Annotated in this window: 52 protein-coding genes (2 of these 52 cut by a window edge); 36 read left to right on the top strand and 16 right to left on the bottom strand. The window is 49.2% G+C overall.

Annotation, left to right across the window (positions count from 1 at the left end; translation table 11 throughout):
* Positions 1-1,268 carry the 5' portion of an ABC transporter substrate-binding protein gene (locus M0220_RS00565; protein ID WP_264018375.1) on the bottom strand. The gene continues 304 nt to the left of window position 1, outside the view, so only the first 1,268 of its 1,572 coding nucleotides appear in the window; it begins with the start codon at positions 1,266-1,268; its stop codon lies beyond the left edge, outside the window.
* A 317-nt stretch (positions 1,269-1,585) separates the two neighbouring features.
* Positions 1,586-1,972 carry a glutaredoxin family protein gene (locus M0220_RS00560; RefSeq protein WP_030069214.1) on the bottom strand — a complete coding sequence of 129 codons (387 nt, stop codon included), beginning with the start codon at positions 1,970-1,972 and terminating at the stop codon, positions 1,586-1,588.
* A 240-nt stretch (positions 1,973-2,212) separates the two neighbouring features.
* Between M0220_RS00560 and mpl the strand changes: the two genes are divergently transcribed.
* From mpl to M0220_RS00545, 3 genes are read left to right on the top strand one after another with little or no spacing between them, the layout of a single operon-like run.
* Entirely contained in the window at positions 2,213-3,598 is a 1,386-nt protein-coding gene (gene mpl, locus M0220_RS00555) for a UDP-N-acetylmuramate:L-alanyl-gamma-D-glutamyl-meso-diaminopimelate ligase (protein ID WP_264018374.1), read from the top strand.
* Positions 3,595-4,260, top strand: coding sequence for a flavin prenyltransferase UbiX (locus tag M0220_RS00550; protein ID WP_030069219.1), 666 nt, complete (start codon positions 3,595-3,597; stop codon positions 4,258-4,260). The genes mpl and M0220_RS00550 overlap by 4 nt, the downstream gene beginning before the upstream one ends.
* Before the next feature lie 2 nt (positions 4,261-4,262).
* Complete coding sequence (locus M0220_RS00545; RefSeq protein WP_030069222.1) at positions 4,263-4,886, top strand: LysE family translocator; 624 nt, start codon at positions 4,263-4,265, stop codon at positions 4,884-4,886.
* Positions 4,887-4,912: 26 nt separating this feature from the next.
* On the opposite strand, the gene M0220_RS00540 is transcribed toward M0220_RS00545, so the two are convergent.
* Genes M0220_RS00540 through M0220_RS00530 form a run of 3 tightly spaced genes read right to left on the bottom strand, consistent with a single transcriptional unit; the run spans position 4,913 to position 8,117 of the window.
* Positions 4,913-6,304: a bifunctional DedA family/phosphatase PAP2 family protein gene (locus M0220_RS00540; RefSeq protein ID WP_264018372.1), complete on the bottom strand. Its 1,392-nt coding sequence runs from the start codon at positions 6,302-6,304 to the stop codon at positions 4,913-4,915.
* Between the two features lie 27 nt (positions 6,305-6,331).
* The gene (locus M0220_RS00535; protein WP_264018371.1) at positions 6,332-7,267 is read right to left on the bottom strand and encodes a GGDEF domain-containing protein; all 936 of its coding nucleotides are present in this window, start codon (positions 7,265-7,267) and stop codon (positions 6,332-6,334) included.
* The gene (locus M0220_RS00530; RefSeq protein ID WP_030069229.1) at positions 7,260-8,117 is read right to left on the bottom strand and encodes a hypothetical protein; all 858 of its coding nucleotides are present in this window, start codon (positions 8,115-8,117) and stop codon (positions 7,260-7,262) included. The genes M0220_RS00535 and M0220_RS00530 overlap by 8 nt, the downstream gene beginning before the upstream one ends.
* Before the next feature lie 190 nt (positions 8,118-8,307).
* Here M0220_RS00530 and M0220_RS00525 point away from each other — a divergent pair, with 190 nt between their 5' ends.
* The 11 genes from M0220_RS00525 (at position 8,308) to lipB (ending at position 18,729) form a co-directional block, all read left to right on the top strand.
* On the top strand, positions 8,308-9,612 hold the full coding sequence (locus M0220_RS00525) for a glutamate-5-semialdehyde dehydrogenase (protein ID WP_030069232.1): 1,305 nt from the start codon (positions 8,308-8,310) through the stop codon (positions 9,610-9,612).
* Complete coding sequence (gene nadD / locus M0220_RS00520) at positions 9,609-10,268, top strand: nicotinate-nucleotide adenylyltransferase (protein ID WP_030069234.1); 660 nt, start codon at positions 9,609-9,611, stop codon at positions 10,266-10,268. Before M0220_RS00525 ends, nadD begins: the two co-directional genes overlap by 4 nt.
* A 105-nt stretch (positions 10,269-10,373) precedes the next feature.
* Positions 10,374-10,760, top strand: coding sequence for a ribosome silencing factor (gene rsfS / locus M0220_RS00515; RefSeq protein WP_030069236.1), 387 nt, complete (start codon positions 10,374-10,376; stop codon positions 10,758-10,760).
* The gene (rlmH, locus tag M0220_RS00510; RefSeq protein WP_030069238.1) at positions 10,757-11,224 is read left to right on the top strand and encodes a 23S rRNA (pseudouridine(1915)-N(3))-methyltransferase RlmH; all 468 of its coding nucleotides are present in this window, start codon (positions 10,757-10,759) and stop codon (positions 11,222-11,224) included. The genes rsfS and rlmH overlap by 4 nt, the downstream gene beginning before the upstream one ends.
* A 35-nt stretch (positions 11,225-11,259) precedes the next feature.
* Complete coding sequence (gene mrdA, locus M0220_RS00505) at positions 11,260-13,167, top strand: penicillin-binding protein 2 (protein ID WP_030069240.1); 1,908 nt, start codon at positions 11,260-11,262, stop codon at positions 13,165-13,167.
* A complete protein-coding gene (rodA, locus tag M0220_RS00500; protein ID WP_264018370.1) occupies positions 13,167-14,330 on the top strand; it encodes a rod shape-determining protein RodA in 1,164 nt (387 codons plus the stop codon). Before mrdA ends, rodA begins: the two co-directional genes overlap by 1 nt.
* Before the next feature lie 47 nt (positions 14,331-14,377).
* A complete protein-coding gene (mltB, locus tag M0220_RS00495) occupies positions 14,378-15,391 on the top strand; it encodes a lytic murein transglycosylase B (protein WP_030069246.1) in 1,014 nt (337 codons plus the stop codon).
* Positions 15,392-15,393: 2 nt separating this feature from the next.
* Positions 15,394-16,380 carry a septal ring lytic transglycosylase RlpA family protein gene (locus M0220_RS00490; RefSeq protein ID WP_030069248.1) on the top strand — a complete coding sequence of 329 codons (987 nt, stop codon included), beginning with the start codon at positions 15,394-15,396 and terminating at the stop codon, positions 16,378-16,380.
* A gap of 70 nt (positions 16,381-16,450) precedes the next feature.
* A complete protein-coding gene (locus M0220_RS00485; protein WP_030069250.1) occupies positions 16,451-17,650 on the top strand; it encodes a D-alanyl-D-alanine carboxypeptidase family protein in 1,200 nt (399 codons plus the stop codon).
* A gap of 117 nt (positions 17,651-17,767) precedes the next feature.
* Positions 17,768-18,079 carry an HP0495 family protein gene (locus M0220_RS00480; RefSeq protein WP_030069251.1) on the top strand — a complete coding sequence of 104 codons (312 nt, stop codon included), beginning with the start codon at positions 17,768-17,770 and terminating at the stop codon, positions 18,077-18,079.
* A 2-nt stretch (positions 18,080-18,081) separates the two neighbouring features.
* Entirely contained in the window at positions 18,082-18,729 is a 648-nt protein-coding gene (gene lipB / locus M0220_RS00475; RefSeq protein ID WP_030069252.1) for a lipoyl(octanoyl) transferase LipB, read from the top strand.
* 86 nt (positions 18,730-18,815) lie between these two features.
* Here lipB and lipA read toward each other — a convergent pair whose 3' ends face one another.
* Together lipA and M0220_RS00465 are read right to left on the bottom strand one after the other, a co-directional pair.
* On the bottom strand, positions 18,816-19,871 hold the full coding sequence (gene lipA, locus M0220_RS00470; RefSeq protein ID WP_030069254.1) for a lipoyl synthase: 1,056 nt from the start codon (positions 19,869-19,871) through the stop codon (positions 18,816-18,818).
* Between the two features lie 253 nt (positions 19,872-20,124).
* Positions 20,125-21,111: a LysR family transcriptional regulator gene (locus tag M0220_RS00465; protein WP_030069257.1), complete on the bottom strand. Its 987-nt coding sequence runs from the start codon at positions 21,109-21,111 to the stop codon at positions 20,125-20,127.
* Positions 21,112-21,338: 227 nt separating this feature from the next.
* Between M0220_RS00465 and M0220_RS00460 the strand changes: the two genes are divergently transcribed.
* From M0220_RS00460 to M0220_RS00435, 6 genes are all read left to right on the top strand, one after another.
* Entirely contained in the window at positions 21,339-23,927 is a 2,589-nt protein-coding gene (locus M0220_RS00460; RefSeq protein WP_264018368.1) for a DUF3141 domain-containing protein, read from the top strand.
* 305 nt (positions 23,928-24,232) lie between these two features.
* Complete coding sequence (gene topA, locus M0220_RS00455; protein WP_264018367.1) at positions 24,233-26,860, top strand: type I DNA topoisomerase; 2,628 nt, start codon at positions 24,233-24,235, stop codon at positions 26,858-26,860.
* Complete coding sequence (locus M0220_RS00450; RefSeq protein ID WP_030069265.1) at positions 26,857-27,318, top strand: DUF6586 family protein; 462 nt, start codon at positions 26,857-26,859, stop codon at positions 27,316-27,318. The genes topA and M0220_RS00450 overlap by 4 nt, the downstream gene beginning before the upstream one ends.
* Before the next feature lie 53 nt (positions 27,319-27,371).
* On the top strand, positions 27,372-27,836 hold the full coding sequence (locus M0220_RS00445; protein ID WP_030069267.1) for a hypothetical protein: 465 nt from the start codon (positions 27,372-27,374) through the stop codon (positions 27,834-27,836).
* Between the two features lie 210 nt (positions 27,837-28,046).
* The gene (locus tag M0220_RS00440) at positions 28,047-28,679 is read left to right on the top strand and encodes a L,D-transpeptidase family protein (protein WP_030069269.1); all 633 of its coding nucleotides are present in this window, start codon (positions 28,047-28,049) and stop codon (positions 28,677-28,679) included.
* 224 nt (positions 28,680-28,903) lie between these two features.
* A complete protein-coding gene (locus M0220_RS00435; RefSeq protein ID WP_030069272.1) occupies positions 28,904-29,167 on the top strand; it encodes an Lpp/OprI family alanine-zipper lipoprotein in 264 nt (87 codons plus the stop codon).
* A gap of 95 nt (positions 29,168-29,262) precedes the next feature.
* On the opposite strand, the gene M0220_RS00430 is transcribed toward M0220_RS00435, so the two are convergent.
* Both M0220_RS00430 and mfd read right to left on the bottom strand, forming a co-directional pair.
* The gene (locus M0220_RS00430) at positions 29,263-30,387 is read right to left on the bottom strand and encodes a L,D-transpeptidase family protein (RefSeq protein WP_264018366.1); all 1,125 of its coding nucleotides are present in this window, start codon (positions 30,385-30,387) and stop codon (positions 29,263-29,265) included.
* A gap of 119 nt (positions 30,388-30,506) precedes the next feature.
* Entirely contained in the window at positions 30,507-33,956 is a 3,450-nt protein-coding gene (gene mfd, locus M0220_RS00425) for a transcription-repair coupling factor (RefSeq protein ID WP_030069276.1), read from the bottom strand.
* Between the two features lie 320 nt (positions 33,957-34,276).
* On the opposite strand from mfd, the gene M0220_RS00420 reads away from it, so the two are divergent.
* From M0220_RS00420 to sthA, 9 genes are all read left to right on the top strand, one after another.
* Positions 34,277-35,740: a glyceraldehyde-3-phosphate dehydrogenase gene (locus tag M0220_RS00420; protein WP_035536117.1), complete on the top strand. Its 1,464-nt coding sequence runs from the start codon at positions 34,277-34,279 to the stop codon at positions 35,738-35,740.
* Between the two features lie 310 nt (positions 35,741-36,050).
* Positions 36,051-37,400, top strand: coding sequence for a Na(+)-translocating NADH-quinone reductase subunit A (locus M0220_RS00415; RefSeq protein WP_030069280.1), 1,350 nt, complete (start codon positions 36,051-36,053; stop codon positions 37,398-37,400).
* Positions 37,400-38,626, top strand: a complete 1,227-nt coding sequence (locus tag M0220_RS00410) for an NADH:ubiquinone reductase (Na(+)-transporting) subunit B (protein ID WP_030069284.1) — start codon at positions 37,400-37,402, stop codon at positions 38,624-38,626. Before M0220_RS00415 ends, M0220_RS00410 begins: the two co-directional genes overlap by 1 nt.
* Positions 38,626-39,447, top strand: a complete 822-nt coding sequence (locus M0220_RS00405) for a Na(+)-translocating NADH-quinone reductase subunit C (RefSeq protein ID WP_030069286.1) — start codon at positions 38,626-38,628, stop codon at positions 39,445-39,447. Before M0220_RS00410 ends, M0220_RS00405 begins: the two co-directional genes overlap by 1 nt.
* 2 nt (positions 39,448-39,449) lie before the next feature.
* Entirely contained in the window at positions 39,450-40,118 is a 669-nt protein-coding gene (locus tag M0220_RS00400; protein ID WP_030069287.1) for an NADH:ubiquinone reductase (Na(+)-transporting) subunit D, read from the top strand.
* A gap of 1 nt (position 40,119) precedes the next feature.
* On the top strand, positions 40,120-40,737 hold the full coding sequence (gene nqrE / locus M0220_RS00395) for an NADH:ubiquinone reductase (Na(+)-transporting) subunit E (RefSeq protein ID WP_030069289.1): 618 nt from the start codon (positions 40,120-40,122) through the stop codon (positions 40,735-40,737).
* A gap of 68 nt (positions 40,738-40,805) precedes the next feature.
* Positions 40,806-42,038, top strand: coding sequence for an NADH:ubiquinone reductase (Na(+)-transporting) subunit F (nqrF, locus tag M0220_RS00390; RefSeq protein ID WP_030069291.1), 1,233 nt, complete (start codon positions 40,806-40,808; stop codon positions 42,036-42,038).
* A 201-nt stretch (positions 42,039-42,239) separates the two neighbouring features.
* On the top strand, positions 42,240-42,494 hold the full coding sequence (nqrM, locus tag M0220_RS00385; RefSeq protein ID WP_009723507.1) for a (Na+)-NQR maturation NqrM: 255 nt from the start codon (positions 42,240-42,242) through the stop codon (positions 42,492-42,494).
* Positions 42,495-42,591: 97 nt separating this feature from the next.
* Positions 42,592-43,983, top strand: coding sequence for a Si-specific NAD(P)(+) transhydrogenase (gene sthA, locus M0220_RS00380; protein ID WP_030069294.1), 1,392 nt, complete (start codon positions 42,592-42,594; stop codon positions 43,981-43,983).
* A gap of 44 nt (positions 43,984-44,027) precedes the next feature.
* Here the strand turns inward: sthA and M0220_RS00375 are convergent, their stop codons facing one another.
* The 5 genes from M0220_RS00375 to leuS form a co-directional block, all read right to left on the bottom strand.
* Positions 44,028-44,969, bottom strand: a complete 942-nt coding sequence (locus tag M0220_RS00375) for a PA2778 family cysteine peptidase (protein ID WP_264018365.1) — start codon at positions 44,967-44,969, stop codon at positions 44,028-44,030.
* Positions 44,970-44,979: 10 nt separating this feature from the next.
* Complete coding sequence (locus M0220_RS00370; protein ID WP_264018364.1) at positions 44,980-45,408, bottom strand: PA2779 family protein; 429 nt, start codon at positions 45,406-45,408, stop codon at positions 44,980-44,982.
* A gap of 100 nt (positions 45,409-45,508) precedes the next feature.
* Positions 45,509-46,576: a DNA polymerase III subunit delta gene (holA, locus tag M0220_RS00365; RefSeq protein WP_264018363.1), complete on the bottom strand. Its 1,068-nt coding sequence runs from the start codon at positions 46,574-46,576 to the stop codon at positions 45,509-45,511.
* Positions 46,573-47,085 (bottom strand): LPS-assembly lipoprotein LptE, encoded by a 513-nt coding sequence (locus tag M0220_RS00360; RefSeq protein ID WP_264018362.1) that lies wholly within the window; start codon positions 47,083-47,085, stop codon positions 46,573-46,575. The genes holA and M0220_RS00360 overlap by 4 nt, the downstream gene beginning before the upstream one ends.
* On the bottom strand, positions 47,082-49,667 hold the full coding sequence (gene leuS / locus M0220_RS00355; protein WP_264018361.1) for a leucine--tRNA ligase: 2,586 nt from the start codon (positions 49,665-49,667) through the stop codon (positions 47,082-47,084). Before leuS ends, M0220_RS00360 begins: the two co-directional genes overlap by 4 nt.
* Positions 49,668-49,831: 164 nt before the next feature.
* On the opposite strand from leuS, the gene M0220_RS00350 reads away from it, so the two are divergent.
* A complete protein-coding gene (locus tag M0220_RS00350) occupies positions 49,832-50,350 on the top strand; it encodes a zinc ribbon-containing protein (protein ID WP_030069306.1) in 519 nt (172 codons plus the stop codon).
* Between the two features lie 20 nt (positions 50,351-50,370).
* Here the strand turns inward: M0220_RS00350 and M0220_RS00345 are convergent, their stop codons facing one another.
* Both M0220_RS00345 and M0220_RS00340 read right to left on the bottom strand, forming a co-directional pair.
* Positions 50,371-51,684 carry a hypothetical protein gene (locus M0220_RS00345; protein WP_264018360.1) on the bottom strand — a complete coding sequence of 438 codons (1,314 nt, stop codon included), beginning with the start codon at positions 51,682-51,684 and terminating at the stop codon, positions 50,371-50,373.
* A gap of 924 nt (positions 51,685-52,608) precedes the next feature.
* The gene (locus M0220_RS00340) at positions 52,609-53,262 is read right to left on the bottom strand and encodes a hypothetical protein (protein ID WP_264018359.1); all 654 of its coding nucleotides are present in this window, start codon (positions 53,260-53,262) and stop codon (positions 52,609-52,611) included.
* 780 nt (positions 53,263-54,042) lie between these two features.
* Here M0220_RS00340 and M0220_RS00335 point away from each other — a divergent pair.
* The 6 genes from M0220_RS00335 to M0220_RS00310 all read left to right on the top strand — a co-directional run.
* Positions 54,043-54,750 carry an SMI1/KNR4 family protein gene (locus M0220_RS00335; protein WP_264018358.1) on the top strand — a complete coding sequence of 236 codons (708 nt, stop codon included), beginning with the start codon at positions 54,043-54,045 and terminating at the stop codon, positions 54,748-54,750.
* Complete coding sequence (locus tag M0220_RS00330) at positions 54,713-55,054, top strand: hypothetical protein (protein WP_264019246.1); 342 nt, start codon at positions 54,713-54,715, stop codon at positions 55,052-55,054. Before M0220_RS00335 ends, M0220_RS00330 begins: the two co-directional genes overlap by 38 nt.
* Positions 55,039-55,989, top strand: a complete 951-nt coding sequence (locus tag M0220_RS00325) for a hypothetical protein (RefSeq protein ID WP_264018357.1) — start codon at positions 55,039-55,041, stop codon at positions 55,987-55,989. Before M0220_RS00330 ends, M0220_RS00325 begins: the two co-directional genes overlap by 16 nt.
* Before the next feature lie 375 nt (positions 55,990-56,364).
* A complete protein-coding gene (locus M0220_RS00320) occupies positions 56,365-56,787 on the top strand; it encodes a hypothetical protein (RefSeq protein WP_264018356.1) in 423 nt (140 codons plus the stop codon).
* Between the two features lie 87 nt (positions 56,788-56,874).
* Complete coding sequence (locus tag M0220_RS00315) at positions 56,875-57,261, top strand: hypothetical protein (RefSeq protein WP_264018355.1); 387 nt, start codon at positions 56,875-56,877, stop codon at positions 57,259-57,261.
* Between the two features lie 375 nt (positions 57,262-57,636).
* Positions 57,637-57,671 carry the start of a hypothetical protein gene (locus M0220_RS00310; protein WP_264018354.1) on the top strand. 346 nt of this gene lie beyond the right edge of the window, so 35 of the gene's 381 nt are visible here — the first part of the coding sequence; its start codon is at positions 57,637-57,639; the stop codon falls past the right edge of the window.

The raw sequence follows: 57,671 nt of genomic DNA, 5'->3' as shown, positions 1-57,671 counted from the left end.
GTATCTTCGGTATCAGCGTGCCAGCCAATCATTGCTATGTCAGATTCGCGGGTATCGTATTCGGGCCAGTACTGAGCCAGCGGCATGGTGCGCAGATTAACGTTAATGTTGATCTGAGCCAGCATATTAGCCACTGCTTGAGCGATCTGGGCATCGTTTACATAGCGGTTATTCGGCGCGATCATGTCAACGCTGAATCCCTCTTCATAGCCCGCTTCTGCCATTAGCTCTTTAGCGCGTTCAACGTCGTAACGCGGTACTAAATCAGGATTGTGACCAGAGTAGCCCTCCGGAGAAAACTGTCCTGCTGGTGTGGAAAATCCACGCATTAGGCGGTCAGCAATGGCTTCTTGGTTAATTGCCAGGTCAACGGCTTGGCGAACACGCGCATCCTGGAAGGCTTCAACGCGTTCTTCGTTGAGCTGGAAACCAATAATGCGTGTACCGGCGATTTCAACTAAATGAGCATCGTTAGCCTCACGTACACGATCTAGGTCGTTAGGCGGTACGGCATCGATGAAGTCAACGCCGCCTGACAGTAGTGCTGCCACGCGTGAAGCGTTTTCAGCAATAGGCGTCAGAATAATTTTAGAGACATTACCTTCGCTATCGGTATCCCAGTAATCTTCAAAGCGTTCAAAATCAACTCGAACACCTTGGCGGCGTTCAGTGATAATAAAAGGACCTGTGCCAGAAACGTTACGCGATGCAAATGAGTTGCCCGCTTTTACGATTTCTGCTTTTTCATTGCCGTCATCAGTTTCACCAGTGTAGAACTCACTATCCATGGGGAAAATATAAGTGGCAAGGTTGAGCAGTAGTGGGTAGGGCTCCGTGGTTGTAATTTCGACAGTGTAATCATCAACTGCTTCAGCGCTGGCAACGGGCTCAAAAATGGCGCGATAATCGGGGCTTTCTTTCAGACGTTCGATGGTCCACACCACATCTTTGGCGGTGAATTCGTTACCCGAGTGGAAGGTGACGCCTTCTCGCAGCGTCATGCGTGTAGTGGTTTCGTCTACTTGTTCCCACTCAGTCGCTAAGCGCGGCTCGAATTGAAAATCTTTTGTCCAACGTACCAGCGGATCAAATGCTAAGTGGGAAAGGCGCAGCATGCCGCCAGATAACTGCTCATGAATATCAAGTGTTTCAGGATCGGCTGAGTAACCAATGCGCAGGGTTTCTGCACTAGCGGTCATTGGCAACATTGCCGTACCCGCAACCACAGCACCAATGACAGAAGCCAATAGTGTTTTTTTAAACGTCATAATGTTTCCCTTTGTATTGTTTATTGTTCACCTTGCCGGTTAAACCTAGCGCGTATACACGCCAAATGTTTTTAAAAACCAGCAAAACAGACACGGTCAGCTTATAAGCTGTCTAACAACCTAATGCTCTTAAAACCTAGACTAAACATAGAGAGTTGGGGTTGCGTCATACAATCGAAATAATGAGAGGTATCATTCGTCTGCTGAATGACAGGGCTGGGTAGGGTCTTGGCTAGAGGGAGGATTAGACGAAGGTGGGGTAAGATGAAAGCCGCTACTCGGCACTTTAGGCCAAGAGCGGCAAGCAAAAAAGGGGCTTAAGCGAAGTGTTGGTGTAACCAGTGGTTAATAGCATCTGACTCGTAGAGCCACTCTTCCTGCCCGTTTTCATGATTAATTTTAAGGCAAGGAACTTTAACCTTGCCCCCGCCTTCTTGCAGGGCTTTTTTATGGGCGGGATCTAACTGAGCATCACGCAATTCGATATTTAGGCCCAGTCGTGCGATCTCTTTACGTACTTTGATACAGAAAGGGCAGGTACGGAATTGATAGAGCGCCAAGCGTTGACAGGCGGCATCGACTTTTGCCTGCTCTTCCTCACTACGCTCGACGGATTTTGGCGTTGATAGTTTCTCCGATATCAACATAACGGGGGCTAAAATCAGGCGAACACCTTTAAAGAAATAGCGAATTAAAACACGCATTGTAAGCTCCTCGGCAACACTAAGATGGGTCAGCAGTAGGATGTGTATGCATGATCGTATTTAAAAGATCATGAGCAAAAAGGTAGCCGCATCCTGCATCAAGCTGGACGTTTTGTCACTTCTGAACGAGCTTTTGCCTAGTTTTAAAGCCAACATCTGCCTTGAACTAGATGAGCAAGTTAACGTTGCATGCTAGTCTCACCAGCCTAGTTAACTAGTTAAGTAAGGAGCGCTTCACCTATGCGTCTGCATATTATCGGCATCTGCGGCACTTTTATGGGGAGCCTGGCTTTACTAGCGCGGGAGCTAGGGCATCAGGTAAGCGGCTCAGATACGAATGTGTATCCTCCTATGAGCACCCAATTGGAAGAGGCGGGGATAACCTTGATAGAAGGATATCACGCCGAAAATCTTGCTAATCAACCTGCACTTGTCATTGTAGGCAACGCGCTATCTCGGGGTAATCCAGAAGTTGAGGCGCTGCTTAACAGTGGTTTGCCGTATACCTCAGGGGCTCAGTGGCTGGCTGAGCATGTACTGACTGGCAGGCAAGTTATTGCCGTTGCAGGTACTCACGGCAAGACCACCACTGCTAGCCTTCTAGCATGGCTATTGGAAAGCGCTGGCTTAACGCCTGGATTCTTAATTGGCGGCGTGCCACGTAACTTTGGCGTGTCGGCGCGTTTAGGCAAGCCCGACAGTCCCTTTATTGTCGAGGCTGATGAGTACGATACGGCGTTTTTTGACAAGCGCTCTAAGTTTGTTCATTACCGCCCCCAAATGGTGGTGATGAACAATTTAGAGTTTGACCATGCCGACATATTTCCTGACCTTGCTGCGATTGAGCGCCAATTCCACCACTTGGTACGAACCGTGCCAAGCAAAGGTTGCTTGCTAGTCGCCGATCAACAGCCTGCGTTAGAGCGTGTCCTTGAAATGGGAGCGTGGTCACCTATCGAGCGTTTCGGCACGTTAGAGAGCAGTGAGTGGCAACTACGTTTAGAGCGCGCTGATGGCAGCCGCTTTCAGGTGCTTCACCTTGATGAAAACAGTGAAGAAGACGGTGTTGTCGAGTGGACATTAACCGGAGAGCACAACGCACGCAATGCGCTTGCAGCACTTGCCGCTGCGAGCCGTTGTGAGGTGAATCTTGCCCGCGCTTGCGCCGCACTTGCTCGTTTTCAAACGCCTCGTCGCCGTCAGGAGGTCATTGGGGAGGTGGGGGGGGTGCAAGTCATTGATGACTTCGCTCACCACCCAACAGCGATCGCGGCCACGTTAAAAGGGTTGCGGGCAGCCACTACCAAAGGGCGACTGCTCGCGGTGATTGAACCACGCTCTAACACTATGCGTTTAGGCGCACTTCGTGCCCAGCTAAAAGAGAGCGTTGCCGATGCAGATGCTGTCTTCTGGTTTCAACCGGCAGGACTCGATTGGTCAATGGAGGCGTTAGTGGCTGAGCAAGGCGAGCGCGCTGAGCTATATAGCGATATCGATGCACTTGTTCATGCGGTTGTTACTCAAGCGTCACTACTCGACCGTATTGTTGTGATGTCCAATGGCGGTTTCGAGGGGGTTCACCAGCGTCTATTGAGTGCGCTATCTGCCAAGGAGCAAACTGAGTGACAGACTTTAAACCTCCGGTGACGGTGGCGCTGACAGGTGCTTCGGGTGCGCAGTATGGTCTGCGCCTGATTGACGTATTAGTAGCATCAGGGCATGAAGTGTGGGTAATGATTTCCAAAGCAGCGCATATGGTCATCGCTACGGAAACCGATGTGTCGTTACCAGCTCAGCCGAAACGCTTAGTAGAAGCACTTTCCAAGCAGAGTGGTGCTCAGCCTGGCCAAATTCGCTGCTTTGGTCGTGAAGACTGGATGGCGCCTGTCGCATCGGGGTCTGGTGCCCCCTCTGCGATGGTGATTTGCCCCTGCTCTACAGGCACGCTGTCAGCAGTTGCGACGGGTGCGAGCAATAACTTAATTGAGCGTGCCGCTGATGTTGCTATAAAAGAGCGACGGACCTTAGTTATGGTGCCACGTGAAAGCCCGTTTTCCCCCATTCACCTAGAGCACATGCTGGCGCTAAGCCGTTTGGGTGTAGTGATTTTGCCTGCGGCTCCTGGCTTTTATCACCGCCCAGAACGGATAGAAGATTTGATCGACTTTGTAGTCGCCCGGATACTCAATCAACTGGGCATCACTCATCGCCTGATACCGCGTTGGGGAGAGGGGTATGAAACCGCACCTAGCGATGCAGATAATGATGTAAACAACACGGAAGAGTAATGATGATGTCATGGGCGACGCTGTCGGTGTTTGTACCCACGTTTTTATTCGTTTCCCTAACGCCGGGGATGTGTATGACCTTGGCGATGGTGCTGGGTATGACCCAGGGGGTGAAGCGAACGCTGTGGATGATGATAGGCGAGTTAATTGGCGTAGGCATCGTAGCCGCCGCCGCTGGGGCTGGCGTGGCAGCATTAATGCTACGTCATCCTGAGCTTTTTATTGCGTTTAAGTGGGTGGGCGGCGCTTATTTGGCTTATTTAGGCATCATGATGTGGCGTTCTAGAGGGCGTATGGCTATCCCTGCAGAGCTGAATGCCGGACCTGCTGCTGGAAGGCTACAGTTGGCTATTCAGGGGTTAGTGACGGCGGTGGCCAACCCAAAAGGATGGGCTTTTTTTATGGTGCTGCTACCACCGTTTTTAGATAGCGGTCGGCCACTAGCACCTCAACTAACCCTTTTGATTGCAGTGATTTTAATCATTGAATTTGCCAGCATGCTGGTCTATGCCACTGGTGGGAAAACGCTACGTAATGCGTTGGGTAAAAGTGGCAATGTACGCTTACTCAACCGCATTGCAGGAACATTAATGATAGGCGTTGGGGGTTGGCTGGCGTTGGGATAGACGACTGGATTAGTGGCGTTGAACTGCTAAACAGGGGGCAGCAGAATAAGCCGTAGAGCTATTAGTGCACTGGTGGCAGCTAATAGTCTGACCCAGGGGCAGGGTGGTAGCGGCGCTCTAGTGCGGCGCTGCCAATTCAGCCGAACGATAGCGCATACCAGCAAGCCGAGGAGAGCACCGCCAATGAGGTCGCTCAACCAATGTACGCCTAATACTAAGCGCGACAATGCCATGGGTGTTACCAGGGCTATTGCCAGCCAATAAATCCAGACGCGTTGTTTGCGGTGCAATTCTGCTGCAATGAATGCAGCGGCTAACCCAATAACGACAACGGTCGTTGAGGTATGTGCACTGGGGTAGGAAGATGAGCCAATCAGATAGTCTGGTGTTTCTGGCCGGGCACGCCCGAAAACCATTTTTCCCGCTGTGTTGAGCAGCGCAATGCCACCAATGGCAAAGGTCCAATGACAGAGTGCATCGATACGTTTGTGGTGTATCAGCCAAACAGCCAAAGGCAGAATCAGCGCGGCAATTCCTAGTGAGTCTCCTAGTTTAGCGAAGCCTAAGCTAATGAAATGAAGTGGCTCATTGGTTAACCAGTTAAACAGGCGCTGAGCTTGTAAATCTATCGCCAGCGGACCTTGATGATTCATTACTAGCAGAGTCCAGGCTGAGACACTTGCCAATGTGATGACAAACAGCAGTAGCGAGGCTAACGGTACTTCATCATTTAAGCTCATTGAGAGCCATGAGCGACGCATAAAGGGGATGCGACGAATAAGGCGTGCTGTTGCAAGGTAGAAAAAGCCATGGCGACCCACCTGGGCTCTTCCCCAGGAGAAAATCACCGCAAGCACGACGAGACTGGCGCCTAATGTAATGAGCACCGTTTCTATATTTTGGGGTAGATTGAGATGCTGTTGCCAGGTTCTACCCAATAAGTAGCCAGGCAATACGTAAGCCGGTGCCCATAGGGCAGCTGAGGCGATATTGGCCCACAAAAATGTGCGCTGAGGCATTCGCATCATACCCGCAATAAGCGGAATAATGGGGCGCACTGGGCCGACGAACCGGCCAATAAACACAGAGTGGACACCGTAACGTTCAAAAAAACGTACGCCGCGCGCCAGCCATTCTGGATGAACGGATAAAGGCCAACGATTGGTAACTTGTTTACGGTAGTGATAGCCAAGCTGGTAGCTAATGCCATCCCCTAAGACCGCACCCAGCAAAGCGGCACTAATAAGCCATGGTAGAGCAATAGCTTCATGCCCCGCTATAGAGGAGGCCGCAGTGATAAGCACAACGCCTGGAACCAACAAGCCCACTAGCGCAAGCGATTCAAGTAGCGATATCAGCGCAACCGCCAGCATTAATATCGCTGGTGAAAGCGACAGATCAAAAAGCGTATCAACCATGATAAGTCCCGCTCCATTTGATGATTATCAGGCAGTCGATAACGCCTTAGCACGTGCTTCCAGGCGGTTTATGTAGCGTTCAAAGCGCTCATTGCGGCACGGTAGGCAAACCGCTATGCAGGTTTCTAATTGTCCTGTTTCAACTAAAACGCACTGTGATAATGCGCGCTGTAGACGCTCCCTTACCAACATGGCACCACTTTCGCTTGTATCTGGCAATACGAGCCAGAACGTAGAATTGTTTGCCCGACCTAGAATGTCATAGTCGCGGCAGCGGCTGTTCACTTCATTGCATAGGGCACCCAGCAGCGCTGTTTTTGCACGTGAGCCAAACTGCTCTTCTGCCATATCAAGCTGAGGTAAATGCATAACAAGAACTGCCAAACGCTTGTTGAGCATTGCTGCACGTTGAAACTCATTATGCAGACGCTCTTTTAATGTATCGATATGATAGGCATCGCAATCGTTATCATTTGGGTCTGTTGCCCTTAACAAAGCGCGTTGTCGTGCATGCTCCCAGGGAGGGAGTGTTAATAACAGCATAAGAGCGATATAAGCGACTCCCTCTACCGGCGAGGCAGTGCCGTGACTATGTAACAGCCACCAAAGAGGGGCAGAAAATACAGCCAGTATTATAGCGCTCGATAGCGGCAATAGAAAAAATGCAGCGGTTGTTGGTAGGCCGATCCACAAACTAGAGACGCTAGGATGGTGATAGAAAGCCGCTAGGGTGATGATATAACTGCTGCCCAATAATATAACGCGAGAGATAACAGTATTTAGCGTCTGGCTGTGATGCATCAATAGCGCTGCCAGTAACAGCAGCGTTACAAACATTGGCACTAAAAGGTCGCGATAATTCCCCATGCCATAAAGCCAGAGCGTGTATCCTGCCACTAGGATCACGCTGCTGGTATAAGCAAAGGTCATTAATTGCCTGTGCAGCGGCGGTGGGTCAATCATTACTATCTTCTCGTGGGTGAGGCGGGAAGTTGGCCAGCGTCTCGACTGTTAAACCTGATAACTCTAAGTCTATTAGCGGTAGGTGGTAGGAAAGCTGTTTTTCCGGAAGACCGGCACAGAGTAGTTTGCGTCGGTGGGCTGCCTCCTGGGAATTATGTGACAGCATTAAGGTGGCAAGTGTCTGGCTGTTTAAACGATAAACGTTTTCAAAGTTATAGGTGAGGTTGCATAGCTTTTGTGCGGCCGCCCAAAGCTGGTGACGCTTTACTTGGATAATTAACAGTTCTGCATAAATGGCTTCACGTTCAGAGCGGGTTTGTTCTCGATTAAGATCTCTTAACAGTTGCCCGCTTGGCCACAGATTAAGCCCTGGAATAAGCCGAAGGCGTGAGCGAATGGAGCCATTCATATCAATTAATTGACACGCTTTGGCGCTGGATAAAATGCTTAGTGTAATTAAAGCAGTTAAGAGTAAGAGTCCTTCAGGCAAGGAAAATAGCGGGATGATTAATAGCCAGCTCATCAGTGCGGCCAGCGCATTGAAGACTACTACCCAGCGCTTCTGAGGCAGCATAAACATCGCTGGCCACGCCCATATTAGCAAGCTGTGACGCTCCGGCGCTGCGGCAATAAGTCCTAGTAGCAATACCCCGGTGATTAGCTGCCAGGGTGGGCCCTTAGAGCGGCGGTGGCTAAAATCGAGCAATAACGCAGTAACGAAAAGCCAACCTACAGACAGCCAAAGCACTAGCGCAGCCATTGGCTGCGCCGTATGCGTCCAAAGCGCTAACACCAACGCGGCTGCGAACAGATTGGCTCTTAGTAGGCGTATTTTGTACTTGCTTTGCATGGTGGCTTACTATTCACCTCTACTTCAGGGTTGCCCATAGCATAGTCGGCTTGATGACATATCAGCGTCGTGATTAGGCAGCCGGTATAGCCACTATAACGCGTTGGTGGCGTAACATACTGCCAAACAGGCCTTACCACTACTATAGAATGCAACTTGCCTTGCATACGCAATATCACAGGGAGAAAGTATGAGCGGTTTAAACGCACAAGATGAAGCTCTTCAGCAATTGGCGGGGGGGGATGTGTCCGCTTATATCCAGGTGCTTGGACAAAGCGCTCGCGCAGCAGCTAAGGAGCTGCGTCGTGTTGACACTGGGTTAAAGAATCGTGCGCTTGAGGCAATGGCACTTCGCCTGGCAGCCTCTCGACAAGTGATATTGGAAGCTAATGCGCTTGACTTACAGCGTGGAAAAGAGAGTGGCTTAGACACTGCGTTGCTAGATCGTTTAGCGCTTAATGATGCGCGTATTGAAGCCATGATCGAAGGCCTTCATCAGGTGGCCGCTTTGCCAGATCCTGTTGGAGAAATTGACGATATGCGCTATCGCCCGAGCGGCATTCAGGTGGGCAAAATGCGTGTTCCGCTAGGCGTTATTGGCATCATTTATGAATCTCGTCCTAACGTTACTCTTGAGGCAGCTAGCTTATGCTTAAAGTCTGGTAATGCCTGCCTATTACGAGGGGGATCTGAGGCGAGTGCATCAAACGCCGCTATTAGCCGCTGCATTCAGGAAGGATTAGCTGATGTGGGCCTGCCCTCTGCGTCTGTGCAGGTCGTTGCCACGACTGACCGGGCGGCGGTGGGAGCGATGATTAGCATGCCTGATTATGTTGACGTCATTATTCCGAGAGGAGGAAAGTCACTGATCGAACGTATTTCCCGTGAGGCCACGGTGCCGGTTATTAAGCACCTCGACGGCGTGTGTCATGTTTACATTGACACTACCGCAGACCCCGCTAAAGCGATGGCTATCGCGGTAAATGCGAAAACGCATCGCTACGGTACCTGCAATACGATGGAAACTCTGTTAGTTGATGCACCGATCGCCGATATTGTGCTGCCCGAGCTGGCGCGTGCTTACGCCGAGCACAATGTAGAACTACGTGGTTGCGAGCGTACACGGGCGTTGTTGCCGCAAGCAGCGTTGGCCACAGAAGAAGACTGGGGTGCTGAGTATCTTGCGCCTATTTTAGCGATTAAAGTTGTTGATGGTATGGATGAGGCTATCCAGCATATTGAGCAATATGGCTCCCATCATACCGATGCCATTGTGACTCAAGACATCAGTCTGGCGAGACGCTTCATGGCAGAGGTGGACTCGAGTTCAGTTATCGTAAATGCTTCTACACGCTTTGCTGATGGCTTCGAGTATGGGTTGGGCGCAGAAATTGGTATCTCAACCGATAAGCTGCATGCGCGAGGTCCGGTGGGATTAGAAGGGCTCACAACGCAAAAATATGTCGTGTTTGGAGATGGGCAAGTTAGGCAATGAATTCAACACCCACACGAATAGGTATGCTGGGAGGAACCTTTGATCCTGTGCATTTGGGGCATTTGCGAAGCGCCATTGAGGTTCGTGAAGCCCTAAAACTCGATTGTCTGCATATGATTCCAGCACCTCAGCCCCCCTTGCGTGGTATGCCTCAGGTATCGCCAGCACAACGCTTAGAATTATTAACGCTTGGTATCGGCGATACGCCCGGAGTAGTGGCAGATGATCGTGAGTTACGTCGAGAGGGGCCTTCATATAGCGTCGATACACTTGTCGAGCTGCGGCAAGCGTATGGTGATAGCGCTCGACTAGTGATGATTATCGGGTTTGATGCTTTTCTGCGATTAGCCAAATGGCACAACGTCAATCAGATATTCTCTCTGGCGCATCTGGTGGTTATCGCACGGCCGGGTTATAGCACCTCCTGGCCTGATGCGTTAAGGGAACTGGTGGGTGATCGTGAAGTCGATAGTGTAGATGAACTGATGCTATGCCCGAATGGCAACGTCCTTACGTTAGCTCTTCCCTCTATGATGGCCATCTCGGCGACATACATAAGAGAGCGTTTGCAACAGGGCAAAAGCGTACGCTATTTACTGCCTGAGGCCGTTGAAGAAGCCATTCTTCAGCATGGTTTATATCATTCTCACGAATAGCGCTGGCAGTCATGAAAGAAGCCGTTACAATGGCCGGCTTACTGATTGAATCACCGAGCTTGCTATTGTTGAGCTTATTACGACAAGGGGTTGCCTTTAGGAGCCATGCACATCGATACACTTAAAAATCTAGCGGTTGATGCCCTAGAAGAACTTAAAGCACGTGATATTACCCAGCTAGATGTTTCCAAGCTGACTGAAGTTACCGATCTGATGCTGATTGCCAGCGGTACCTCTACCCGTCATGTATCTGCTCTAGCGCAGAACGTAGTCGAAAAAGCCAAAGCAGCAGGTCTTAAGCCTCGCGGTGTCGAAGGTGGTGACAATGCCGATTGGGTGCTGGTAGATCTGGGTGACGTAGTTGTTCACATCATGTTACCTGAAGCGCGAGTGCTCTATGACCTTGAGCGTTTATGGGCAGATTTGCCCAATGATGCTGGAGCGATTGGTGAATCACTAAAGCGGTTTGAAGAGCGGGCTACGATGTCATGAAGATTCGGCTGTTAGCGGTGGGTACCAAAATGCCTGGATGGGTGGAAGAAGGTGTTGAGACCTACCGCAAACGGCTACCGCGGGATTTCACACTTGAAATTGAAGAAATCCCATTGGGTCAGCGTGGTAAAAATGCTGATATCGTTAAGGCGCGTGCACAAGAAGCCCAGCGTATTCGTGACAAGCTTCGTGGTGACGAGTATATCGTGGCACTTGAAGTTAAGGGTAAAACCTGGAGTACCGAGCAACTGGCTAGCGAGGCAGATGCTTGGCGCATGCTGGGCAAAGATATTGTGCTGTTGGTGGGAGGTCCTGATGGTTTGGAGCCATCGCTCTCAGCAATGGCAGATAAAGCGTGGTCTTTATCGCCTCTCACGTTACCGCATCCTTTAGTACGCATCATGCTGGCTGAGCAGCTTTACCGAGCCTGGACCCTGTTAGTAGGTCATCCCTATCATCGATAATTGCTTTTCGTCTGATTTGAGAGTCATCGTTACCCATGCCTAAGCGCCGTGACACGCTTAAAAACCCTGAGCAAGAATTACGTATTTTTCGTGTCAGGGCGCTGCTTGCTGTTCTAGTAGTGATTGTTTTGACGGGATTGTTGACCGGGCGGTTAGCATATTTACAGATCGTGCAGCACGATTTGTATAGCACTCGCTCTGAAAAAAACCGTGTTCGCGTTGAACCGCTACCCCCTAATCGCGGGCTGATTTACGATCGCAATGGTGTTCTTCTTGCTGAGAACCGCCCTACCTATAACCTCACATTAGTCCGCGAACGTGTCGATGACCTAGACGAAACGTTAGCTCTTTTAGTGGAGCTTCTAGACTTACCTGAAGATGACATTGACGCGTTCAATGTGCGTTCAAGGCAACGTCAGCGTCCGTTTCAGCCTGCGCTATTAATGAGCGATTTGAGTGAAGACCAGATCGCACGGCTAGCGGTGAATCGACATCGCCTGCCAGGGGTTGAAGTAGAAGCCCAGCTGCTCCGTTATTATCCCGACGCTGAAATGATGGCTCATGCACTAGGATACGTGGGGCGCATCAACGCAGAAGAGTTGCAAACTCTCGATGCTGGGCGATATGCGGGGACACACTTTATTGGTAAAACCGGCGTTGAGCGTTTTTACGAAACAGAACTGCATGGCCAAGCCGGGCTACGTAAAGTGGAAACGAATGCACGTGGGCGTGTACTTAGAGAGCTTGGACGTACTGACCCAGTGCCTGGGGAAAACCTTACGCTAACGCTTGATAAGTCAATGCAAATGTTGGCGTATGAGCTGTTGGATGGAAGGCGTGGTTCTATCGTTGCTATCGTGCCTGGCACGGGTGAAATTCTCGCGATGGTCTCGACACCTGGTTTCGATAGTAATCAATTTGTAACGGGAATTGATGTCGCTTCCTATCGAGGCCTACAGGAAAATCTCGACTTGCCGCTGTTTAATCGAGCCATTCGTGGCCATTATCCGCCAGGTTCAACTATTAAACCTTTTTTAGCGCTTGCGGGGCTGGTTGAAGGGGTTATTACCCCGGATAGTACCATTAGCGACCCAGGATTTTATCAATTACCTAATGATTCACGTCGTTATCGTAACTGGCTACGCTGGGGGCATGGGCGGGTCGATATGGAGCGCTCGATTGCTGTTTCAAACAACACGTATTACTACTCACTTGCCCATGACCTAGGTATAGATAATCTGCATGAGCAAATGTCTAATTTTGGCTTTGGCCAGCGCGTTGCACATGATGTTCAGGGTGAAAGTACTGGACTAATGCCGTCTCGTGATTGGAAGCGCGCGCGTTTCAATCAGCCCTGGTATCCCGGTGAAACACTTTCAGTAGGTATCGGCCAGGGCTACTGGCAGGTAACACCGTTACAGTTGGCGAGTGCAACTGCCACCTTGGCAAATCGTGGTCATTGGGTAAAACCGCGTCTTGCGTTAGAAATTGGTGACGAACCCGTAGCTCTCGATTTGCCGGACACGCTACCTGATATTCAGTTAGATAATGAGAATTGGTGGAGTCGTGTTTTTAGTGGCATGGAAAAAGTTATCAGTGGTAACGAAGGCACCGCACGGCGAACAGGAGTAGGGCTTGAGTATCGTATGGGCGGTAAATCAGGTACTGCCCAGGTATTTTCGCTGGGGCAAGATCAGCGGTATAACGCTGAAGAGCTTGAGGAGCGCCTGCGTGATCACGCGCTCTTTATGGCGTTTGCACCGCTTGAAGATCCACAAATTGCGGTATCAGTCATTGTTGAAAATGCCGGTGGAGGCAGTACGCATGCTGCGCACTTAGCACGTGCTATGACGGATGCATGGTTATTAAACGATGATGCGCCGGACGTTGAAGAGGTTAAGGAAGTACTGGAAGAAGATACTGCTAACGTGGAGGGCAATTAATGCGGTCATGGCCAGCGATTTCTCATCCGTTACGCCGTTACCCCGTCCGCCCTCCGGATAGCGGTATTGCTAGGCGCAAAAGCATTTGGGAACGTATCCATCTTGATCCATGGCTATTAGGTTTGCTGCTGTTGCTAATGGGGGGTGGTTTGCTAGTGCTTTATAGCGCTTCTGGGCAACGTATTGATACCGTAATTGCTCAAGCGATCCGTTTTTGCATAGCTATTGTTGTTATGGTCGTTATTGCGCAATTTTCGCCGTCTACTTTTTTGCGCTGGGCCCCCTTAGCATATGGCGTTGGGTTGGCCATGTTATTGGCGGTGGAAGTTGCTGGTGATGTGGGTATGGGGGCAAAGCGGTGGCTGGTCATCCCTGGTGTCATTCGTTTTCAGCCGTCAGAAATGATGAAGTTAGCAGTGCCGTTAATGGTTGCCGCGTATTTGAATCGGTGCCAACTGCCACCGCGTTTCAGAGATATTGTAGTATGCGCGGTCATCATTGGTTTGCCCGTGGTACTCACCGCTATCCAGCCGGACCTTGGAACATCATTGTTAGTGGCTAGCGCAGCGGTCATTGTAGTGCTTTTGGCAGGTCTTTCCTGGCGTTTAATTGGTTTGATCGGGGCCTTAATAGCGGCAGGACTTCCCGTTTTATGGATGAATATGCATAACTACCAACGGCAACGGGTCTTAACCTTTTTAGACCCGGATAGCGATCCATTGGGGTCAGGTTGGAATATTATTCAATCAACCACGGCCATAGGTAGCGGTGGCTTGTGGGGGAAGGGGTGGCTAGAGGGAACCCAGTCTCAGTTAGAGTTTCTACCCGAGCGACATACTGATTTTATTATTGCCGTTTTAGGTGAAGAATTTGGCTTAGTCGGCATGCTGGTGCTACTGGCCCTTTATGTCATGATTGTGGCACGAGGTCTTTGGCTGGCTACTTCTTCCCAAGATACCTTTGGGCGACTATTTGCTGGCAGCATTATCCTGACATTTTTTATCTATGTATTCGTTAATGTGGGCATGGTGAGCGGTATTTTACCTGTCGTTGGCGTACCACTGCCGCTTGTAAGCTATGGAGGGACATCCAGCGTGACCTTACTGGCAGGGTTCGGTATTCTCATGTCAATACATGCCCATCGGCGGTTGTTACCGCGTTAATATCAAATGGATAAGCAGCGGTGCTTTTTCACAGGAGTGGTGAGTTAATGAACTGGGCCCGAATTCAAGCAGGCGGCTGTGTGACAGCTATGCTACTGGCGTGTTCTACAAGTACCTGGGCTGATGGTGCGTCGACGTTTGATCCGCAGCAGCACGCAGGCACTCAACTGTTAGTTGACGAGTTAGCAGCGCAAGGAATACCCGCAGATTGGCTAATCGAAACCCTCAATCAAGCTAGTTTTAGCCAAACGGTGTTAGACGCGATGGAAGGCGCTGCCGAACGTCGCTTAAGGTGGCACGAGTATCGCGATATATTCTTAACACAACAACGCATTGAAGAAGGCGCTGATTTCATTAATGAGTACGAGGATGCCCTTACACAAGCTGAAGATGTGTATGGCGTTCCTCCTGAGGTTATTGCTGCCATTATTGGTGTTGAAACCTATTACGGTAAGCATAAAGGCCGCCATCGTGTACTAGACTCATTGGCCACACTGGCGTTTTATCACCCCGTTCGTGGCGGCTTTTTCCGAGGCGAGCTAGCGGCTTTTCTGAAAATTGCCTACGAACAAGGCGTCGAAGCTGATGAGCTTTATGGATCGTATGCAGGGGCAATGGGGTATCCCCAGTTTATTCCTACTAGTTATGAAGCCTATGCTGTTGATTTCGATGGCGATGGTATACGAGATTTATGGGAAAACCCGGTTGATGCAATTGGCAGTGTGGCAAATTACTTCGCTGTACATGGCTGGCAGCGTGATGGGGTCATTTATCATGAGGCCAATGGTCCTGATGTAGCCCCTGAATCGCTGCCTATTAATCAAACCAGTAAACCCGTGGTTACTGTATCTGAATCAATCGAGGCTGGCATTGAACCACAGAGTGCGCTTGATCCTGAGTTACTTGTAGTGCCTTTAAGGCTAGAGCTTGCCGATGAAAGTATCCGGTATCGTTTAGGGGAGTATAACTTTTACGTTATTACTCGCTATAACCATAGCCATCTCTATGCAATGGCGGTGGCGGAATTATCGGAAGCCATTGAGCAGCAAGTTGAGGACTAAACATGAGAACAGTGCTGTCTGAAGCTCGCAGTATCGGTGGCGTAGTGGTCATCATGGCGTTGGTTAGCGGTTGTGCCAGCCAGGAAGCCAAACAAAGTAGCGTTGACAAGAATCAACCAATTAGCGCGCCTGCCTCTACTAGTACAGGCGGAGCGAGTGGTGGCGTGCAAAACAGCGGTTCATCAACAGGTGAGCGCTATGCTATGACTGGGGATGCCTATCCGTTGGAGCCGCCGGATGTGAGCAAAGTGCCAGATGCAGAGCCTCGTATTGAACCGCTTTCACGTGCTGGAAATCGCTCCACCTATGAAGTGTGGGGAGAAACCTATCACGTATTGCCAGACGCAAAAGGCTATGCTCAACAGGGTACGGCTTCTTGGTACGGTGAAAAATTTCACGGCTATGCCACGTCAAACGGTGAAATTTATGACATGTATAAAATGTCTGCTGCACACCGTTCGTTGCCATTACCCACTTTTGCGCGCGTGACCAGCTTAGATAACGGCCGCTCTGTTATTGTTCGCATCAATGATCGTGGGCCTTTTCATAGTGATCGTGAAATTGACCTTTCCTATGCAGCGGCTGCACGGCTAGGCTTTTTAGATAATGGCACTGGCGCCGTTCGCGTTGAGGCTATTGAGCCTGAACAATGGCTGGCACAGCAAGGTAGGGGGGGCAGTAGTGGAGCAGCTAATGCAGTTTCCTCGATACCTCCTGAGGTGAATGCACAGCCTGTAAGAGAGGCTGCTGTACAGCGATCAATGGCAACCGATGATGCCATTTATCTACAAATTGCGGCGTTGGGTAGTGAAGAGGGTGCTCAGCAGTTACAGCGGCGCCTGGTCGATGAGCTGCCGCATAAAGTACGGGTGATGAGTGATACAGGTGTGCACCGTGTGCAAGTCGGGCCAGTGAGTCCTACGCAGGAACCCCAAGCACGCGAAGAACTACGTCGGGCTGGCTTTCCACAAGTATTTATCGTGAGATAGTTCACCCCATTTATTAGCTAAAATAACGTGCTTTGTTAACGTTTTTTTATTTTTTTATGAGAAGTTAGTAATGAATGTATTGATGTCTATTCGCCGTACTGCCGGGCTTTGTTTGTTTGCGGTTTTTGCCGCGGTTGTTTCTCCGGCTGTTGCTCAGGTGATCCCCCAGCCGCAGACAATTATTCCTTCAGCCCCTCAGCTTGCAGCGAGTTCCTGGATTTTGATGGACGCTAACAGCGGCCGGATTCTTGCTGAGCATAATTCTGACGAGCGTTTGCCGCCAGCAAGCCTCACCAAGCTGATGACCGCTTATTTGGTAGAGCGTGAGTTAGATCGGGGCACGATTAGCTTGACGGATATGATTAATGTCAGTGAGAAAGCTTGGCGTACCGGTGGCTCCAAGATGTTCATTGAAGTGGGAGATCGTGTCTCTGTCGATGACCTGCTGCATGGTATTATTATTGTGTCGGGCAATGATGCAAGTGTAGCAATGGCTGAGCATCTGGCTGGCGGTGAAACACCCTTTGCCGATTTAATGAACCAGCACGCGACGCGTCTGGGGATGCATAACACTAATTTCCAAAATGCGACGGGTCTTCCTGGCGATAATCATTACTCAACCGCCCGGGATATGGCGCTGTTATCACAGCATATTATTAACGACTATCCTGAGCATTACGCTATTTACTCTCAGCGCAACTTTGCTTTTGGTGGTATCGATCAACCGAACCGTAATCGGTTGTTATGGCGTGATCCTAGTGTCGATGGCTTAAAAACTGGGTGGACAACGGAAGCGGGTTATTGTTTGGTTTCTTCGGCTCAGCGTGATGGAATGCGTTTGATTTCAGTCGTGATGGGTACCAACTCGGAAGAGGCGAGGGCGCAAGAAACGCAAAAGCTCCTAAGTTACGGTTTCCGCTTCTATGAGACGATGAAGCTCTATGAGCGGGGTGCTGTACTTGCAACGCCGCGCATTTGGGGCGGCGATAGTAACGAGTTACGTGTAGGCGTGGATGAAGAAGTATTTATGACGCTACCGCGTAATCGTAATGAAGAGCTGCGTGCCCGTCTAAATTTAAATGCTGATCTTCAAGCGCCAGTGGCTGTTGGCGATGAAGTGGGTACCTTAGAAGTTTATTTAGGTGAAGAAGTGGTGGGAGAGCGTCAGTTAGTGGCTCTTGAAAATGTCGAAGAGGGCGGTTTTTTTAAGCGCCTATTTGACCAAGTGAGGCGGTTTTTCAGTGGTTTGATCAGTAACTTTACCGATTAACAGAAGCACGCTTAAGTGCAAAATTTTTCTATTTTGCACTTAAGCTATTAACCTTATAAAGCTGTATTGCACTCCTATTTTATACACACATATCTATATTCCGTGTAAAGGCGAGTTATGAAAAAAGGCGCGAAAAATGGGCTGAGAGATTTACGTCAGGCCGAAGTAACCGAGCCACCTAAAATCACATTTCCCTGTGATTATTCATTAAAAGTAGTCGGTGATGCTGCCGAAGATTTCCCAGCCTGTGTTTGCCAAGTAATCATCAAGCATGCCCCTGACTTCGATGAGGCTACTCTTCAAGTGGTCGAGAGTCGCAACGGTCGTTTCCAATCTGTACGTGTCACGATTGTAGCTACCGGTGAACCTCAGCTAAGCCAACTTTTTGATGATTTAAAAGCGACGGGTCGCGTACATATGGTGGTATAGCCATGGTTAGCCAACCAATAGAGCTGCATCGTCTTGGGCATCGCGCTTACTTACCTGTATGGAAGGCAATGCGTGAACTCACAGACATTCGGGATGAAACAACGCCTGACCAGTTCTGGTTAGTAGAACATGATCCTGTTTTTACTCAAGGCCAGGCGGGTAAGCCAGAGCACGTATTAATGCCTGGTGAAATTCCTGTAGTCAAAACGGATCGTGGCGGGCAAGTGACCTATCACGGCCCCGGCCAAGTAGTACTCTATCCCTTGCTTGATGTGCGGCGTGGCAAAATCGGTGTTCGAGAACTAGTCACTGCGTTAGAGAACTCAGTTATCGATGTGCTTGCTCTCTATGGCGTGGCTGCTTGGGCGAAGCCTGATGCACCTGGTGTTTATATTGATACGCCGCAGGGTGAGGCAAAAATCGCCTCGCTGGGGTTACGTATTCGGCGGGGCTCAAGCTATCACGGGGTGGCGCTAAATATAGACGGTGATTTATCACCCTTTGGCAGGATTAACCCGTGTGGCTATGCGGGTATGCAGGTGACGCGTTTGGCAGATGTAGTATCACTGCCAATCGATCACTGTGTAGGCGACCAGTTAGCGTCTGCATTAGCTGAACAGCTACAGCGTGAGTTGCAGCCTGTTAATTAAGCAAAAACAAGCTACCTGCACGCAGGCTAATTGACAATAGTGATTGCGTGCAGGTCATCAATTTACATTGATCTACTTACATTGGTCTATCCAACGTTGAATGCAGGAATACGATTTGCATCAGGTTCTTGGCCAGGAACTGCGGCGGGTGAGGCGAGACCGAGATTGTTTTTCTCAAAGACGCGATCGGCGCGATAACTAGAGCGCACTAACGGGCCGGAAGGCACTTCCATAAATCCTTTTTCTAGGCCAAGCACACGATAGCGATCAAACTCTTCAGGCGTGACCCAGCGCTCTACAGCCAAATGGTTTTTGGTTGGCCGTAAATATTGCCCCAGCGTCACAATATCAACGCCAATCTCTCTTAGGTCATCAAAGGTTTTAAGAATCTCTTCCTCTGTCTCGCCTAAACCAAGCATCAAGCTTGTCTTGGTGATGATATCAGGTCGATACTGTTTAGCATGTGCTAGTACATCCAGCGTTTTACGATAACCAGCGCGAGGATCGCGTACTTTGCTAGTGAGGCGCTCAACGGTCTCTACGTTCTGCGCAAATACTTCCAAACCTGAATCCACCACCCGCTCAACGGCTGCTTTGTCAGCGTCAAAGTCGGGTGTTAATGCTTCCACGACTACTTCTGGTGTGCGTGATTTAATCGCCTTAATGCAGTTGGCATAATGGGTAGCGCCACCGTCATCCAGGTCATCGCGGTCAACAGATGTCAGTACGATGTAACGGAGTCCCATTAGCTCGACGGATTTCGCTGTATTCTCGGGTTCATCTAAATCTAGCCAGCCTTTCGGGTTGCCCGTATCTACCGCGCAGAATCGGCATGCGCGCGTACAAACAGACCCCATCAACATGATAGTGGCAGTGCCATTGCTCCAGCATTCGCCCATGTTCGGGCAGTGCGACTCTGCACAGACAGTGCTGAGGCGGTGCGTCGAGACATTTTTTTTGACTGCCTCGAAACGTTCGCCCCCTGGGATCTGCGCGCGTAACCACTTGGGTTTACGTTCGAGATTGAGAGGAGATTCTGTCTGTGCTTTACGCTGTTTCATGCCGTCTTTGATGACGGACATGCCATGCTCATTACGGAATTTTTCGCCGCTAGGAACACGGGTTGTGGGGTTATTGCTCATAGGAGAGAGCCTCTTTACTGTGCGGCAGGCAATGCCCAAATGTTGTGACGCCTAACCATGCGTTACTACAGCTTGCTACGGCGTGGCGTGTAAAGCCCTTTGCGTTGACTAATGATTTGCCTTCGCGAGTACATTCCGAACCCAAAATACGCTAACTGATACATAGGTAGTAGAGTAATGTAACATACCTCTCAGTCGACAAGACACTACGCACCTGTGATCCACCTTACACCACACCTTATGATTTGCTTTGCTAAATTGCCATCATGGGCAAACAAGAGACGCCATGGCTCGGTAAAGGGCTAGAGGGAGTTTTAAAGTACTGCCGATAATCTGAAAGATGCTCTTTGGTAAAGCGTAAAAAAAGATCAGCAACCGGGGTCGGGAAATGGTCGCGACGGTAGACAGTGCACCATGAGCGCCGAATAGGAAAATTAGGCAATGGCAGCGCTGATAATAGCCCTTGCTCTAGCTCAAGCTGAACTGCTAAACGAGGCAAAACAGCAACGCCTAGGTGAGCCATAACACCTTGTTTAATTGCTTCATTCGTGCCTAATTCAATGCGGTGGGGAAGGCCAACCTCTTGATCAGCAGCCAGTTGTTCAAAGGCGTTACGTACCCCAGATCCTGGTTCCCGCATTAACACATAATGACGTGCAAAGTCGGTTAAGGTGGGTGTCTCCATGTGAAGTAATGGATGGTCTGGCCAGACTAACGCGATCAGTTCATTTTCAAGAATGGGCATCACCACTAGGCCATCATCCTCTGGCACCATCGCCATAATCACAACATCATCTTTTTGCTCTGTTAAACGCTCTAAAGCCTGGCTCCGGTTGCATACTTTAAGACGGATACGCACATCGGGATAGCGCGCCCTAAAGCGCGCTAGTAAATAAGGCACCACATATTGAGCCGATGACACCGCGGCAATATTGAGTTCGCCACGAATGTTTCCATTAATATCTGAAAGATTCATCTGCAGTCGAGAAAGTTGACCAAAAATTTCTCGTGCAGAGATAGCCAAGGTGTCCGCCGCAGGTAGCACATAAAGAGTTTTACCGGCATATTTAAACAGTGGATGACCAAGAGCAAGTTCTAATTGGCGGATTTGCGCGCTGACTGCAGGCTGAGTAAGCCCTAACTGCTCTGCAGCGCGTGAATAGGAGCGCTGGCGGTGAACTGCCTGAAACACCTGTAATTGTCGGAAGGTTAAACGATTGAGCAGTGTAAGGGATGACATAACAACCTCTAGGTATACACCCTCCTAAGACAGAAAGTGCTTCAAAACAAAATCTCAGTATCATGCTGGAAATGCTATCACCAATGATGTGCAAGCGTCTTTATGGCAACAATCATGAAATTGCAAAGGTAAGCATCGACGTTAAGCGGCGAGTGGCCTAAACTATATTGCATTGCAGCATCATCGCTTCGGGACAGATGCTTCGCATCAACCCAATGGGAGAATTTATGAACTTTCTCGCTCATCCTATGTTGCCTGGCAGCGCGCTGAAAAGCCTGTGGCCAGGAACGTCTGATCAAATGGCTTCACTACCGGGCGGCGAGGCCCTTGCTAGCATGGTAGATCCGTTCGGATTCGGACGGGCTGCAGCGAGCTACTGGCGCGATAGTATCGAACGTAGCGTCCTTTATTGGGATGTTATGCGCGAGCGCGGAAATCAATACCTTGAGCATATGGAGCAAACCAAGCCGAACGTGCTGGGGTTTGATACCGAAGTGCTCATTGATGGTCGTACGCTTCCGCATCCAACTAACTATGAACTGTTGAGAGTTCTTCCCCCCAGTCATATCCAGGTTAATCCTGAAAAACGGCCGTTTGTTGTTGTCGATCCTAGGGCTGGCCATGGTCCAGGTATCGGAGGGTTTAAGCCTGATAGCGAGCTTGGGGTTGCTTTGAAGGCTGGCCATCCTTGTTACTTTATTGGCTTTCTGCCTTTCCCAGAGCCAGGTCAAACCGTTGAGGATGTGGTAGAAGCGGAAATCGCGTTTTTACGCCATGTCATTGCTTTACACCCTGAAACCGCTGAAAAGCCAATGGTAGTCGGTAATTGTCAGGCGGGCTGGCAAATAATGATGGCTGCAGCGCTAGAGCCGGATGTGTTTGGCCCCATTCTTATTGCCGGTGCTCCGCTTTCTTACTGGGCGGGGGAGCACGGCAAAGCGCCGATGCGCTATACCGGCGGGATGACGGGTGGTAGCTGGATTACCGCGTTAACCAGTGATATTGGTAATGGCCTTTTTGACGGTGCGTGGTTGGTACAAAACTTCGAGCGTCTTAATCCGGCTAATACCTACTGGAAAAAGCAGTACCATCTTTATGACAATATTGACACCGAATCGAAACGCTATCTGGAATTTGAGCGTTGGTGGGGTGGTCACGTTGTCTTAGGTGGAGAAGAAATTCAGTATATCGTTGACAATCTGTTTGTTGGTAATCGACTCTCAACAGCCCAGTTAGTCACTCGCGATGGGCGTCGTGTTGATCTGCGCAACGTACGCTCGCCTGTTGTTGTCTTCTGCTCTCGTGGCGACGATATTACACCGCCGCCTCAGGCGTTAGGTTGGATTCGTGACTTATACGAAGGCGAAGAAGACATTATTGCCAACGAGCAAACGATCGTTTACTGCCTGCACGATACAACGGGTCACTTGGGAATTTTTGTTTCCGGCAGTGTGTCACGCAAAGAGCATACTGAGTTTACGGCTAACATAGATTATATCGATGTTATGCCACCAGGGCTGTACGAAACGACGGTCTCGCATGTCAGCGATCATGATGACGCGGAGTTACTTGAACGCGACTATTTACTTGAGTTCACGTCACGTAACTTTGAGGAGTTAGATCAGGATGTAATGCATAGTCCTGAAGATGATCGTCGATTTGCGACTGTTGCGCGTATTTCTGAGATCAACCTTGGTTTTTATCGGTTATATGTTCAGCCTTGGGTGCAGGCCACAATGACGCCAGAGGCGGCGCGCTGGATTCGCCGTATGCATCCTATTCGCTTAGGTTACAAACTTCTTTCTGATCGGAACCCGCTGACAGTGCCACTACCGGTCATGGCAGAAACAGTTCGTCGCAATCGCCAGCAAGTGAGCCAAGATAACGTCTTTAAAGCGTTTGAAACCATGTGCTCTGATCAAATTGTGGCGCATCTCAATGCTGTGCGGGATTTGCGCGATAGCACAACAGAAAGATTGTTTATGGACATTTATGGCCAGCCTCTCTTGCAAGCCGCAGTAGGTTTATATGGTGATGCGCATGTCCATCGCCGCCGTCCCGGTGCTGAGCCAGAACATCAGCGTTTTGTTGAAAACCGCAAAAATGAGCTGCGCAATAAAATTGCTCAGGGTGGCGCTCACGAAGCGGTCATGCGCTCGGTAATCTATGTGTTGGGTGGAGCACCGGCGACAGACGAACGTAACTTCAAACGGTTACGTGCTTCCCGTGCCGAGCTAGAGCCTAGCTCAACCTTGAGTGAGTTTAAGCGTTTGGTGCGCGATCAGTTCTTTATTCTGAAATTAGATCGTGAGCGTGCGCTATCGTCATTGCCCGAACTGCTAGAAGGGCAAAGCAACAGCGATATTGACGGCCATATCGAGCATCTTAAGCATGTATTTGCCGCTAGCGGCGAGTTGTCTGAGCATGCTGCGCAACGTTTTGATCAGGTGAAGCAGTTGTTCGACCAAGCGCGTCCACCAAAGGCGGCTCCGCTAAAAGCAGTCGAGAGCAAACCAGTGGTCGAAGCCGAAAAGGTAGACGCGAAAGCCCCTGAAGTGGCGACTCATGCTGCGGCAAGCTCTTCAGCTAACAGCACTTTAGTAGACGATGCTTCTACAGAAGATGCGTCTAGTGAAAGCTCTTCCGGTAAATCTTCTGAAACAAACCTTTCTGGCGAAAATTCGACAGCTACTAGTAAAGTAGAGGTTGAAGCACCCAAAGAGATTGAAGCACCCAAAGAGGTTGAGGCACCTAAAGAAGTAAGCAAATCTAAGCCAAATGTGGCAACGCGTCGGAAACCACCGCGCAAGCGTTAAGCGCTGTATTATGCTCATCTACGCCTCTGTTTTCATACAGGGGCGTTTTTTTACATGCATATTTTGGGTTGCTGTCTGCGTACTGGCAGTCTAGTGTCTAGCTACTTCATTATGAAAAATAGTGCAGATAAGCACCTCGTGGCTGGGCGTCAGTTTGTTACCTACGCGTCGGTTGTTACTGGCGCTTGTTGCAGGCCTGGGGTAGGGTAGGCGCATTTTTCTCATGGCCGTCAAGTGGTAACGACAGGCGGCAACGTATTCAGAGCATGGGCGATAGCGCCTGGGCAACAGGAAAGTGGAGTACTATGGGCAAGTCACTGGTCATCGTCGAGTCGCCTGCGAAAGCGAAGACGATCAATAAGTATCTCGGCAACGATTTCATCGTAAAGTCGAGCGTGGGTCACATCCGTGACCTGCCGACCAGCGGCTCAGGTAAGACAGCCTCCGATCCGAAGGAGCGCGCTCGCCAGGCTGCGGCAACACGTAAGATGTCGGCGGAAGAGAAAGCAGAGTACAAAAAGCGTAAAGCCCATGATCAGCTAATTAGGCGGATGGGGATTGATCCGGATAATGGCTGGGAAGCACGCTACGAAGTGCTCCCAGGTAAAGAAAAGGTTGTCGCGGAATTAAAGAAGCTGGCTGAAAAAGCGGATGCTGTTTATCTCGCGACGGATTTGGATCGCGAAGGGGAGGCAATTGCTTGGCATTTACGCGAGACGATTGGTGGTGATGACAGTCGCTATAAGCGCGTTGTATTTAATGAAATAACCAAAAATGCCATTCAGGATGCGTTTAAGTCGCCAGGGGCGTTAAATATTCCCCGCGTGGAAGCGCAACAAGCGCGCCGCTTTTTGGACCGCGTGGTTGGTTTTATGCTTTCTCCTTTGCTGTGGGCCAAAATTGCCAGAGGCTTATCAGCAGGTCGTGTTCAATCTGTTGCCGTTCGTTTAATCGTTGAGCGTGAACGAGAAATTCGTGCGTTTATTCCTGAAGAGTTTTGGGATGTCCACGCCGATCTTGCGTCCCCGGATGGGGAGTTAGTCAGGTTTGCGCTGGTGCGTCAGGATGGTAAGCCCTTCCGTCCTACCTCCGAAAAAGACACGCTTACACGCATTGAGCAACTGCGTAAAGCCAAGCTTGCGATTACCTCCCGTGAAGACAAACCGACGAGCTCCAAGCCTACCGCGCCGTTTATTACCTCAACGTTGCAGCAGGCTGCTAGCGGCCGATTAGGGTTCTCGGTTAAGAAAACCATGACCATGGCCCAGCGCCTCTACGAAGCTGGCTACATTACCTACATGCGTACCGACTCCACTAATCTTTCAAAGGATGCGGTTGAGAGTGTTCGCTCATTTATTGATGAAGAGTACGGTGCACGCTATTTACCTGAGTCTGCTAACCGTTACAGCAGTAAAGAAAGCGCCCAAGAAGCCCATGAAGCGATTCGCCCTTCTAGCGTTGAACGGAAAGCGACTGATCTCTCAGGTATGGAGCGCGATGCTGAGCGCCTGTATGAGTTAATTTGGCGTCAATTTGTCGCTTGTCAGATGACGCCAGCGCAGTATCTTTCCAGTACGTTGAGCGTTGAGGTTGACGGTTACGATTTGCGTGCCAAAGGGCGAGTGCTCAAGTTTGATGGTTACACGCGGGTGATGAAGCCATCAGGTAAAAATGAAGATCAAAGCCTGCCTGATTTGCCGAAAGGCACGGCAATGTCGCTTGAAAAGCTTGACCCGCAGCAGCACTTTACAAAGCCTGCCCCGCGCTATACAGAAGCCAGCTTAGTAAAAGAGCTCGAAAAGCAGGGTATTGGCCGTCCTTCTACTTATGCTTCTATTATTTCCACGATTCAGGATCGTGGCTACGTAAAATTAGAGAGTCGCCGTTTTTATGCTGAAAAACTGGGTGATATTGTCACCGAACGGTTGAAAGAGTCTTTCCCGGATTTGATGGATTACTCGTTTACGGCTCGAATGGAAGATAGTCTGGATGAAGTTGCGGAAGGTGAGCGCAACTGGCAAGCCCTGTTGGATGCTTTCTATAGTGAATTTAGCCAAGAGCTCAGCAAGGCGGAAAGTGATGAGGGGATGCGGCCTAATCAGCCGGTCCCTACGGATATTGACTGTCCAAGCTGTGGCCGAAAAATGCAAATTCGTACGGCCTCTACCGGTGTCTTTTTAGGTTGCAGTGGTTATAACCTGCCGCCTAAAGAGCGCTGCAAAACCACCATTGATTTAATCCCTGGTGAAGAGGCCGTTGCAGAAGATGCGGGTGAAGAAGCAGAAACCAACGCGCTTCGTGCCAAGCGTCGTTGTCAGAAGTGCGGTACGGCCATGGATAACTATCTGATTGATGAAGGTCGCAAGCTGCATATTTGCGGCAATAGCCCTGATTGTGATGGTTATGAGGTAGAAACAGGTAAGTTTAAAATCAAAGGCTATGATGGCCCCATTATCGAATGCGATAAATGTGGTTCCGAGATGCAGCTTAAATCGGGTCGATTTGGTAAATACTTCGGCTGCACCAACAGTGACTGCAAGAACACACGTAAATTACTGCGTAGCGGCGATGTGGCACCACCCAAGATGGATCCGATACCAATGCCGGAACTAGCTTGCCAAAAAGTGGAAGATCATTATGTGTTGCGTGATGGTGCCAGCGGTTTATTCCTAGCGGCCAGCAAGTTTCCTAAAAATCGTGAAACTCGACCGCCGCTGGTGAAAGAGCTGCAAGCTCACGCCGATGAGCTACCAGAAAAGTACCACTTTATCCTAAAGGCACCCAGCGAAGACCCGGATGGCAGGCCTGCACAAATTCGTTATTCACGCAAAAATAAAGAGCAGTTCGTGATGACCGATGAAGAGGGTAAGGCAACCGGCTGGAAAGCGACCTTTGAGGCAGGTAAATGGCATGTGGAGGATAAGCGTAAGTGAGCCCACGTTCGCGAACCAATCAACTGCTCTACCAAGTTGAGCTTTTAGTGGGGCTGCCGTCGGGTGACGACGAACATGCTCAGGCTCGGCAAATAGCGATTGAAGAGAGCGCCCTGGCGCTCTTTGAGCTGGCGTTAAATTCGTTGCTTAAAGAAGTCACTGAGCATGCGCGCCTCAATGAGCATGGCTGGAAAGCGCTGCTTGATGAGCGAGGCCCAGCTGTTGCTGAGCTACAGCGCTTGCGCGATACAATGCGTCAGCCAGATAGCTGGTTGAATTGGTTGATAGGCCAAGTCGAGAAGCTACATAGTGATAACGGAGCAGGTCAGCGCACCGTACAAAATCCTTCTATGATTGCCGTCGGTAGCCAGACAACGCTTGCTAACCAGCTGTTAGCTAACCTTACCGCTGCTAAGCATGATATTGCCGCCTTACGTGAAACTAGCCAAGAGTGGTAACCATAGCGACAAATACAGTGCTTAGAGCGCGCAAATCGCAAAAGGAGATATAAATGCGCTATAACCAAGTCAAAGACTTAGTTGAGTGGGCCGCAAGCTATCATGGCGATATGGCGCGTCAATATCGCGCTGCTGCGGACTCAAGTGACCATCAACGTCTTGCCATGGCATTAACGTATTTAGCCGATAGTGAGTTGCGAATGAAAACTGGACTCGAAGCGCTGTTTAATGATGGCTCTGACCATCGTGAAGTGCTGGAGATATGGTTTGATGATCCTAGCGACTTTCCCCAGCCTCCTGAGCTTGAGGCGCTCGCTGAACAAACAGTGGCAGATTCTATCGATGAACTGACTCACATAGCGATTAAGTCGCATCAAAAGCTACAGCATCTTTATGAGCATCGTGCGTCACGTGCCAAGATAGAGCCAGAAGCAGCCTTCTTTAATGCCTTGGCAGAAGGGCATAACGCCGAAGCGCGTAAGCTCGTGACGAGCATGCAAGAATTCGAGGATATCTAGCCAGTAATTTGAGGGATAACTAGGTTAGTTTTACAAGATAAGAGTGGCAAGATAGCCTGAGAACGATTAACAGCGGCGCGGTTGTCAACCTTGTCGTATGGGCAGGTTATTTGGCTTATTAAGGCACTGACATTTGGTGCTGGAATAAGGTATAACGACTGCTACAAACGCTTTGTTGGCTGTTGATGCTGGCCTATATAGAGATTGACAATGATGCCCGTAAACCGTCGCCGTTTTTTAGCATTGGCGCTGGGCTGGCCCGCTGTGGCTAGCGCAGCGACTTCTAGCACTGTAAATGATTACGAACCCACAGATCTAGTGGAGACGCTGCTTTCGCGCGCCAATATTCCGCGTCACAGCAATGAGCTTTGGGTGTTAATTGATGATAAAGAAGCTACGCTGAGTATCTATCGCGGTAATACGGTGGTTGAACATTATTCACCCATATCGCTTGGGCGTGGTGGCGCAAAAACGCAGCGAGTCCGTGGTGATAATGTGACTCCACTTGGCGAGTTTCGAATAAACCGATTTAATTACGAAAGTCAGTGGCATATTTTTATAGGTATCGATTATCCTACGCCACCGCATGCACGCATGGCGCTCGAAAAAGGCATTTATTCTCAAGCAGATTATGATGCTTATTTTGATCACTATCGGCGTCACGGTGCTCCGCCGCAAAATACGGCATTAGGTGGCGCTATTGGTATACATGGTATTGGGGGTGGTGATCCAGATATTCATGGTCAATATCACTGGACCCAAGGCTGTGTTGCTGTCACCAATGAGCAGATTGAACAAGTTGCTTCGCTGGTAGGTGTTGGCACTCGCGTAGTGATCCGCTAGGCTGATGTGGTTAAAGGAAGTTCTAGGTTTTTAAATACGTGGCTATAGACAACCGCTGTGGTCTATTATAAAACAGCGTTTGACTTGCGTGTCTTGGACTTATGCCAAGCCACAAGTCGCTGTAAAGAACCTGCACCGCAGGTAGACAAAACTGGGCTAACACTTTAGCCTTAGGTTTGTCATACCCTTAATGTTGTACCCAAGGAAGACTCAAGGAGAACACTATGACTCTGAAGACTGCTCTGAAGATGACTGCCGCTGCCGCTTCTCTGGCAATCCTGGCTGGCTGTGCTTCTACCAGCGCTCTGGAAGAAGTTCGCATGACTGCTGAATCTGCACAGGCTGATGCCGCAGAAGCACGCAGCATGGCTTCACAAGCGATGAACACTGCAAACCAAGCTCAGCGCGATGCGCAAGCTGCGCTGCAGATGTCTGAGCAAAACCGTGAAGAAATGAACCGCATGTTCCAGCGCTCCATGCAGAAGTAATTCTGTTTGGGCCCTAAGCGTTAAACCTTAGGGTTGCTGTAGATGTAAAAAACCCCGCCTCGGCGGGGTTTTTTGCTCTTTGGATTTTTCTTCGATTAAGCTTCTTCCTCAGTTCGATTCGTTGTCGTAAGTTCAATTTCTTCTAATAAGCCATCAAGTTCTAACGTTTCTTCAGCAGGAGCCTGTTCTGGCGCTTGGGGGCCATAAAGCGCTACAAAGCGGCCATTTGGATTTTCCACTGCTAGCTTAACCTGAGCGTAATCCACTTCTGCTTGGTCTTCAGCGAGCTCGCTCACCCGCTCGATGGCATTAAGCAATGGCTCGAAATCGCCAACGTTTTCTTCAAGCTGAGGGTAAGACTGTACAAACAGTGTGCCGTCTGCTGCCCAGCCTGCTTTAAACGGTGCATCCATCAAGTTGACCTGAGTGCCACTAGGTAGGCGCTCATAGAGCGATTCGATATCTTCAGGGTACATACGAATACAGCCGCGGCTTACCCGCATGCCCACGCCTTCAGGGCGGTTAGTGCCATGAATCAGGTAACTAGGCATCGCCAGCAATATAGCGTGACGACCCAATGGGTTATTGGGGCCAGGGGGCACAATAGAGGGCGCTGGCTCGCCACGTGCTGCTGCTTCACGACGCATAGATGCTGGTGGTGCCCAGGCAGGATCTTTCACCTTTACTGTGGTGCGGGTGATACCAACAGGGGTGGCAAATTCTTCGCGGCCAACGCTGACAGGATAGGTTTCAACAATGCCTGGATTATCGGCTGGGTAATAGTAAAGTCGCAGTTCGGAAAGGTTGACGACTACGCCTTCACGAGGGGCGGGCGGCAAAATATAGCGTGCTGGTATAACAACTTCTGTTCCTTTTCCAGGCACCCACAAGCTGACGTCTGGATTCGCCATGCGGATTTCTTCATAGCCGATATTATGGCGCCGTGCGATGTCAATTAGTGTTTCTTCAGGGTTTTCTACGACGACGGTATAGTTTTCTCCAATAATGTCACCCGTCTCAGGTAGACGAAAATGGCCGCGTGGTAGCTCCCTTTGTTCTGCAAGCTGGTCAGCGGTGGCTAATGCTTCTTCGGTAAGAGCTGCTGCCCCTTCCGTTGTGGTATTAGGCGGCTGTGCATAAATAGAGCTAGAAAGGCTTGCCGTCAGCAAGACTGCTAGACTAGTTGGGGCCCAAACGTTATATAACCTGCGAATATTCATGGTGGTTCCTAATCAATTTATGCGCTAATCACTGCGCAGTTGCATTGCTATTAGCGATATGTCATTAGCGATAGTAGGCGGGCCGGGGATGGAGCCATTGTATAAGTTTGCCCCAAGGTTCACGCCGCCGCTACTTTTTGGTTGAGCGTTGTTAGCAGCGCTTCGACCTTTTCAAAACGCTGTTCGATAGTTTCCATTGGAAATTCAAATCGTAACGTGTCTGAGCCATCCAAACGGTAATGTTGAGGCGATTTCTGGATAAGTGTCACTAGCGTTAATGGGTCGACCTGAGTGGCGCTATTGAAAAGGACGCGGCCACGATTTTCACCGGCTTCAATGCGCGCAACGCCCAGTTGTTCAGCACGGTGGCGCAGCCTAGTTTGACGTATCAGGTTTTTTAAAGGTTGAGGAAGGAGACCAAAACGATCAATAAGCTCCACTTGTAGTTCTTTGAGTTCCGCATCGCTCTGAGTGTTGGCGATGCGCTTATACATCACTAGGCGCTGTTGTACGTCATGAATATAGTCGTCTGGAATCAACGCTGGCAGATTGAGGCTAATCTCGACGCCGGTGTTGAAGGGGGCGTCAATGTTAGGCGTTTTGCCCGCACGTATTGCCTTCACCGCGCGATCCAGCATTTCCATATAAAGCGTGTAGCCGATGGTTTCCATTTGGCCGCTCTGCTCGTCGCCTAGCAGCTCGCCAGCGCCGCGAATTTCCATGTCGTGACTTGCCAGGGTAAAACCAGCGCCCAGATCATCAGAAGCGCTAATCGCTTCAAGACGTTTAACGGCATCTCGTGTCATTGCTTTGGGGGGCGGTGTTAGTAGGTAAGCGTATGCTTGATGGTGGCTGCGGCCAACGCGTCCACGTAGCTGGTGTAGCTGGGCCAGACCGAACTTATCGGCGCGCTCAATCAGAATTGTGTTGGCGCTGGGTACGTCAATGCCGGTTTCTATAATAGTCGAGCATACAAGTACATTGAAGCGACGATGATAGAAGTCTGACATGACTCGCTCAAGGCTGCGTTCTGGTAACTGGCCGTGAGCGACGGCTACTCGCGCTTCTGGCACCAGTTCGCGAATTTGTTCGGCGGCGTTTTCAATCGTTTTGACTTCATTATGCAAAAAATAGACTTGTCCGCCGCGTAGTATTTCACGCAGTAGGGCCTCTTTAATGATGCTACTGTCTCGCTGTTGCACAAACGTCTTGACCGATAAGCGCCGTGCTGGCGGGGTGGCAATAATCGAAAGGTCTCGGATACCGCTCATGGCCATGTTAAGGGTGCGCGGAATCGGTGTCGCCGTTAGCGTCAAAATATCGATTTCGGCGCGTAGCGTTTTGAGTTTCTCTTTCTGCGCGACCCCAAAACGGTGTTCTTCATCGATAATTAAGAGCCCCATTTTGGGAAGCTCAACGCTTTTAGACAGCAGCTTATGGGTGCCAATTACAATGTCAGTCTGCCCATTCTTGATGCTTTCCAGGGTTTGCGTCGTTTCTTTGCCACTGGTGAAGCGTGAGATAAGGCTAATGTTCACGGCGGTGTCAGCAAAACGGTCTCGGAAGTTTTCAAAATGCTGGCGAGCTAACAGGGTAGTGGGCACAAGCACTACCACTTGGCGACCGGTCTGGACGGCCAGAAATGCAGCGCGCATCGCGACTTCGGTCTTGCCAAAACCTACATCGCCACAAACAACGCGATCCATTGGTTGAGCAGAGACCATGTCGCTAATAACTGCTTCGATAGCGGCATGTTGGTCGGGGGTTTCTTCAAATGGGAAGCTGGCAGAGAAGCGGACATACTCCTCTCCAGGTGTATCATAAATAAACCCTTCCTGAGCCTCTCGCCGAGCGTAGATATCTAACAGCTCGGCGGCAGTGTCTCGGATTTTCTCAGCTGCTTTGCGGCGTGCTTTTTCCCATTGGTCAGAGCCTAGTCGGTGTAGCGGGGCGAGCTCGTCATCAGCGCCGCTATAGCGAGAAATAAGATGCAGGCTATCGACAGGTACATAAAGCTTGGCACCGTCGGCATATGAAAGGGCTAAGAATTCATTAGCCTGACCACCAGCTTCAAGGGTTTCCAGCCCCAAATAGCGGCCTACGCCATGTGCTTGGTGCACAACTGGGGCACCTTCTCTCAGCTCGGAAAGGTGCCGCACGGCCAATTCATTGTCGTCGGTGGCTTTTTCTCGTCGCCGGCTCTGGCGCACTACATCGCCAAATAGCTCAGTCTCGCTAATCACTGCGACATCAGGCTCGGTAAGCCACAAGCCACTACCTACCAAGCTTTCAGTTATAGCAATTCGATCAGTGCTGCTTAAAAAGTCTTGGAAGCTGTTGATATGAGGCAGCGTTAATTTAAGCGGCGCTAGTATTTCTTCTAACGCTTCTCTGCGCCCCCTTGATTCGGCAACAAACAGAACCCGCGTAGCGTGCTGTGTATTTAAAAAGGCGGCTAGTTCATTCAGCGGTTGCTTGGCGCGAGCGTTAATTGCAAGTGAGGGTAGTGCCTGGGCTTTCGGCGCCAGGGCATGACGCTGTGTATCGTCTTCGGTGAGTTCGATTCGTGGGCGTGCTTTAATCGCCGAAAAAACGTCATTCACGGGAATGAACGCGCGAAGAGGCGGTAAAAGAGGACGTGTTGGATCAACACCTAAATTTTCGTAGCGTGATTCAATCGAGCGCCAGTGCTGTTCAGCTGCTTCGAACACGCCGGGTAATAGTGCCACACGGGTGTCATCGGTGACGTGCTCAAATAAAGAAGCAGTTTCGTCGAAGAACAGCGGTAAATATTGCTCCAGACCTGGCGAGGGAATCGCTTTCAGCGCATCGTTATAGAGTGGGCACTGGCGCGGATCAACATCAAAAAGCGTTTCAAACTGTTCTCGAAAACAGGCAATAGCGCTGCGGCTTAATGAGTACTCATGCGCTGGTAGTAGCTCAATCACACCGACTTTGTTGGTGGATCGCTGATTACCGGGGTCAAAATGGCGTAGCGTATCGATTTCGTCATCAAACAAATCAATACGAATTGGCTCATCCATGCCCATGGCGAAAAGGTCAATGATGGCACCACGCATGGCGTATTCACCAGGCTCGTAGACCGTTTCTACAGCACGATAGCCTGCTCGGGAGAGCGACTCGCGAAATGCTTCCCGTTTTAGCTTTGCGCCTTCTTTCAACGTCATAACGCGCCCAGCTATATATGACACGGGGGGAAGCCGCTGCATTAATGTATTAATTGGCACCAGAACAATGCCGCGTACCCCATCCTGCAATAATCGTAGGGTGCGTAGGCGTGACGATATAATATCCTGATGCGGGGAGAAGCTGTCATAAGGCAGCGTTTCCCAGTCTGGGAAGGGCAAAACGGGCACATTACTGTAGAACGCCAGATCCTGTTCCAATCGTTGCGCGCTGGCAGTGTTGGGCGTAATGACCAATAATGGTGCGCTTAAGGCGACCTGGGCCAGTGCCAGGGCAGTTGCACTGCCCGGCGGCGCTGTTAGGTAAAGCGTGTCGCGTGTCCCTTTTGGCTGGGGCGGTTCGAGCAGAGAAAAAGAAGGCATAGTCACGGTATCGTTTTTGCGCTGAAACGGAAACTGGATCATACACGATCAGTACTTTCAGGCAGAGGCCTATGCAAAGCAAACACAGGTTACGGAAGCCTGCAAGGTACAGACGTGCAGGAGTCATGAGGTACACAAGCTACCTACTGTTTCGTGTCGTGTGTCGATACAGTGTGTCGATACATTGTTGCAGCTTGTAGTCAATTCGTTTTTTCTGTAATACCCCTACATGGTGTGCGACTATCCATTCATTGCGACATGTAGGTAAGCCCAGGATAATGTTCTAAGAAATTTCTTTTCACTACCCAATGAGGCCGCACGTGAGTCAGCAAGCTCTCGAAAACGTTTTTCAGGAATGGCAAAGCAACGAAGCTCTGGCTGAGCAAATGATACCGTTGGTGGGTCAGTTGTATCGTCAGAACAATGTTGTCGCCACTATGTTTGGTCGTTCCTTGATTAAGCGGTCAGTCATTCGCATCCTCAAAGATCACCGTTTTGTGCGCAAAATTGAAGGGACCGAGTTATCTGTCGAAGATACGTTCCCCATTGTGAAAGCAATGAGTGAGATGAATCTTGGTCCTGCCCATGTTGACGTTGGCAAGTTAGCAGTTAATTTTAAGCGCCAAGGCGGTGGTGACCTTAGTGCTTTCCTGCGTAAAGAGCTTGCTGAGATTATTGATGGTTTTCAGCCGAACGGTAGCAAAGGCGAGCCTCAAGACGTCGTTCTTTACGGTTTTGGGCGTATTGGCCGCTTGCTTGCACGCGTGATGGTTGAAAAGGCGGGTGGTGGTAACTTGCTGCGTTTGCGGGCGATTGTTGTACGTGGCCGTGGTGATGTTGCTAAAGATCTTGAAAAGCGTGCCAGCTTGCTGCGCAGAGACTCGGTGCATGGTCCCTTTGATGGCACCATTTCAGTCGATGTTGAAGCGCGCACGTTGATCGTTAATGGTAACGTGATTCAGGTTATTTACGCCGACTCTCCCAGTGAGATTGATTACACCGCTTACGGCATCAATAACGCTGTTATCGTTGACAACACTGGTATTTGGCGTGATGAGGCGGGTCTGGGTCAGCACCTGGAATGCAAGGGCGCTAAGAAAGCATTGTTAACAGCGCCGGGCAAAGGCGATATTAAAAATATCGTATTTGGCATTAACCACGAAACAATTGGTGATAATGACCAAATTGTGTCGGCAGCCTCCTGTACCACCAACGCCATTGTGCCAGTGCTGAAAGCACTGAATGATGAGTATGGTGTGGTGACCGGCCACGTAGAGACAGTGCACGCCTATACTAACGATCAAAACCTTATCGATAATTACCACAAGGGTGATCGTCGTGGTCGTAGTGCAGCACTTAATATGGTACTGACCGAAACAGGTGCAGCAAAAGCCGTTGCAAAAGCGCTTCCCGAGCTTGAGGGTAAGCTAACGGGCAATGCCATTCGTGTGCCAACACCCAATGTATCTATGGCTATTTTGAATCTGACCTTGGAAAAGGGCACCGATGCTGCAGCGCTGAATGACTACCTGCGTCGCATGTCGATTGACTCTTCTTATCAGAAGCAAATTGACTTTGTAGATTCCGCTGAAGTTGTATCGTCTGATTTTGTTGGTAACCGCCATGCGGGTATCGTTGACGCTAAAGCTACTATTGCAAACGGTAATCATGCTGTTGTGTATGTGTGGTATGACAATGAATTTGGCTATAGCTGCCAGGTTATTCGTATCCTTCAGCATATGTCGAACGTAAAGTTTCTGAAGCTGCCCCATCAAACCGTTTGATCACTAACTGCATGTAAGCAGCTGCTCTAGCGCTGTGGAGCATGAAGTAACGTAAAACGCCACCTTCAGGTGGCGTTTTTTGTGGCGAAAACAAATCTACTTAAAGCGTATATAGCACTTTCGGAGGCCGTCAGGGATGTGGTCATTGGCCGCGCTTATCTTTATAATACGAGAGATTTTTCGGGGTGGTTCAACTTTGCTTGAGCCGGACTGGTAACAATCTGAGCAGAAAATAAGAATTTCACTGAGCAGAAAATAAGCATTCGAACCCCTTACCTTCGTATATCCGATCCATCAACTGGGCGAGACTATGATCGAAGTCAAAAAAGGCCTGGATCTCCCCATCACGGGAGCGCCCGAGCAGCGTATTGAAGATGCGCGGCCTGTGCGCCACGTGGCAATCCTGGGCACCGACTACGTTGGCATGAAACCAACGATGGAAGTTCAGGAAGGGGATAAGGTCAAACTAGGCCAATTGCTCTTCACCGATAAGAAAATTGATGGTGTACGCTTTACAGCGCCCGCCAGCGGTGAAGTAGTTGCTATTAACCGTGGCGAAAAGAGACGTTTGCTTTCTGTTGTTATTAAAGTCGATGAAAATGAAGAAGCGATGACATTTGCTTCCCATGATCGTGGCGCTTTAGAGCAGCTTGAACGTCAAACTGTTGTTGATCAACTGGTAGAGTCAGGTCTTTGGACTGCTTTGCGCACCCGGCCTTTTTCTCGCACGCCAGCCATCGACAGCACACCTACTGATATTTTTGTCACTGCCGTGGATACCCATCCGCTCAGTGCTGACCCTGCGGTAGTGATCAACGAAAACTCCCAAGCATTTGAAGACGGCCTCAAGGTGCTAACCCGCCTGACCGAGGGCAACGTTTTTCTGTGCACGGGTGCCAATGCGTCCCTTCCTGGTGGTGATGTTAGCGGCGTAAAAGCTGAAAGCTTTGCTGGCCCGCATCCTGCTGGTCTGGTGGGCACGCATATTCACTACCTTTCACCGGTAGCCCTGCATAAAAAAGTGTGGCACATCGGTTATCAAGATGTGATTGCCTTCGGCAAGCTGTTTATCGAAGGTAAGCTCGATATGAGCCGTATTATTGCCGTGGGTGGCCCGCGTGCTGAAAAGCCTCGTTTATTACGCACCCGTATAGGTGCTAGTACTGAGGAACTCTTAGCAGGTGAGATCATCAAACCTGAAGACACCCGCGTAATTTCAGGCTCTGTATTCTCTGGTGCTTCAGCAGAAGGGAATCTGACCTATCTGGGGCGTTTCCATAATCAAATTAGCTTGCTCGAAGAGGGCAACAAGCGCGCCTTTATGGGGTGGTTGTCTACAGGTGCTAATCGCCACTCTGTTATGGGCATCTATATCTCCAAGATTAAAGGCCTGAGTAACTACGCGCCGACAACGTCTACCAATGGTTCTGAACGTGCCATGGTACCGGTGGGTAATTACGAACGCGTCATGCCGTTGGACGTAATGCCAACACAGTTACTGCGTTCGCTGATTGTGGGCGACATTGAGGTTGCCATGCAGCTTGGGTGTCTTGAGCTGGACGAAGAGGATCTGGCACTGTGTACCTATGTTTGCCCCGGTAAATATGAGTACGGCCCTATCCTGCGTGACAATCTCACCATGATCGAGAAAGAGGCCTGATGATGGGTATTCGACAAACACTCGATAATCTCGAGCCGCACTTCCATAAAGGTGGTAAATACGAAAAGTTCTACCCGCTCTACGAAGCGGTAGATACTATTTTTTATTCGCCGCCTAGCGTCGCTAAAACCACTTCTCACGTGCGTGATGGTATTGACCTGAAGCGCATCATGATTACAGTGTGGATGTGTACTTTTCCTGCCATGTTCTTCGGTATGTGGAACGCGGGCTGGCAGGCAAATACCGCAATTGATGCAGGCTATGCATCCATGAGCGGTTGGCGCGAAGCGATTATGATGACCCTAGCGGGTGGGCATGATCCAAGCAGTCTGTGGGCCAACTTTGTACTGGGTGCGACTTACTTCTTACCTATTTACCTCGTTACGTTCGTGGTAGGTGGTTTTTGGGAAGTGATGTTCGCCATCAAGCGCGGTCATGAAGTTAACGAAGGCTTCTTCGTAACGTCTGTGCTTTTTGCTCTGATTCTACCGGCAACTATTCCGCTATGGCAGGTTGCTTTAGGTATCACCTTCGGCGTCGTCATAGGTAAAGAGATCTTTGGTGGTACAGGTAAAAACTTCCTGAACCCTGCTTTAACTGGTCGAGCATTTCTATACTTTGCCTATCCGGCGCAAATTTCCGGTGACGCAGTATGGGTAGCAGCCGATGGCTATACTGGTGCAACAGCACTTTCCATGGCTTTCCAGGACGGTATGACTGCGTTGACCAACACTTACAGCTGGTGGGATGCCTTCTTAGGCTTCATTCCTGGCTCAGTAGGTGAAGTATCAACGCTGGCAATCCTTATCGGTGCCGCAGTACTGCTTTGGACTAAGATCGCTAACTGGCGAATTATGCTGGGCGTTTTCTTGGGCATGGTTATTACCAGTACGCTGTTCAACTTAATTGGTTCTGACAGCAATCCCATGTTCGCAATGCCTTGGTATTGGCACCTAGTGATTGGCGGTTTCGCTTTCGGCATGGTGTTTATGGCAACGGACCCAGTGTCTGCGGCTATGACTAACCAAGGTCGCTTAGTGTTTGGTGCGCTAATTGGTGTGATGACCGTGCTGATTCGCGTAGTAAACCCGGCCTTCCCTGAAGGGATCATGTTAGCCATTTTGTTTGCCAACTTGTTTGCGCCGCTGATTGACCACATGTTCGTCCAGGCCAATATTAAACGCCGTCTCAAGCGGACTGGCGTACCGGCCGAGGAGACAGCCTAATGGCACAAGGTAACAACTCCATCAAGAAGATCCTGATCGTAGCGTTTTCGCTGTGTATCGTGTGCTCGGTGATCGTGTCGACGGCTGCTGTGGCGCTACGTCCTGCACAGCAGTTAAATCAGGAGCTGGACCGTAAAACCAACATTCTTAACGTGGCACGCCTTTATGAGCCTGGTATGGATGTTGAAGAAGCGTTCCGCACCCAGATCACTGCGCGTGTGGTAGAGCTTGATTCTGGTGAGTATACCGATCAGTTCGACCCAGATACCTTTGATGGCTTCGAAGCGTCTCGTGATCCGGCAACGGGTCGTACACTGTCTGGCGACCGTGATATCGCAGGTTTGTCTCGTGTTGAGAACTTTGCGACTGTCTACCTTGTCGGCGATGAAGAGAATCCAGACCAAATTGTTCTGCCTATCCGTGGGCAAGGACTTTGGGGACGCATGATGGGCTTCTTGGCTGTCGAAGGTGACGGTAATACCATTGTCAGTATCACCTACTATGACCACAGCGAAACACCGGGCCTTGGCGCTGAGGTGAATAATCCGCGCTGGCAAGCTCAGTGGGAAGGTAAGAAGATTTACGATGAAGAGGGCGACCTCTCACCGGAAATCCACCTGACCAAAGGCGGTGCAAGCAATGAGTACGAAGTTGATGCGCTATCTGGTGCAACGCTGACTAGTAACGGCGTGACTAACATGCTGCAGTTCTGGTTCAGCGAAGAAGGTTTCGGTCCTTATTTGGCGAAGTTCCGTAGTGGAACTGAGCCAGAAGACGCCGAAGATACCGACACCAACTTCGACGACGTTGAGGGGGCCTGATCATGGCGGATGCAAATGCAAAAAGCGTCTTAACGGCGCCGATCTTTAAGAATAATCCCATTGCGCTCCAGATTTTAGGGATTTGTTCTGCACTAGCGGTGACTACCAGCATGAGCGTCTCGCTGGTAATGGCGCTAGCGGTAATTTTTGTTACGGCCTTTTCGAACCTATTCGTATCGTTGATTCGGAACCATATTCCGTCTTCGATCCGTATCATTGTTCAAATGACCATCATTGCGTCACTAGTTATCGTGGTTGACCAGATCCTCAAAGCTTACGCTTATGAAATGTCTAAGCAGCTGTCGGTATTCGTGGGTCTGATCATCACCAACTGTATCGTAATGGGCCGTGCAGAAGGCTTTGCTATGTCCAATACCCCGGGCATGTCGTTCCTTGATGGTATTGGAAATGGCCTGGGTTACGGTTTCGTTTTAATGGTCGTTGGCTTCTTCCGTGAATTGCTAGGTGCTGGCAGCATCTTTGGTTTCACCGTCCTGCCTACCATTCAAAATGGTGGTTGGTATGTGCCTAACGGTATGATGCTGCTACCGCCTTCTGCCTTCTTTATTATCGGTTTGCTGATCTGGGTACTGCGTTCAGTCAATCCTGAGCAGGTAGAAGAGAACGAGTTCAAAATGAAGCACAACACCAAGCCGAAGGAGGCCGTGTAACATGGAACACTATCTAAGCCTTTTCGTTGCTTCGGTTTTTGTTGAGAACTTGGCACTGGCTTTCTTCTTAGGAATGTGTACGTTCCTGGCGGTTTCCAAGAAAGTTTCGGCTGCCTTTGGCCTTGGAATTGCTGTTATTGTCGTACTGACTATTTCAGTACCGGTCAATAACCTAGTGTTCAACTTGCTGCTGGCTGAAGGCGCATTGTCTTGGACCGGCGTAAGCGGTGCTGAAAATATCGATCTTTCATTCCTGGGGCTTCTGAGCTACATCGGCGTTATTGCCGCACTGGTTCAGATTCTGGAAATGTTCCTCGATAAATACGTTCCTGCGCTCTACAACGCACTGGGCGTCTTCCTACCGCTGATTACCGTTAACTGCGCCATCCTAGGTGGTGTTCTGTTCATGGTTGAGCGTAACTACAACTTTGGCGAATCCGTAATCTATGGTTTCGGTTCTGGTGTTGGCTGGGCGCTTGCTATTACAGCGCTGGCTGGTATCCGTGAGAAGCTGAAGTATAGCGACGTGCCTGGCGGTCTTCAGGGTCTTGGCATCACGTTTATTACCGTTGGCTTAATGTCGTTGGGCTTTATGTCCTTCTCAGGCATTCAGCTTTAATCGGAGCCGGTTTTCTCGGCAGCCCAGGCTGCCGAGGTACAGAAAACCTTCAGCAATAGGAAACCGACATGGTTGATACATCTGTCATCTTGCTCGGTGTTGTCATGTTCACGATCATCGTTATTAGTTTGACGGCGATCATTCTGGCAGCGCGCAGCAAGCTAGTGAGTAGCGGGGACGTGACGATTGAAGTCAACGGCGACCCCGAGCATACCCTGCAGACCCAGGCTGGTGGTAAGCTTCTTAACACCTTAGCTGCAAACGGAATCTTTCTTTCTTCTGCCTGTGGCGGTGGCGGCTCTTGTGCTCAGTGTAAGTGCCGAGTAGAAGAGGGCGGCGGCTCTATTTTGCCGACCGAAGAATCCCATTTCACTATGCGTGAGAAGAAAGAAGGCTGGCGTCTATCTTGTCAGGTTCCTGTTAAACAGGACATGAAAGTAGAAGTGCCTGAAGAAGTGTTTGGTGTGAAGAAGTGGGAAACTGAAGTAACTGCCAACCCCAATGTGGCTACCTTCATTAAAGAGCTGAACCTTAAGCTACCTGAAGGTGAAGAAGTTGCTTTCCGCGCCGGTGGTTATGTTCAGCTGGTAGCGCCGCCCTACGATATTAAATTCGCCGATTTTGACATCGAAGAAGAGTATCGTGGCGATTGGGAAAAATTTGATATGTTCAAAATTTCCCATAAGAACGACGAGGAAGTAATCCGCGCCTACTCAATGGCTAACTACCCGGATGAAAAAGGCCTCCTCAAGTTCAACATTCGTATCGCGACACCGCCTCCGGGTACTAACCACCCGCCGGGTCTTATGTCTACCTACGTCTTCAATCTGAAGCCGGGTGACAAAGTGACCGTTATGGGTCCGTTTGGTGAGTTCTTCGCCAGAGACACTGATGCAGAAATGGTCTTCATCGGTGGTGGTGCAGGCATGGCGCCGATGCGTAGCCATATCTTTGACCAGCTCAAGCGCTTGAAGTCGTCGCGCAAGATCTCCTTCTGGTACGGTGCGCGTTCTTGGCGTGAAACCTTCTACAATGAAGAGTACGATCAGCTGGCTGAAGAGTTCCCGAACTTTGAGTGGCATCTGGCACTGTCAGACCCGCAGCCAGAGGATAACTGGGAAGGGCCGACCGGCTTCATCCACAATGTACTGTATGAAAACTACCTGAAGGATCATCCTGCTCCTGAAGATTGTGAGTACTACATGTGTGGGCCGCCGATGATGAACGCGTCTGTTATTAAGCTACTGCTGGATATGGGCGTAGAGCCGGAAAACATTCTGTTAGATGACTTCGGCGGTTAATACAGTATTGCAGTAAACTGCCTTCAGGCATAAGCGGGGCTGACCTTTTGGTCAGCCCCGTTTTTGTGAGCACTGGAAAAACGCTTTGCCGTCTGATCATTTTGGAGTGGCTGAGGTACAATAGATATTAAAATTCTACGGCACTTAACGACATGATCGTTGTCGGCAGGTGAACAGTTAATGCAATGCTGGGAGGTACGCATGACAATCTGGCTACTGGTATTTGGTTTTATGGCACTGGTAATGACAGCCATGGCTGTTGGGGTATTAATGGGTCGAAAGCCTATCGCTGGCTCCTGTGGCGGTTTAAATCAGCTGGGCTTAAAAGAAGGCTGTGACATCTGTGGTGGTAAAGATGAGGTTTGCGAAGAAGAAAACCGTAAGCGTGGAAGTGTGCGCCGCCGTAGCGATGAAAGTCGTGGAGCTGACCTAGGTTATGACGCAACACGTCGTTAATCTGGCAACTTGCTTTTCAGACGCCCACTTGCTGTGGGTGTTTACGTAAATGCTCTTAAAGCGCTTTTACCGTAAGGAATAAGGAGATCCAAGTCGTATGGCAGTTCACAATTACGATGTCGTGGTGATAGGTACTGGTCCCGCTGGGGAAAGCGCTGCCATAAACGCCGCTAAGCATGGCAAGCGAGTGGCGATTATTGAAAAGCAGGCCCAGGTGGGTGGCAACTGTACGCACTGGGGTACTATCCCTTCAAAAGCGCTGCGCCATCAGGTCAAACAGATCATGGCGTTCAATACCAACCGCATGTTCCGCGATATCGGTGAACCCCGCTGGTTTTCTTTCCCCAAAGTGATGGAACGTTCGCGTGGCACCATCGATAAACAAGTTGAAATGCGCACGACATTTTACGCGCGCAACCGTATTGATCTGTTTCATGGTATGGCTCGTTTTAAAGATGACCATACCGTGGTGGTGCGAGATCGACAGGAAGGTGTGGAGGAGCTGATTGCTAAAAAAATTGTTATTTCTACCGGCTCTCGGCCTTATCGTCCGGCGGATATTAACTTTCGTCATCCGCGTATTTACTGCTCTGATACGATTCTCAGCCTTTCCCATACACCGCGGACACTGGTGATCTTTGGGGCAGGTGTAATCGGTTGTGAGTACGCCTCTATCTTTTCGGGCCTAGGCGTTAAGGTTGATTTAATCAACAACCGCGATAGCCTCCTTTCATTTTTGGATGATGAAATCAGTGATGCGCTTTCCTATCATCTGCGCAAACACGGTGTCTTGATTCGTCATAACGAAGACTATAAAAGTGTCGAAGGCGACGAAGCTGGTGTAACCGTAAACCTGAAGTCGGGCAAGAAAATCCGCGCCGATGCGTTTCTCTGGGCGAATGGCCGTACCGGTAATACGGATAGTCTTGGGCTTGAGAATATCGGCTTAGAGGCAAACGGCCGAGGCCAGCTTAGCGTTGATGAGCACTACCGCACCACGATTCCGCATATTTACGCTGCAGGCGATGTGATTGGTTGGCCGAGTCTCGCCAGTGCTGCCTACGACCAGGGGTTAAACTCCTGTAACGAGCTACTGGAAAAAGAGTATCGTTTCGTTAGCGATGTGCCCACCGGGATTTACACCATTCCCGAAATCAGCTCTTTTGGCCCCAACGAGCGTGAGCTAACCGAAGCCAAAGTGCCCTACGAAGTGGGTAAAGCCTTCTTTAAAGATACTGCTCGTGCGCAAATTACCGGCGATACAGTGGGAATGCTGAAAATTTTGTTCCATCAAGATACGCTGGAAATTTTGGGTATCCATTGCTTTGGTGACCAGGCGTCGGAAATTCTACACATTGGGCAGGCAATTATGCAGCAGGAAGGTGAGGCGAATACTGTGAAGTACTTCATTAACACCACCTTCAATTATCCTACAATGGCAGAAGCATATCGGGTAGCAGCACAAAATGGCTTAAACCGAATGTTTTAAAATGTTCGAAGTAGGGGGTATTCCCCCCTATGTTCACCATCTATTTACCAATTATCCAGCAATTGCTGAGCGCGGGGCTGCCAGTCTCCGTCTAAAGCGGCAGCGCGAATAAGTGCTTCGCGGGCAGTGTCCGTTTGCCCTTGTTGTAGCTTTAAAATTGCAAAATTAAGCCATGCAGCCCCCATGGAGGGATCAAGCTGTGTGGCTGATGCGAAGGCTTCCATTGCTGCTTTAGGTTGTTGATCGGCGTATAGCGCATTACCGAGCGCAAATTGACCCAGCGGTTGGGCAGGGAAGCGTTCTACAAAGGCTTGCCAACTGGAAAGCGTTGCTACAGGCCCATGCTGCTCCTCATAAGCGCTAATGGCTTCCAGTGCATTGCGGGCTGTCACGCCTTCGGGCAGGCTGTCAGGTTCGCTAACCACAAAACCCCAGCGTTCACTGCGTGCCCAAGTAGCATCAAAGCGGCTAAACGACATTGTATGCCGTTCGATTTCACCACTGCGTAAGATCAGTGTTTCATTAGGCAAATCAAAACCGATAGCCACCGCGTAGTGCCACATTGGGAAGGCTGGTAATGATAAGTTTTGCATTACTACTACTGGGTCGCCTGTTTCCAGGTGGCCAAGCAGCGCGTCCATAGTGGGGCGAATTGGAATTGCCAGCTGCTGATAACGGCGTACAGTGGCTAGCATTTCAGGTTGAACGCTACCATCTCGGCCAGGCAAAAACACCTGTGGGATTAACTGCTCAAGCCCTACACCTACCCCCTGGTGATTAAGCACCATGGCCAGTGTTGCTGGGCCACATTGATACTCCGTTTGGGCGTAAAACGGTACTTCGGTGAGCTCAGTTTGCGGTGTAAGGCTAGCTTTAGTGCTTTCTAGTAGCACTGGGCTGCGGGCGCAGCCGCTAAGCAGAGTGGGCAGCAGTAGAGCCAGCAGTAAAACGCCCGCAAAGCGGGCGTTTAAAAGGTGTTTTATCATGGAAGACAAATCAGCGAGTGAATGGATAAACATCGGTCAGGCCGAGAATGTCAGTCACTAGTAGGATCACAAATACTGCAAACAGAGCGCCAATCACGCCGGCGCCGGCGGGCAGCTGTTCAAGCTGTTCGGCCATTTGCTGCGCTTCGGCGTCGCTCAGCGCAGCAACGCGAGCTTCAACGTCATCTAAATTAACACCTTGCTTTAGCAGCTGTTCTTGCACGTCTGCACGGGAAAGAATGTCATTGATGCGCTCGCGATCAGCATCAGCACGGTCACCTGCTAAAACAGATTGCGTAGAGACTAAGTTTGTAGAGGCTAAGTTTGTGGAAGCAGTGTCCACACCCTGTGGGGCTGTAGGAGCAGCAGCAACAGGTAGGCTGGTAATGACTAACGCAGCGATCAGTAAACTTGAGAGGTAAGCACGCACTTTTTTCATTGTCTTCATCCTTAGACGTATCGGGGAGCAAGTTAATTTATAACTTGAATCAATAGTATAGAAATAAACCGCACTGGATTTAAGGCAAAAACTAAAAGTACTAATTATTTGCACTAATGCGGTAGGTCCATGGGGTTTCAGCTAAAAGCCCCTTGCCACCAGCCATAGTCATGGCTAGGTCGTGAAGTCCAGGCCATAACGGCACCGCTGAAGCGCCCTTCACAGCAAGGTCTAAACGTTGGGCCATTAACAGAAGCTTGTGTAAACGTTTCATTGATAGGCGGCTGATCGCTTTTTGATAAGCGGGGCGGCGTTTATCAAAAATCATCGGCTTCTGGGTTTTGCACGCGTGCTCAAAGCTTTGCCCTTGATCCAAATGCTGGTGTAACGATAACAGGGTACGTAGCTCACGACTGAGTGCCCAAAGCACAATGGGGGCTTCAACCCCTTCACTGCGCAGCCCATTGACGATGCGCGAGGTGCGGCTTGGCTCACCTTTTAAACAGGCATCCGCCAGATTGAACACATCGAAGCGAGTGCTGTCTTCCACGCCCTGGGCAATGCTTTCGACATTAAGACGAGTGTGAGGCGGATGAATAAGCGCAAGTTTTTGCAGCTCTTGATCAGCGGCCAACAGATTACCTTCGGTACGTTCACCCAATAAACGAGCCGCTTCTAAGTCAATTTGCAAACCATGTAGCGATGCACGATCCCGGAGCCAATAGCCTAAACGTGAGGCATCAACGGGCCATACAGGTACAAATAACCCTTGTTTGTCGAGCGCTTTAAACCAAGCGCTTTTTTGCTGCTTAGCGTCTAACTTGCCCATGCTGATCAGCAGTAAATCGTCACTACCACCCATCATCTCAGCATACTGAGCCAGTGCTTTACTGCCATCTTGGCCCAGTTTGTGTGTTCCTAACCGCAGTTCAAGGAGCTTATTAGAGGCGAATAAGGAGAGATTGCTGGCGGTTTCCAGCAGCCGGCCCCAGGAAAAATTAGCCTCTACATCAAGCACTTCCCGTTCTTCGACTCCCGCTTGCCGCGCGGCTAAGCGCACGGCATCGCAGGCATCTCGATGTTGCAATGGTTCATCACCGGCAACAATCACGACCTTGGGCAATTTTTTTGCTAAGGCCGCGGGAAGCTGATCCGAAAATACCTTCACTGAATGGCCTCAAGGTTTGCCAATCTTTCGATAATGCGCTCAGCCAGTTGCCGCGTTAGCGTTTGTTCCGCTTCTTGAAAGAGGGTTTCGCGATTGAGCAGATCATCATCACTGACTCGAATGCGAGTACTGGTAGTTACTGTTGCATTGTTAAGTACGTAAGCATTGTTTTCTCGCTGCTGTACAGAGAGAGACGTGCTTAACGTTAGCTCGTGTTCTTGGCTGGCACGCCCTTCGCTGCCAATACGGCGTTGGCGAAGTGCTGGCGAGCCTAGCGTGACTCGCCAGGGCGCACCGTCAGAAACCTCGGTGCTTTGCTGTAACAATCTGATGCGTAGCTGTTGGGCCAAGGCACTTGTGTTATCGCCCTCTAATGACAGTGCAGGCAAACGCGGCATTGACTCTAAACCGCGCAGGCGAAAACCACAGCCACTGAGTAGCACCGCCGCTGAGGCGGCGATGCTGGTAGCGAGGAAACGACGGCGTGTAACGTGTTGGGATAGCTTCATCCACTCACCACAATGTTAACCAGCTTACCGGGTACAACGATGACTTTACGAACCGTTTTACCTTCCAGATGGCGCTGGACGTTTTCGTTCTCCATCGCAAGCGTCTCGATGGCAGCTTTGTCGGCGCTAGCCGGAGCTTCTAGGCGCGCGCGAAGTTTACCGTTTACTTGCACGACTAGTTCGATACTGTCGCGGGTGAGCGCGGCTTCATCCACCTTTGGCCACTGGGCTTCAATAGCGGGCTGGTCATAACCCAACTGTTGCCACAGTGTATGGCACAGGTGTGGTGTAATGGGCGCTAGCAGCAGCACGCATGCTTCAAGCGCTTCGCGACTGACCGCTAGGCCGAGTTCGGACGTATCGTCGAACTTAGCCACTGCATTCGAGAGTTCCATTACCGCAGCAATGGCGGTATTGAAGGTGGTGCGGCGGCCAATGTCATCACTGGCTTTCTTGATAGTCTCGTGGGTTTTACGACGCAGCGCTTTTTGGTCGTCGTTCAACGCATCAACGGTCAATTCGCCCGGTGTACCCGCAGCAAGGTGTTCGGTAACCTGACGCCAAATCCGCTTCAAGAAGCGGTGCGCACCTTCAACGCCTGAATCCGACCACTCCAACGACTGCTCAGGCGGTGCGGCAAACATCATAAATAGGCGTACGGTGTCGGCACCAAACTTGTCGATCATCGACTGTGGATCAACACCGTTGTTTTTCGATTTAGACATCTTCTCGATGCCGCCCATTTCCACCGGCTGGCCGTCGCTCATTAAGAGGGCACTTAATGGGCGACCTTTCTCATCACGTTTCACTTCTACATCGGCAGGGTTAAACCACTCTTTGCCACCGTTATCTTTAAAGCGGTAGAAGGTTTCCGCGATCACCATGCCTTGGGTGAGCAGCTGCTGGAACGGCTCATCGGAATCCACCATCCCGAAATCGCGCAGCAGTTTGTGGAAGAAGCGGGCATAAAGCAGGTGCAGAATCGCGTGTTCGATACCGCCAATATAGAGATCAACGGGCAGCCAGTAATTGGCGCGTTCATCCAGCATCGCTTCGTGATTGTCCGCACAGCAGAAGCGGGCGAAGTACCAGGAGGATTCCATGAAAGTGTCGAAGGTATCGGTTTCGCGCACCCAGCCATCGCCCAGCTCGGAAAACTCTGGCATTTTCTTTAGCGGTGAACCAGAAGCGTCTACGGTCACTTCCATAGGTAATGCTACCGGTAGCTCGTCATCAGAGAGCGGTACGGTTTGGCCTTCCGGGCCGTATTTCACCGGAATCGGCGCGCCCCAGTAACGCTGACGAGCAATACCCCAGTCACGCAGGCGGTAGTTGGTTTTCACCTCACCACGGCCAAGCTCCGCAAGCTTCGCGGCAATTGCATCAAACGCTGCCTGGAATTCTAGGCCATCGAACTCGCCTGAGTTAATCAGCGTGCCGTACTCAACGTAAGCACCTTCGGAAATGTCCGGCTGGTTGCCTTGGGCATCGGCCACCACAGGCTTCAGCTCTACGCCGTACTTGGTCGCAAACTCCCAATCGCGTTGGTCGTGGGCAGGCACTGCCATGACCGCGCCGGTACCAAACTCCATTAACACGAAGTTGGCCACAAATACCGGCACTTCATCACCAGTTAGCGGATGAATCGCTTTGTGCCCAGTGAGCATGCCCAGCTTTTCTTTGGTGGCCATTTCGGCTTCTGAGGTGCCACCTTTGGCACACTCGTCACAAAACGCCGCCAGCTCGCTGTTTTGCGCAGCAGCCTGCTTGGCCAGCGGGTGGCCAGCAGCCACAGCTACATAGGTAACACCCATCAGCGTATCTGGGCGGGTGGTGTAGACCGCCAGCGGCTCGCAAGCACTGCCATCTTCCGCTTGAATATCAAAGGTCATCTCAACGCCACGGGATTTACCAATCCAGTTGCGCTGCATGGTTTTAACTTGCTCAGGCCACTCGACGTTTTCCAAATCTGCTAACAGCTCATCGGCGTAGTCGGTAATCTTCAAGAACCACAGCGGGATCTCTTTACGCTCAACCGGTGCGCCAGAACGCCAGCCACAGCCATCAATGACCTGCTCGTTGGCCAGTACGGTTTGGTCAACCGGGTCCCAGTTCACGGTGGACATCTTTTTGTAGACCAGGCCTTTCTCTACCAGCTTGGTGAAGAACCACTGTTCCCAGCGGTAATAGCTGGTATCACAGGTGGCAAATTCGCGGCTCCAATCGTAGGCAAAGCCAAGCGCCTTCAACTGGTTACGCATATAATCAATGTTTTGATAGGTCCACTTGGCGGGCGGCACCTGATTTTGAATAGCGGCATTTTCCGCAGGCATGCCAAATGCGTCCCAACCCATGGGCTGCATGACATTTTTACCCTGCATACGCTGGAAGCGGGATACAACGTCGCCGATAGTGTAATTACGCACGTGACCCATGTGCAGCTTGCCGCTGGGGTAGGGGAACATGGATAGGCAGTAGAACTTTTCGCGATTGGCGTCTTCTACTGCTTTAAAGCACTGGTGTTTGTCCCAGTACTGCTGAGCGTCACGTTCGATCTCTCGGGGGCTGTAATGTGCGTCCATCGGTGTTTTCAATGCCTTGGGGTAATTCGCCCCTAAAAGGGCGTAAAGTGAATAATAGATGACGACTGTCAGATAAGTAGCGTCGATTGTATCCTATGCAGGTGTATCCTTGAACGGGTAGCCGATGATAGGCCACACCCTGGGTCGACAAAAGGAGAGGGACCATGGAACAACATAACGATCACCGTTTGCGCGAAGGCTACGAGCGCCTGCTAGAGCGCATGCAGGACGGGGCTAATGAGCTTACCTGGGAAAACCTTCAAAAGGATTTAGACGAGGCCGTTGCTTTTGAAGCAGAGCTTGAAGAGTACACCAAAGACGAGCTAGCGCTGCTGCGTGCCTGGGTAGAGCGTGATTTGAAAGATATGCGCTACTACATGGCAGATACCGGTAAGCAGGTTGCAAGCTGGTTAGGTATCGATATCGACAGCCTGTCACGACGGGTGGCGGAATCGCTGCTTTCAATCGCCGACCGCAGTGTGGTGGAACGCGAACGCTTCGAAGATGACCTGGAAGCCGCCCGCGCCGACTACTGCGAAGGTGAAGTAGCCGCGCCCGGCCTGATGGCGTGCGTGCATTGCGATGCCCAGGTGATGCTAGAAAGCGTCTCTCGCCTGGAACCATGCCACCAGTGTGGCCACCGCTACTTCTACCGTTTTCCGAGCAAAATCGTCGAAACATGAGTGGCTAATTCGCCCATCATTTAATTGACCCACATGCTCAGGCCTGCGATCGCTCCTAGCGAGAGCAGGCTCATCATCGCTGCATACAGTAAATTATTTTTCATCATGCGGTAGCCGCTAACCCCGTAACGCCCCTGCAGTGAAAGGTTAATGCCGGAAAGTGGCCCAACGCTGGTGCCTACCGCCCAGGCGCTCAGCGCGACAAAGGCAAACAGCGTTTGCTCACCACTGGCTAAATTCAAAATAGATGCCAGTACGGAAACGCCAATAATCGGGTGCAACCCCACCAGCGCACTTAACGTAATCGCCGCAAAGCTCACCATGGCTTGCCACATGCCAAAGGTGGCAAATAGCGTCCAGTCGTCACCTGCTGCCGCTGCAACCAGGGTAGAAAGCCCCAGGGTTAATAAGCCTGCTGCTAAAAACAACGAAATTTCCCCGCGCATTGCGGGTAGCCGTGTGGTGGTATGCTGGCGAATGCGTCGCAAGGTATAGCGCGCGCCTTCCTTCAGGTTGCTGAGTACCGCCACTGCTGGTAGTAAAAAGGTAATGATGCTGACAATGGTGAGCGACGGCGTCAGCCAAAAGTGAAACAGCATCACCAGCGCGGCCATGCCCGCAGGCATTAACAGACTACGCGGCGAAAGCGAAAAGCCGTCTACCTCGGCTAAATCAAACCGCCGCCTAAGCTCTAACGTCGTTAACAGCCCTGAAAGCATCGCCAACGGAAAACCAATTAGCGCAATCTGGCCGTACTGCACTTCTGGCACTAATGCGATGACTATCGCCATAGAGGCAAAGAAAGGCGACCACAGCGCCGCGCTACTCAGCCCACGGTTAAGCGCCAATAGCTGGGGTGTGGTTAGCGGGGAGCGCCTAGCTAAACGGTCGCCGACCATAAAGACCGTCGAAAGATTCAAAATAGTGCCGAGAAAGTGCACGCCCAGCCACGTACGCAGCACGCCATCTGCACCGGTCACCCGCTTACCCGGCGTGCGTTTATTACCCTGAGTTCCCAGCAAAGAAATAAAGCTAACGCCCACCAGCATGCTGACCACAAACACGTTGCCCTGAAGCATGGCAGGCCAATTCACATTGGCACCGTAAACCACCCGAGCCACCATCAGCATCAACACCCCAATAGCAATCAGCACCCCCGCTTGAATACGCGAACGCCTAGGAATATCCCGCCACAACAGCGCCACTGCCGCCCACAACAAATAGCTCACCGCCTGCGCCGTTGGCATCGCACCGGTAAAGCCCACTATCTGCGCTAAAAGCCCCAGCAGCACCAGCACACCCGCCACCCGCTGCCGCATCGTTGTCTCTTGCATCTCAATCCCTTACTGGTTGAGTTAGCAGGCTAATAGGATTCTTAACCGTTGGCTAGCGCAAGAGAAGCGAAGAGGGCGTTTACCGAAAGAAAAGTCTAATTCTCGTAGCGCGGTGCCTGATGCTGCCCACAGGCCGCGAATGATTGTGGGAGGGCGCTTCAGCGCGCGATGATAATGCCGCCAACATTGGCCGCGCCGTTATAACCAATGAAAGCCCAATGAAAGCAACGTGTAGCGCGTAACGAATCTGCGAGGAACGAGCAGTGAGACACCCGCGAAAGAGCAAGGGCACGGATCAACACATACAACGATAGAAGCATAACAAAGCGGCGTTCCTGCTTTGCTATGCCAAAGAAAAAAGAGTTGTGCCAAAAGTGCATAGTTTGTTTAATATAGCATTAGACAAGAACAACACAAACCAAACGGTCGCCAGCGGAGCGAGTTAACGCGTCCCAGTTGTACCGGGGCGGTAGCATGCTTTCATGGTACTTAGCTATCACCATATAAGTAGTGGCGCCACAGCACACAAGTGACTGGGTGGGGAGAAATGCTGCTAGAGGGAAGTAAACACATCCATGCAGCCTGCCGATAGGCAGAACAGTATTTCTTACCAACACACCCAGTATAGAAGGGCCATTGCCTTCCTGATGGTTTCGTTCTTGCTTTCATAACGGTACGTACTAAAGATGGTTACTCTATCTTTGAAGCCTTGACCATCTCTCACTGTTACTGATCCCCAAGAGAAAACGGTGCCTTTTACCCTTAAGCTCAGGCAAGAGATAATCTGAGGAAATGAACATTAAGCTTCAGCTCGAAGATAAAACCCCGGCTAGGCTTTACAGGTCATCAGCAGAGGTTTTTATTTGTGCAAATAAGTGAATATTAATTTAACTGGTTGAGTAATAAATATTAACTTACCAGTGATCAAAATAACTGTTGAATCTTATCAAAAACAATCCATTCACCTGGTTCAAATGCATTACCTGGTAATGTGTGCGTAAGTGTAATACCAAGCATTGGGGACCAATAGACTTCGAACTCCACCATACGTGCATGAAAAACCGTATTAGAATTTTCTAATTCGATCTCAGACCCGTCAAGATTAGTTAAAGTAGTTCGACGGAGTAAAAGATGCCAAACATCATACTGACATTCACCGATATGATGAGTTGTTGAATCAAGATATTCTAAGCGATTATGCCCGTGGTCCGATCTTATAGTAGAACCATCTAAAGCCTGTGTTGAAAAAACAACCTTGGAAGCCCAGAAATTATTTTCATCAAGTTGTATCAAATCTGTGAGATCCGCCTCGTGAGTCGCAATCTCCTTACCTCCATCGTTTTCAACTTTGAGAGTCAATAGACCATAAGCCATTTGGCGCTGTTCAACTTCCCCAATAGGTTGGGAAATACGACTCCTGCTAACGAGCGAGTTGTCAACTGGACGGAACTCTAAACTATATCCATCGATTTTATTGATGAGTTTTATGCCCTTATCGAGCTCCGAGGGGCAGTCTTGTGCATTGGCAAGCATGCTGAAACTAGCTATAACGGCGATATAAAAAAATCGATAGATCATAGTAGATATATCCACAGAATAGTGTAAATCTAAGGTGTAATCTATACTGTGGTTAATGTCAAGCTTTCAGCTGGGAAGTGGAATGACGATCAGACTTTTACTTATTATGATAATGTGCATATCGTTGACTAGCTTCAAGTTCAGGAGTGCTTTGCCTGTACCTGAGATTGTCCTTCATATTAAACTAACTGAAGCTGCTGAGCTAAAACTAACTCAATCAGGTGAAGTTATCTCTTGAACCTTTTATTTTGATGGACCTGGCACCCCTTTTCATTCAAATAGAAAAAATTCCCCTTATCGTAGTGTGTTCCTTGGAGAGTATAGATTTGAAATAGGGCAGGCAGGAGAAGTTCGCTTTACCGACGCTATTATTTCAAGAGAGGCGTTTGATAGACTTTCTGATGAGAACTATTATTTCTTTTTAAACATCTATTCAGGCCGTCGAGTATTTGAAAACAATATCTTGAGAGGAGGCTATGTTGCAGGCCGATTTGAAGATTTGAAGTTGCAGCAACCAATTCACGTAAATTTATCATTGTTAAGTGAGTGAGGGAAGAGATTTAATAATCAGTCTGTCTCGCAAAAGTGAGTTAATCAGAAGTCTATTGATAAAATAAAAATATTTATATTGTAATCAAGGTCAATAATAAAGCGAATCTATACTATGGATTAATGCTTCATTTTCGATTTTTTTTGAATAGAGGAGTAGGGGGTTTAAAAAGTGAAATTTGTCTTAAATTAATATCTGTGATTGTTGGTATTTGAATTATGATAGCATTAATGCTTGTTGTCTTTTTAATAATAACGGCTTTTTTATTTTACTACCCTATACAAATGAAAAAGCTATTTAAACAAGAGCAAAAAGATTTTGAAAACGGTAATTATACAATGTCTATTCTAAGCAGCCAAGAACTATGGGATGCACTAGCCCAAGAACTCAAAATCATTGCCCCTAAAATCACTATTGAAATGAACACAGGAGCAAGCCCCCAAGATTTTCAAAAACTTGAATACCTTATAGGAGCTACATTACCCGATGGCTTTAAACGTCTTTATGTCTTGCACAATGGACAAAAAAACTGCTTCCCCCCTTTTTACTACACCGAAGAACTTTTGAGCATAGACCGTATTATTCAAGAATGGTCGGTATGGAAACAACTTTTGGATAACAAGTACTTTCAACATCCCGATGGCACGTCCTACACTAGCGAACCACATCCACATATAAAAAACAATTGGTGGAACCCCAAATGGATACCCATTACCAATGATGGTAATGGCAACCACTTGTGCTTGGATTTAGACCCTGCCGATGGTGGTTTATATGGTCAGATTATAAGAATGTGGCACGATGATTCGGCACGTTCAGTAGAAGCCTTTTCGCTTGAAGATTTATTTAACCAATACCTAAAAAAACTAAAAAGCGGCGACTTTTTTTACAGTGATGACTATGGCGGTATCATTGAAAAATGGGAAGAGAGAAAATAAATTACTTAATCTGAAGTCAAACAATATGAAACAACAACTAGAAAAGTTTAACCAACTAATTTTTGAACTGCAATATGCAAAAGCAAAACACTACAGCGACTATTTTTCCGAGAATGAGACGCTATTTTTCAACACAGTTAATTTTAGCGAAAGCGGGGGGCATTATGACATAACTTGGTATGCATATGAAAACGGATATTACTCTTGTAATAGAGAAGAGTCGCCAAAATATAACCCTGATAAAATTTCAAAAAGGGAGAGTATTTTGCAGAGGTTTTCAATTGGTGCTTGGATATTATTTTAGACCATCCCGACAAAATTCGCTCCCTACACTTTACCAATTATGACGTAGGTGCCAATGGCACACGAGATTGGAATTTTACCCGGCTCATCGAAAGCGAAGCGGTATTTCAAAACCTTATAAGTTTTAAGGTGCAACTCTATCTTCGTGGCGACCACAACACCCCTATTATTACCCAAAATCAAGATTATAGTTTTGACAATTCGGTAACACAATTGCTAAAAAAGATGCCTAATATTTACAAGTTTGAGGTACCTACTCCGGCAGATGAGCGTCTTTTTGAAGTAGTATTTTCTAATCTTAAGCGCATCACGGTTCAAAGTAATTATACCCACGGCAATTTCATCAAGAATTTAGCAAAATCCCCCATACTGTCTCAACTCGACTCACTTGATTTTACAGATGTAGCGTTTGACCAAGAACTAAGCTACAGAAGCCATAAAGCTATCGAAGCCGATGAATACTACAAAAGAGCAATTGCATTTAAAAAGGACATCATTGCCAAAACAGGCGATAAAAAACAGGCAGATAAGGCCTTCTTAACCAAAATGTACCAAGAGGAAGGCTTGGAAGCAGGTGCAATAATCTATGAATTATTTAATGCTGATTTAGTAGCCCTCACAAAAGAAGAATTCATCGAATTAGCCCATAAATACGAAGAAGCCGAAGAAGATATTCAAGTAAGTATCGAATGCTTTGAAGAAAAAGGCGTTTGGGACGAAGTAGGCAATTATGTTGAACCAAAAGAAGAAGATTCATTGGATTTTGATGAAGACTTTGATTTGGCAAATAATGAGTTGAATAAACGAACACCTTTTGAAGACTATAAAGCCCTTTTTAAAGCTATAGATAAAGACAAGCGTTTTCACTTCAAGCTTCGGGAATATTACCTCACCCAAGAACAACTTTTTGAATTAGACCAACTAAACCCCAAATAGCCTCACTCTTTGTAGATCGCGAACGCTGGGCTTATCGAGAAAACATAATTACCCACGGCCTAGAAATTACCGCAGGAAACAAACGAAGAGTTTTTCATCCAGCCGAAGGAATGTATCTCAAGATGAATTGCCCAAACTGCAAAAAAAAATAGACCAAAAAACTGCCTTTACTTGGATTGGAAACTGGACAAAATACCTTTCAATGCCCGTATTACCAAAACATAACACACATCGTCTGCTACAGCATAGAGCCCGAATGGGATTCAGCAACATTGGCATCATGCTGTGGAACACTCATTGGGAAGCCAAAACAGAGTTTATCAACGCAATGGAGCAATTATTTCAATGCCCTGTAAGCCTAGTTAAAGTTCGAATATGAAAAAATCACTATCAATACTACTCTATTTTGTTGCATTTTCACTACCCGTGTATCTTTTTGAAATTACATATAGAAGTCAATTTAGCGAGCTTGAGCTTAATTCAGGTGGTGTTTATCGCGATGCCCCTAATTTCTATCTGCTGCTCTCACTAATTCTTGCATTTTTAGTCGCTTGGGCATCTACTCAATTTTCCAGAAAGATAGTATTCTGGTTTATCGTTATTTTTGTCAATATCCTATTTTATATTTGGATGTGTTTCTTTGTCGCTACTGAATCTATGCACTTGCGTGGTACCACTTGGCCTTATATAGACATACTGAATTACCTTGTTTTAAATAAGTGGTATTTCTATGTTTTTGGGAGTGTAGGGATTGCTTTGCTTTTTTTATTACCTTTAAATTCAGGCGAAAGACAATGAAAAAAACTTAACTGATAGACTTAAGAAACTAAGTTTAGACGAGCGGTTTATTTTAAAAAAGAAGACTTTGAAAACTAGAGTGATCAATTGAACTGTTCAGAACTGGTAGTGCTTGAAGGGAATGGTCGTTTTTCTGGCTATTTTTATGAAGATGAATATCCTGTTGAGATTGTTGAGCATCAAAAAAATGTAGAGTTTTGTGGCTATAAAGATAGTTTTATCCGCTGGGGTGTGGACTTGGTGGGAATGGTGCTCACCCAAACCAATGTTTTAGAAATTGAATTATCCCATCCCAGTTCGGGGATAAAAAAGCTATATGTTTACAGAGGAGCGAAAAAACCTATCGACTACTGTGGCTTAAAATACAGTCATACCCTAGCAATGAAGTCGTTTAGTTGTTTTTTAAGATATGTAGACCGCTATCCCTTTAATGACGTAGAAGATCTTCACATTTCCAGTTTTAACTATGATTAGCAAAACGACCAAGTGCGTTATAAACAAAACACACCTGCTGATTATATTGTAATTACTGCTAGCACTGAAGGGCTTTTATACTTAGCTGAAGTTTTTCTAAATTTTGGACGGGCAGAAAGCCAAGACAACGAAATCAATTTTGAACGAATACGCACGGCCTTTTCGCTCAACAGCTTAGAAGCCAGATTTTGGTTGCCGGGAAGTTTGTTTTTTACGGTGATAATTTAAGTTCGTTTAAGCCCTAATAAAAAAATATATATTGCTTTAGTTGTCATCTTGTTGTTCTTCGGCATAGTATATGAGCAAGAATATTCTATCAAGTGGCTTGAGATTCAATGATCTTAATTGGTTATTTATCATTGATATATAAATAATATGAAAAAAGTATCTGTATCTATATTGACACTCTT

The organism is Halomonas qinghailakensis (assembly GCF_025820815.1).
GTDB lineage: Bacteria > Pseudomonadota > Gammaproteobacteria > Pseudomonadales > Halomonadaceae > Vreelandella > Vreelandella qaidamensis.
This window is presented reverse-complemented; position numbering and strand designations above follow the sequence as displayed.

Excerpts from the sequence above, each read along its gene's own strand:
- M0220_RS00560 (WP_030069214.1), bottom strand. The coding sequence starts at position 1,972 with ATGCGTGTTTTAATTCGCTATTTCTTTAAAGGTGTTCGCCTGATTTTA.
- mpl (WP_264018374.1), top strand. The coding sequence starts at position 2,213 with ATGCGTCTGCATATTATCGGCATCTGCGGCACTTTTATGGGGAGCCTG.
- M0220_RS00545 (WP_030069222.1), top strand. The coding sequence starts at position 4,263 with ATGATGTCATGGGCGACGCTGTCGGTGTTTGTACCCACGTTTTTATTC.
- M0220_RS00540 (WP_264018372.1), bottom strand. The coding sequence starts at position 6,304 with ATGGTTGATACGCTTTTTGATCTGTCGCTTTCACCAGCGATATTAATG.
- M0220_RS00535 (WP_264018371.1), bottom strand. The coding sequence starts at position 7,267 with ATGATTGACCCACCGCCGCTGCACAGGCAATTAATGACCTTTGCTTAT.
- M0220_RS00530 (WP_030069229.1), bottom strand. The coding sequence starts at position 8,117 with ATGCAAAGCAAGTACAAAATACGCCTACTAAGAGCCAATCTGTTCGCA.
- M0220_RS00525 (WP_030069232.1), top strand. The coding sequence starts at position 8,308 with ATGAGCGGTTTAAACGCACAAGATGAAGCTCTTCAGCAATTGGCGGGG.
- nadD (WP_030069234.1), top strand. The coding sequence starts at position 9,609 with ATGAATTCAACACCCACACGAATAGGTATGCTGGGAGGAACCTTTGAT.
- rsfS (WP_030069236.1), top strand. The coding sequence starts at position 10,374 with ATGCACATCGATACACTTAAAAATCTAGCGGTTGATGCCCTAGAAGAA.
- rlmH (WP_030069238.1), top strand. The coding sequence starts at position 10,757 with ATGAAGATTCGGCTGTTAGCGGTGGGTACCAAAATGCCTGGATGGGTG.
- mrdA (WP_030069240.1), top strand. The coding sequence starts at position 11,260 with ATGCCTAAGCGCCGTGACACGCTTAAAAACCCTGAGCAAGAATTACGT.
- rodA (WP_264018370.1), top strand. The coding sequence starts at position 13,167 with ATGCGGTCATGGCCAGCGATTTCTCATCCGTTACGCCGTTACCCCGTC.
- mltB (WP_030069246.1), top strand. The coding sequence starts at position 14,378 with ATGAACTGGGCCCGAATTCAAGCAGGCGGCTGTGTGACAGCTATGCTA.
- M0220_RS00490 (WP_030069248.1), top strand. The coding sequence starts at position 15,394 with ATGAGAACAGTGCTGTCTGAAGCTCGCAGTATCGGTGGCGTAGTGGTC.
- M0220_RS00485 (WP_030069250.1), top strand. The coding sequence starts at position 16,451 with ATGAATGTATTGATGTCTATTCGCCGTACTGCCGGGCTTTGTTTGTTT.
- M0220_RS00480 (WP_030069251.1), top strand. The coding sequence starts at position 17,768 with ATGAAAAAAGGCGCGAAAAATGGGCTGAGAGATTTACGTCAGGCCGAA.
- lipB (WP_030069252.1), top strand. The coding sequence starts at position 18,082 with ATGGTTAGCCAACCAATAGAGCTGCATCGTCTTGGGCATCGCGCTTAC.
- lipA (WP_030069254.1), bottom strand. The coding sequence starts at position 19,871 with ATGAGCAATAACCCCACAACCCGTGTTCCTAGCGGCGAAAAATTCCGT.
- M0220_RS00465 (WP_030069257.1), bottom strand. The coding sequence starts at position 21,111 with ATGTCATCCCTTACACTGCTCAATCGTTTAACCTTCCGACAATTACAG.
- M0220_RS00460 (WP_264018368.1), top strand. The coding sequence starts at position 21,339 with ATGAACTTTCTCGCTCATCCTATGTTGCCTGGCAGCGCGCTGAAAAGC.
- topA (WP_264018367.1), top strand. The coding sequence starts at position 24,233 with ATGGGCAAGTCACTGGTCATCGTCGAGTCGCCTGCGAAAGCGAAGACG.
- M0220_RS00445 (WP_030069267.1), top strand. The coding sequence starts at position 27,372 with ATGCGCTATAACCAAGTCAAAGACTTAGTTGAGTGGGCCGCAAGCTAT.
- M0220_RS00440 (WP_030069269.1), top strand. The coding sequence starts at position 28,047 with ATGATGCCCGTAAACCGTCGCCGTTTTTTAGCATTGGCGCTGGGCTGG.
- M0220_RS00435 (WP_030069272.1), top strand. The coding sequence starts at position 28,904 with ATGACTCTGAAGACTGCTCTGAAGATGACTGCCGCTGCCGCTTCTCTG.
- M0220_RS00430 (WP_264018366.1), bottom strand. The coding sequence starts at position 30,387 with ATGAATATTCGCAGGTTATATAACGTTTGGGCCCCAACTAGTCTAGCA.
- mfd (WP_030069276.1), bottom strand. The coding sequence starts at position 33,956 with ATGCCTTCTTTTTCTCTGCTCGAACCGCCCCAGCCAAAAGGGACACGC.
- M0220_RS00415 (WP_030069280.1), top strand. The coding sequence starts at position 36,051 with ATGATCGAAGTCAAAAAAGGCCTGGATCTCCCCATCACGGGAGCGCCC.
- M0220_RS00410 (WP_030069284.1), top strand. The coding sequence starts at position 37,400 with ATGATGGGTATTCGACAAACACTCGATAATCTCGAGCCGCACTTCCAT.
- M0220_RS00405 (WP_030069286.1), top strand. The coding sequence starts at position 38,626 with ATGGCACAAGGTAACAACTCCATCAAGAAGATCCTGATCGTAGCGTTT.
- M0220_RS00400 (WP_030069287.1), top strand. The coding sequence starts at position 39,450 with ATGGCGGATGCAAATGCAAAAAGCGTCTTAACGGCGCCGATCTTTAAG.
- nqrE (WP_030069289.1), top strand. The coding sequence starts at position 40,120 with ATGGAACACTATCTAAGCCTTTTCGTTGCTTCGGTTTTTGTTGAGAAC.
- nqrF (WP_030069291.1), top strand. The coding sequence starts at position 40,806 with ATGGTTGATACATCTGTCATCTTGCTCGGTGTTGTCATGTTCACGATC.
- nqrM (WP_009723507.1), top strand. The coding sequence starts at position 42,240 with ATGACAATCTGGCTACTGGTATTTGGTTTTATGGCACTGGTAATGACA.
- sthA (WP_030069294.1), top strand. The coding sequence starts at position 42,592 with ATGGCAGTTCACAATTACGATGTCGTGGTGATAGGTACTGGTCCCGCT.
- M0220_RS00375 (WP_264018365.1), bottom strand. The coding sequence starts at position 44,969 with ATGATAAAACACCTTTTAAACGCCCGCTTTGCGGGCGTTTTACTGCTG.
- M0220_RS00370 (WP_264018364.1), bottom strand. The coding sequence starts at position 45,408 with ATGAAAAAAGTGCGTGCTTACCTCTCAAGTTTACTGATCGCTGCGTTA.
- M0220_RS00360 (WP_264018362.1), bottom strand. The coding sequence starts at position 47,085 with ATGAAGCTATCCCAACACGTTACACGCCGTCGTTTCCTCGCTACCAGC.
- leuS (WP_264018361.1), bottom strand. The coding sequence starts at position 49,667 with ATGGACGCACATTACAGCCCCCGAGAGATCGAACGTGACGCTCAGCAG.
- M0220_RS00350 (WP_030069306.1), top strand. The coding sequence starts at position 49,832 with ATGGAACAACATAACGATCACCGTTTGCGCGAAGGCTACGAGCGCCTG.
- M0220_RS00345 (WP_264018360.1), bottom strand. The coding sequence starts at position 51,684 with ATGCAAGAGACAACGATGCGGCAGCGGGTGGCGGGTGTGCTGGTGCTG.
- M0220_RS00340 (WP_264018359.1), bottom strand. The coding sequence starts at position 53,262 with ATGATCTATCGATTTTTTTATATCGCCGTTATAGCTAGTTTCAGCATG.
- M0220_RS00335 (WP_264018358.1), top strand. The coding sequence starts at position 54,043 with ATGCTTGTTGTCTTTTTAATAATAACGGCTTTTTTATTTTACTACCCT.
- M0220_RS00330 (WP_264019246.1), top strand. The coding sequence starts at position 54,713 with ATGGCGGTATCATTGAAAAATGGGAAGAGAGAAAATAAATTACTTAAT.
- M0220_RS00320 (WP_264018356.1), top strand. The coding sequence starts at position 56,365 with ATGAAAAAATCACTATCAATACTACTCTATTTTGTTGCATTTTCACTA.